Here is a 49,980-nt window from a genome sequence, read left to right as displayed (position 1 = left end):
ACAGAAGAAGCAGCAACAAGAGAAGCAAGTACAGAAGAAGTAGCAACAAAAGAAGCAAGTACAGAAGAAGCAACAACAAAAGAAGTAGCAACAAAAGAAGCTGACACAGAAGAAGTAACAACAAAAGAAGCTGACACAGAAGAAGCTAACACAGAAGAAGCAACAAAAGAAGAAAATTATAAAGACCTAGAAAAGCAAAACCGATCAGTAAATATTGATGCAAATAGTTCAGTTAATGACAAAGTTAGTTATACTAAACAAACTTTAGATGAATTAAATGTAGATGAAAAAAATGCAGCTAATATTGAAAAAATGGTTGCAAATAATAGTGATTTAAAAGGCTTATCAGAAGATGAGTTAAATAATGAAATTTTGAAAGCAGCGTTAGCTAATGACACAAATAAGAATGATTATGGTATTCAGGCATTATCAGCAACTGAGCCACTAGCAACTAATGTAAGAACAACTTCTAATACTGCAAGTCCTTTATCAAAACTTAGAAAATTAGCGGCAGTTTCAACTGGCCAAAATGTTAATGACAAGGTTCATTTTTCAAATATTGATATAGAGATTGATCCACCAAATATTAATAAAAATACTGGACAAGAGGAGTTTTGGGCGACTTCAGGGGCTGTATTAAAGTTGAAAGCGGATTATACAGTTGATGATGATGTGCATGAAGGAGATACATTTACTTTCCAATATGGAAATTATTACCGTCCCGGTTCAGTACGTTTACCTTCTACAGAACAGAAATTGTACAATGCTAATGGCAATTTAATTGCGAAAGGTATATATAATAGTGCTACAAATTCTACTACTTATACATTTACAAACTATGTAGATCAGTATGATAATATCAAAGGAAGTTTCGAACAAGTTACATTTTCTAAACGCGAAAATGCTAATACTGATAAAGCTACGTATCCGATGGATGTTACACTAGGTAATGATAAATATTCAGAAAATATTACTGTAGATTATGGTAATAAAAAAGGAAATACACTAGTTGCAGGTACAAATTATATTGATCCTGATACATTAGCACGACATATGACTGTATATGTCAATCAACCTAAGAATAATTTCAAAAAAGAAGTGTTAGTAAGTCAATTAACAGGCTATAAATTCGATCCTAATGCAAATAATTTTAAAATCTATGAAGTGACAAATCAAAATCAGTTTGCTGATAGTTTCACTCCAGTAACTTCAGGTCTTAAAGATGTTACAAATAATTTTAAGGTGACTTATAGTAATAATAATACGACAGCAACTTTAACTTTATTAGATGGAACGACAGCTAGCAATAAACAATATATCATCCAACAAGTTGCTAATCCAGATAGTGAATCATCTGCTACTAATGGCAGAATTGATTATACATTACAAACCGATGTACAAAATTATACTCATAGAAATTCATATTCACTTGCTCAAGGTTCATCAACTGCAGAGGGAGATTTAAAGAGATATTCATTAGGTGACTATGTCTGGGAAGATACAAATAAAGATGGCATTCAAGATTCAAGTGAAAAAGGTATTCAGGGAGTTTATGTTACTTTAAAAGATAGTAATGGAAACGAATTAGATCGTACAACAACTGATGCTAATGGTAAATATTAATTTAATAATTTACAAAATGGCGATTATACTGTTGAATTCACAACTCCTAAAGGTTATACACCAACTAAGGTTGATACGGGTAATAATGATGCAACAGATTCTGATGGTTTAATTGCTAAAGGAACAATTAATGGTGCTGATAACTGGACATTAGATAGTGGCTTCTATAAAACTCCAAAATATAGTTTAGGTGACTATGTATGGAAAGACACTAACAAAGATGGTGTTCAAGATTCTGATGAAAAAGGTATTCCAGGCGTAACAGTTACATTAAAAGATGGTAATGGTAACGTATTAAAAACAACAACAACAGATGAAAATGGTAAGTATCGCTTTGATGATTTAGATAGTGGAGACTATATTGTACATTTTGAAAAGCCTGAAGGATTAACTCAAACAACTACAAACTCAGGTAGTGATGATGAAAAAGATGCTGATGGTGAAGAAGTACGTGTAACAATTACTGATCATGATGACTTCAGTATTGATAATGGATACTTCGATGATGATAGCGATGCGGATGCCGACGCGGATGCGGACAGTGATGCAGATGCCGACGCGGATGCCGACGCCGACGCAGATAGTGACGCCGACGCGGATGCCGACGCGGACGCCGATGCGGATGCCGACGCGGATGCGGACAGTGATGCCGATGCTGACGCGGATGCGGACAGTGATGCCGATGCTGACGCGGACAGTGATGCCGACGCGGATGCTGATGCTGATGCGGATGCTGATGCAGATGCCGACGCAGATGCTGACGCGGATGCCGACGCGGATGCAGATGCAGATGCCGATGCTGACGCGGATGCGGACAGTGATGCGGATGCGGACTGTGATACGGATGCCGACGCCGATGCCGACGCCGACGCGGATGCCGACGCAGATGCGGATGCTGATGCCGATGCGGATGCAGATAGTGACGCAGACGCAGATAGCGATGCAGACGCAGACAGTGACGCGGATGCAGATAGCGATGCCGATGCAGATAGTGACGCAGATGCAGACAGCGATGCCGACGCAGACAGTGACGCAGATGCAGATAGTGATGCCGATGCAGACAGTGATGCCGACGCAGATAGCGATGCCGATGCAGACAGTGATGCCGATGCAGATAGTGATGCCGACGCAGATAGTGACGCAGATGCAGATAGTGATGCCGACGCAGATAGTGACGCAGATGCAGATAGTGACGCAGACGCTGACAGTGATGCCGACGCAGATAGCGATGCCGATGCAGACAGTGACGCAGATGCAGATAGCGATGCCGACGCAGATAGTGATGCCGACGCTGACAGTGATGCCGACGCAGATAGCGATGCAGACGCAGACAGCGATGCCGATGCAGACAGTGATGCCGATGCAGATAGTGACGCAGACGCAGATAGCGATGCCGATGCAGATAGTGACGCAGATGCAGATAGTGACGCAGACGCAGATAAAGATAATCATGGCAAAGCAGATAAATCAAATAGCAAAGAATTGCCTGATACTGGTAATGAAAATCAAACTAATGGCACATTATTTGGTTCATTATTCGCTGCACTTGGTGGATTATTCTTAGTGGGCAGACGTCGTAAAAACAAAAATAATGAAGAAAAATAATAGGTAGACTTCATATTTACACAATGAAATTTAAAACCAGGCCTTCTATGGCCTGGTTTTATTTTAAATACTATGATATAAATTAATGGAAATAGGATAAATATTTATAAATAAGGAGGAAACTATGGATTTTGAATATAAATTAGAAAATTTATTAACCGAAGTAAATAATAAAAGCGAAATTAATAATTATGTTTTTATAAGTTTGGGTAAACCTAACATCAAAGCCCAAGTTAAATTAATCAAAAAAACTAATTATCTTAAGCAAGATATTTCGAAATTAGCACTTAAATTTAAAAAGAAGACAGGTCAGTTTCCAGAGTGGATTAAATTAGATATTGTTACGTCAACAGAAAAAGTTCTATTTAAAGAATTAAAAAAAGAATTGATTAATACAAGACGTAATTATGTGGATTTTGGTATAGCGTTTGATAGTCAATGGAATCTAGCAGTGTTACCTGAAGAAATTAATGCAAATGCTTTTGTTCGACCAGATAATTCTACTAAAGAATTATTTCTTTCTGAAAAAAATATTAATAATTATTTACGTAAATATACGACTAACAAAAAGGCATTTTCTAGTGAATTTTATAATGAAAAAGAAGTTGTTAAATTTTATACACAAGGTTTCTTCATAGGTAATGAGAAAGTATATGAACTATACAGCAATGGTTATAGAAAAGGTTTAAGAAAAGTAGATCATTTAGAGAATGAAATTGATCAATTAATTGAAAGTAGCACTAATTTTTTACAGAATATGTTGTTAGATAATGGTAAGTATATTTATGGATATTTCCCACATTTTGATAATGAAATTGGATTTTATAATATTTTAAGACATTCATCTTCTACATATGCGTTAATAGAAGGATTAGCCTATTTAGGCAAAAGTTTACAACCTGTTGAAAAGGCAATTGATTATGTTATTTCAAATCAATTACTTGAAGTTGAAGATAAAGCATATATCTATGATGATACGGAAGATGCTAATGAAATTAAATTAGGACAAAATGCTTCATTTATATTCGCTATATGTGAATATTTAAAATATGAGAATAATCCTAAATATCTTGAAGCTGCTCAAAAAGTGGCGAACGGTATTCTTTCAATGATTGATGAAGATACCTATGAAACGACGCACTTATTGAATTATCCTGATTTAAGCGTAAAAGAGAAATTCAGAATTATTTATTATGATGGAGAAGCTGCGCTTGCTTTGTTGAGACTATATCAAAGAGATAATAATAAAGTATGGTTGAAAACTGTAGAAAATTTAATGGATCGTTTCATTGAGAAGAAATATTGGCAATATCATGATCATTGGTTAGGTTATTGTACAAATGAATTAATTCAAATTAATCCTCAAGAAAAATATTTTGAATTTGGTATAAACAATGTGAATACGTATCTAGATTATATTAAAAATCGTGAAACTACTTTCCCAACATTCTTGGAAATGTTAATGGCTACTTATAGATTAGTTCAAAAAGCCAAAGAAACTGGTTTTGGGGAATTAGTAAATCATTTGATAGATGAGGAATATTTAAAAGAAGTTATTGATATTAGAGCAGATTATCAAAGAGTTGGATTCTTTTACCCTGAAACTGCAATGTACTTTAAAAATCCATCTAGAATTTTAGGAAGTTTCTTTATTAAACACCATGGTTATCGTGTCCGTATTGATGATATTGAGCATTATCTATCAGGGTATGTACAGTACCAAAAGGCATTCAAAGGGTAGGTAGTGATTATGCTAACAATTGGAAATATTTATCATATTATAGGTGGAGAGTTAAAGGATACTCATAATAGCGAAACAAATGAAATAGATGATTTTGAGACAATCTATAAATTTGTAAAAAACAAAAAGACTGCGTATTTTTCTCCAAATAAAGAAATTGCTTTAATTATAACCAAAGATAATATTGCCAATAAACAAGAAATACTTAATTTTCATTTATTCAAACCCTTGTGATAACGCTTACAAAAAATATGGTAAAATATCGTAGTAAAGTAATTTTTCTTACAAAGGGTGGGGGCTGAAATGAAGAAATACAGATACTTTATTATTACGATGATCATTATTATGACAATGATTAATTACATTGACAGGGGCGCGATTTCATACGCACAAAAGGATATTATCAGTGAATATGGCTTTGATACTATCGCTTGGGGTAAAATTCTAGGCTACTTTGGTTATGGCTATATGCTTGGATCACTGATTGGTGGATTAACAGCTGATAAGAAGGGGCCAAAGTTTGTTTGGATTATCGCTGGTACGGCATGGTCTATAGCTGAAATGGGAATGGCATATGCTGGAGAATTAGGTATGGCAATTTTCGGAGGTTCAGCGTTAGTAGGATTTGGATTGCTTAGAGTACTATTTGGTGTTGCAGAGGGCCCGGTATTCTCAATTATTAGTAAGACAAATGCGAACTGGGCTGCGCCTAAAGAACGTGGATTATTATCAGCACTTGGACTTATAGGCGTGCCGCTTGGTGCATTAATTACTGCTCCGATTGTTTCTGGTTTCTTGACGATTGCGAGCTGGAGATTATTATTCATGATTTTAGGTGCATTAGGCTTAGTATGGGTAGTCATTTGGGCATTTGTATTTACTGATTATCCCGAAGATAATAAGCGTGTTTCCGAAGCAGAATTGAAAGAAATTCGTTCAACGGAAGATAGTTTAAATGTAGAAAAGACAGTTGAAACGGAAGATACTAAGGATGAAAAGTGGTACCATTTCTTTAAAAGTCCGACATTGGTTGGTAATATGTTTGGGTATTTTGGTTTCCAATATGTTAACTTTTTAATTTTAACTTGGACACCAAAGTATCTACAAGATGAGTATCATTTTGAAATTCATTCACTTTGGTATTTAGGTATGGTGCCGTGGATTGGAGCATGTTTCACGATTTATTTTGGCGGTCATATATCTGACTGGTTACGTCATAAAACGGGGAATTTACGTATCGCACGTTCATATTTTGCGATCGCTGGCATGATTTGTGCAGCAATTTGTTTCTTAATCATTCCATTTACACATAGTATCGTCGCAATTATGCTTCTAATGATGATAGGAAATGCCTTCATTTTCTTACCTAATGGTGTGTACTGGTCTGTAATTATCGATACTGCACCGAATAAGACAGGTACTTATGGTGGTATAACACACTTCTTTGTTAACTCAGCGACTGTTATCGCACCGACATTAACAGGGTACCTCGTCGCAAGTTATGGTTACACTTCTATGTTTGTGTCAGCGGTTATAGCATCACTAATCAGTGTTGTAGCTATGTGCTTTGTTAAACCAGGTGAAAAGAAAATGGCTAAGCAATAATATATAAACATAAAACATGGCAGTTATCACACTCGAACGTGTGGCAACTGCCATGTTTGTTTATATACGTCAATTATTTTCTATATTTTAATTTCGCGAATGCATCATGTTGGTGGATAGATTCTTCATTACGACATTCAATATCAAAGCCCTCTATCCAATCAAATTCTACTAAGTCAGCAGCAATTAGACGAATTAAATCTTCGACGAAACGTGGATTTTCATAAGCACGTTCTGTCACACGCTTCTCATCCGGACGTTTTAAGATAGGGTATAATATTGAACTTGCATTTGCTTCCATAGCATCTAAAATTCGCTCTTTATAATCGTCTAGCACTTGATTATTTTTATCTAAATAAACTTTAACTGTAACTACGCCACGTTGGTTATGGGCTGAATATTCACTGATTTCTTTAGAACATGGGCATAGTGTTGTTACAGTTGCTTCAATTGTAATTTCTTTACGTGTAATTTGGTCTTGTTCGATGGCTAATCCGTAAGTGACATCGGCATTGCCTACTGCTTTAATGTTCGTTACTGGACTGAAGCGGTCAAAGAACCATTTACCCGAAACATCAACACCTGCTGAATTCTGTTTCATATTCGTCTGTAATGTACGTAATACCTGATAAAGTGTATCGAAATTCAACTCTAAACCATTGTTATAATGTTTTTCGACACTTTCAAGAATACGGCTCATGTTAATGCCTTTTTCATCTTTATTTAAGCTCGTTGAGAAGCTAAAGCGCCCCGCTGTTTGGAAGCGATCGATGTTCACAGGATAAATTAAGTTTTTAATACCGACTTCTTCAATTTCAAATAAGAAATTTTTATGTGTGCTTTGTAAGTCAGTCATTTCATTTTTAGTTGTTGGTTTAGTACCTTCGATTGGGTCAACTGAGCCAAAGTGTTTCCAACGACCCTCACGTGTAGATAAATCAAATTCAGTCATTGTTTACCTCCCCTTAAGATTCAAAGTGATATGTCCAATATGGTTCGACGTCTAAGAAACTTTGCGTTTCGCCACCGACTTCTGGACTCGCTAATTGTTTTAAAAATGGACCAGTTTGAGATGCATGTGCTTCGAAAGCTTTCAATTTTAAATCTCGATATGCACGAATGTCATTTAATATATCTGGTTCGCCTAGTATGTCTGGTGCATCATTACTAAACGCTACAAGTTGTAATCGTGGTCGTTCATCCTTAGGCATACGTCCTACGGTTCTTACTACAGCCTCGGCTGTTGCTTCATGATCGGGATGTACGGCAAATTTAGGATAGAAAGAAATAATCACTGATGGATTGGTTTCTTCAATCAAATTTTGTACCATGTCATCCATTTGCTCATGAGGCTCAAATTCAACTGTTTTATCACGTAACCCCATTTTACGTAAATCAGTGATACCAATGATTTTCATGGCTTCTTCTAATTCACGCTCGCGAATATCAGGTAGTGATTCTCTAGTTGCAAAAGGAGGATTACCTAAATTACGTCCCATTTGTCCTAATGTTAGGCATGCGTAAGTGACAGGTATGCCCTTATCGATATAACTGGCAATCGTTCCAGCTGATGAGAAGGTCTCATCATCAGGGTGTGGAAATATCATTAACACGTGTCTTTCATCTTTCATGAATAAACCTCCTCTATACTGTAAATGGCTTTTCACTGATTTCGATTGTGGCAGCCAATTGTCCTTCGTAGTTAAATCCTGCGATTAAAAATTCATTGTTGTCATTGATTTCATAATGCGTTAGCCCTTGAACGTAAACCCAACCACCATCGCGGAGTTTTAGACCAACTCTATAAGGGTCTTTCTCTCCACCTTTAAGTTGTGCATGTTCATACGTGACTTGTATATTCCTTAAAAACGTTCCCGCATTAAAGACACGTTGATCGAAATGGTTCGCATACGCACCATTAGTCGTTTCAACGTGTAGGTATACAGGTTTATTTTCGAATGATGTTAATAATTGTTGTACTTCTTCAGCGTTAATGGGTTCCAACACTTTCACTCCTTGCAACCATACAATATGTTTATCTATTTATTTTACTAAAAAGATGTGACTAATTGTACATCTCTGCTCAATTTATTTAGAAAAAATGGTAATTATACCCTTAAATAGTTGAATTACTGTAAGGGCTTTTATAAAAAATAAGATAAAGGTTTGATGAAGTTATATCGTTTAAAAAGATAGAAGACGGGTAGACTAATAAATGTGAAAGACAAAACTAAGAACTGAAGATATATGACTTTAGTAACGAAAGGATGTTTGCATTGGAATTACAATTAGCAATCGATTTATTAAATAAAGAGGAAGCAGCAGAGTTAGCTAAAAAAGTTGAGGAATATGTAGATATCGTAGAAATTGGTACACCAATTGTTATCAATGAAGGTTTACCGGCAGTTCAACATTTAAATGAAAATATTAATAATGCTAAAGTGTTAGCAGACCTTAAAATTATGGATGCAGCAGACTACGAAGTAAGCCAAGCTATTAAATTTGGTGCAGATGTAGTTACCATCTTAGGTGTAGCTGAAGACGCTTCAATCAAAGCAGCAGTTGAAGAAGCACATAAACATGACAAACAATTATTAGTTGATATGATTGCAGTTCAAGATTTAGAAAAACGTGCGAAAGAATTAGATGAAATGGGTGCTGACTATATTGCAGTACACACGGGTTATGACTTACAAGCTGAAGGTCAATCTCCATTAGATAGCTTACGCACTGTTAAATCTGTAATTAAGAATTCTAAAGTTGCAGTAGCTGGCGGTATTAAACCAGAAACAATTAAAGACATCGTAGCTGAAAACCCTGATTTAGTTATTGTTGGTGGCGGTATCGCTAATGCAGATGACCCTGTTGAAGCAGCAAAACAATGTCGTGAAGCGATTGAAGGTAAATAAGCATGTCTCAATTTACAAATTATAAATTAATTCTTGAAGAATTAGATCGTACATTATCACACGTACAAGATGAACAGTATGATCGCTTTGCCAATGATGTGAATGGTGCGCAAAGAATATTCACTGCCGGTAAAGGGCGTTCAGGTTTTATGGCGAATAGTTTCGCAATGCGATTGAACCAATTAGGTAAAGACGCATTTGTCGTAGGTGAATCAACAACGCCATCTATTAGAGAACATGACTTGTTTGTGATTTTGTCTGGGTCAGGTTCAACTGAGCATTTACGTTTATTAGCTGAAAAGGCACAATCAGTAGGTGCTAAAGTTGTATTATTAACAACAAACCCTGATTCTCCGATTGGCGAATTAGCGGAAACAGTTATTGAATTACCTGCAGGTACAAAATATGATGTTGAAGGTTCTGAACAACCGCTAGGCAGTTTATTTGAACAATCCTCATTATTATTCTTAGATAGTGTTGTATTAGGATTGATGGAAACCTTTAATATTAATGAAGAAGAAATGCAAAATAATCATGCTAATTTAGAATAAATAAATATTTGAGGACTGGGATATTAAAAAATGTCTCAGTCCTATTTTTATATAAATAGGAATATTAAAAAGAGTTTAGAAATTTAGCTACAAATGCATGTAACAAGTATATATAATAAATAGTATATTATGTATATATTTAAATATTAATTTTAATATCAACTATGTAAAATACTTATAAAAATTAGTTTTAATTAACTGAAGAATGAAATGAATTTAATGTGATTTTTAACAATAGATAATGAATCATTATTAAAGGCGATAGGATGAGGGATATGGTATATAATAAAAAGTTGATTGAACAGTTATTAGAAGGATATTGGTATCGAAAACCCCAAGATGGATGGTATGTAGATAATATTGATATTAATAAACAACAAATAAAGAATTATAGTCATGATGGCTATAAAACACTATTTATAGCGATAGATTCAGAGACTTGGCACAGAGGTTCTGGAAATACTGGAATTTATGCAGGTTGGAATGATACACATCAAAATTTGAAAGAATATGAGACGTATATGAGTGGTGTTATTGCACGCCATCCTATTGAAGATTTAAATGAGAATATTCCGCAATTCATCATGAATGATACATATAGTGCGATACGTAAGTTAGGGCAATTTTCTTACGAAGTATTTAAGGGGAAAACGATTGAAATTACTGGAACAGCAGGTAAATCTACTTGTAAATCTTTATTAAAAGAGTTATTGAGTGAAAATAATTCTGTTAATGCGACAAGAGGTAATCATAACACTAGAACTGGAGTTCCTCTAACTATTGCAAATGCTATAAATCAACCAGACTATTTAGTATTAGAAGTTGCAGTGTCAAGTTTATGGATGAGAAATGGTGGTATTGCTAAGACATTCGTTCCAGATATTGCAATGATTACATCGATTGATGGTGGACAGGAGAAAAATGCTCATGAAATAGCAGTATTAAAATCAAAAATTGCTGAAGGAATGAACCATTTAGGGAATGTAGTGGTTAATCGAGATATGAATGAGTATGAAACTGTTGTTCAAACAGTAAAACAATACAATAAAAATATTATTACTTATGGTTTTAATAAGGATTCAGATGCTTATGTAATAAGATATGAAGAATTTAAATTCCATTCACACGTAGATGCTTATATTATAGGAGAAAACATATCATTCGATACACAATTGTCAGGAGAAGCAATGATTCAAAACATTGTAGGTGCATTAACAATCATTAAACTGTTAGGAATATCTTGTCAAAGTGTACTTTCTCGTTTAGAACAATATAAGCCAAATATGGGGGTACAGAATTTTGAGGAATATACCACAAAGAGTGGCGATAATTTTACATTAATTAACGATGCTTGGAATGCTATGGGAATCTCTATGCTTGAAGGTATTCGAGTATTGAAAAAAAAGTCTAAATTTTACAAAGGTAAAACGATAGCGGTATTAGGACGAATTATAGGATTGGATCCACAAGAAGCCAAAAGACAGCATGAACTTATAGCCGATGAACTCATTAAAGCAAATATTGACATTGTATTTGGTCATGGTAAAGAAATGAAATATGCTATGAAAAAATTACCTAAAGAAATTATTGGAGGTTATTATGAAAATGCAGATCAATTAGCAATTGAAGTTGCTAATATCATTCAGAATGATGACTTAGTTTTAATTAAAGGTTCTGTTAGAAATAGTGATTTTAAGAATGTTAAGAGTAAAATTATTTCATATACAACAAAAGGAGTACAGTTTAAGTTAACAGATACAATACCTAGTAATGGTTATGGTGTTGCTACATATAATGTTAAGTCAGGAATAAAAGTTGCAAGTATCGGTAAACAAGATGTAGTTCAAAATCAAGGAATTGGCGGAATATTGTTAATTAATCATATCTTGGATTTAATCTTTGCCAATCAACTAGAGTTGCATCAAACTTATAAGCCCGATAGACAAGCAATTAGAGAAAGTGTCAATTCTAGAGCGATTCCCTTGAAGCAAAATGATGAAATTACTTTAAATGATTTATTGTCTGCTGCAATTGTTACATCTTCTCCTAATGCAATTTTGATGTTGGCAAATACTGTTAAAGGTTCGAATAAAGAAAGTTTAGAAGTAATTAAAAAGTCTGCACAAATGATTGGTGCTCATTCAGAAAGTGCGCTTAATATTACTGGTAGACGTATTAAAGGTAAACGTCAGCATTTAACGCTAGAGGATTTATATTTAGCAAGTAAATTACTCTTTAATAAATATCCATTCATTAAAGATATTTTATCAAGAAATAATTATGTATTTAAAAATAAACTTTATAAATCAGAATCAAATTTATTTAGTTATGGAATTGCTTCTCATGGGATTTTTTATGGACAAGAACATTCAATAGGAGCAATATTATCAAAAATCGATGGTGAAGAATATATAACTGTAGTTATTGGGGCGCGAGATGCGTTCCACCGAGATGCATTGATTTACAATTCCATTATGCAAGTTACTCAAAATGAACTACAACCTTCAGAAAGTGTAACAATTAGTGAAAATCGTAATACACCATATACCATCAATATCATAGGTGACACATATTTCGGAGAATTTTATACAGAAAGACGTCGACGTAAAGGTATTGATGACGCCTTAACATTGAAAAATCGACATTACAGTTTTGATGGTATTCGTGACATTTTAGAAAAAGGAGATTTTAATGTTTGTAATTTCGAAGCAGCAATTTCCGACGATAAAAATGATTATCTGAAACAAAGAAAGCCATTTGTTTTAAATGCTTCTGAAGTACATACAGTTGAAACACTAAAAAAAGAAAATATACAATTAGCTACGTTAGCCAATAATCATTTAATGGATTGTGGTGTAGAAGGGTTAGAACGTACAGTGAATCATTTTAATTTAAATGGAATTTCAACAATTGGTGCAGCTATAAATCAGAATGAAGCAGAGAAGCCATTTAATATTATAGTTAACAATCAAAATTATGCGATATTTAATGCATATTGGTATAGACGACCAATGCATCGTGAATATGATTTTTATGCAATAGGTAATGAACCTGGAGTAGCATGTTTAAATCCCTTCTTATATGAAAAAATTCGTGAAATGAAAGATAGTGGATCCAAAGTGATTGTTATCGCACATTGGGGTGTCGATTTCGGGAGTGTTCATGCTAAACAACGAGAATATGCAAAAATGTTGCAACAGGCTGGGGTAGACCTAATTATTGGCCACGGCGCACATATGATGCAAAAAATTGAATATATAAATGATACGACTGTAGTGTATAGTATTGGTAATGGTGTATTTAATAGTAATGGGGAATATGACCAAAGATATGTACCACCATATAGTTTTATAGCACAATTAATTATAAGTTCTAATAATCAATTGAAACTAAAGCTATATCCGATTTATGGGAATAATCTAGAAACGTTCTGGCAACCACGCTTTCTTACTGAATTAGAATTTAATCATTGTAGAAAAATGTTGGAGCAATATAGTGGAAAGCTAGATATCATTAATGGTCGAGATGATCATTTTTACTTTGAAGTACCATTAAAAATTAATTAAATTAACTTTTAAATTTTATTAACCTTCCTTATGTAATTTTGGAAGGTTTTTTATAGTGTGATTTATAGCGCAATACAAATTTTCATTTAAATATAAGAGAATTAAATTTGAATAAATGTTAACATAATATAAAAATAAGTTAACATTAAAGGTCGAAAGAGGTCATATGATGCTAGAAATTTTAAAGCGACTTGAATATTATGCTTAAGTACAACCGCAGTCTATTGCGCTTCAAATTGATGATGAAAGATTAAGTTATGAGGCGTTATACGAAAATATATGCTACTATACCGTGACGTTGCCAATGTTTCAAAGTGGATGTAGGGTAGGCTTGCTGAGTGACTCACCTATAACGAATATGACAAATTATTTTATTATTTTAATGATGGGCGGTGTGCCATGCTTTATAGATGCCAAGTGGACACAAGCAACAATTGATGAACTCATAGAGACGTATCACATTGAATATATCGCCACAGCTATCGCCAACTTTGAACCGACTGTATCGTATGGGACATATAATCAATATATGAATGAACAAGCGAAGGTAGAACATATACTACATATTGGCTTTACCTCAGGGACTACAGGACTACCTAAGGCATATTACCGAAATGAACTTTCATGGGTTGCATCATATAAAGAAAATGAAGCTTTATTACTTAACCAAGAAAAAATTTTAGTTGCGCCTGGTCCACTCGCGCATTCATTATCATTGTACACTTGCATCTACGCGCTTTATTCGGGAAGAACATTTATTGGACAAAGACAATTCAACACACATCGCTTGATACCAATATTAAGGCAACAATATTCCAATATAGCGTTATTTCTTGTGCCAACAATGTTACATCAATTATTAACTACCGAATCGAAATTAACATGTATTACATCTATATTGTGTAGTGGTTCGAAATTATCAGAACCATTGTTTAAAGCAGTGACACAACAGTATGAACACGCCAACATCATTGAGTTCTTTGGAACATCGGAAGCAAGCTTTATTACATATAATTTTAATCAAACAGCGCCAACGCATTCGGTCGGACAAGTGTTTCCGAATGTTTCAATTCAACTTGAAGAACAAGATGAACGGCATATTGGATTGTTAAAGGTTCAAAGTAATATGACTTATTCAGGCTATGTTAATGCTGGGGTGGTGCAACCTCAAAATTGGATAGAGACAGGCGATTACGCCTATGTAAAAGATAAGTATCTTTATTTAGTGAGTCGTCAAAGCGATCGCCTTATTATTGGAGGTAAAAATATATACCCCAGTGTGATAGAGCAACAAGTGAAATTATTAGATGGAATTGAAGAAGCGGTTGTCATTGGTGAACCACATCGTCAGTTTGGTGAAATTGCTGTATTAATCTATCTCGGAGATCGAGCACTCACATATGCAACGTTGAAACATTATTTACAACAAACGTTATCAAGGTATGAAATACCATCTAAGATTGTGAAAGTCAGTAAACTGCCTTTTACGAATAGCGGCAAGGTAGCACGGCGTAAAGTACAAGCACTTTATTTAAAGGGGGCATTTAAATCGTGAGAGAAGCAGTTATAGTGTGGGCTAAGCGGACACCATTTGGTAAATATGGAGGCATGTTGAAACATTTAGAACCTGAAGCCTTATTGGTGCCACTTTTTCAAAATATAAAGGCAAGTTTTCCTGAAATTATAGATCAAGTGGATGATGTAGTATTAGGCAATGTGGTAGGCAATGGTGGCAATATTGCTAGAAAGGCAGTACTAGAGTCTGGCTTAAAGTATACTATTCCTGGTGTTACAGTGGATCGACAGTGTGGTTCGGGACTTGAAAGCATCATCTATGCGTGTCGAATGGTGCAATGTGGAGCTGGACGCGTGTATATCGCAGGGGGTGTAGAAAGTACAAGTCGTGCGCCTTGGAAGATGAAACGCCCTCAGTCAGTATATGAATCACAGTTGCCACAATTTTATGAGCGCGCATCATTTGCACCTGAAGGACAAGATCCAGGCATGATTGAAGCAGCTGAGAACGTGGCGCAACATTATAATATCTCTCGGCAGCATCAAGATGCATTTGCAGCACGGAGTCATCGATTGGCAACAACACATTTTGATAATGGTGATATACAATGTGAAATTCTACCTTTAAAGGTTAAGGGGAAGTGGTTGTGTAAAGATGAAAGTTTGAAACCAGCGTTAACTGAATCACGTTTGCAACGATTAAGACCGCTTATATCGAATGGTACAGTAACAGTTGGAAATAGCTGCATGAAGAATGATGGTGCTGGGCTAGCTTTAATTATGGATAAGGAAATGGCTATAGCATTAGGCTTGAAATACGGCATGGTGTTTAAAGATGCTGTTACAACAGGTGTGGATCCAACGTTACTAGGAATTGGACCAGTACCTGCAGTTTCACAATTATTAAAGAAACAGCAATTAAATATTGAAGATATCCAAGCGATTGAACTTAACGAAGCCTTTAGTTCACAAGTACTTGCATCCATAAATGAGCTGCATGCATGTATAGAGGAGGTAAATCAATGGGGTGGTGCGATTGCTACAGGACACCCATATGGTGCAAGTGGCGCGGCATTAGTTGCTAGACTATTAAACTTGCCTAAGTGGCAGTTAGGAATTACTACGATGGGCATAGGAGGAGGTATGGGTAATGCAATTCTCTTTGAAAAGTGGAACCAGTGAAATGATAACAATTGAATTTCATGAGCATGATGTGCATAGTTATTGTGATGTAATCGGTATGGCGTATGATGGCATCGTTCCACCATTAATGTGTGCTAAACTATGGCCTAAATTTAAAATGTTCCAAGTTTTCAAGGGGAAGCCGATACGACTAGTCCGTACTAATGTTGAGAAATTTGAAAATTTAGAAAGTGACATGCAATATTGTGCATATTTAACGTATAAAAGTTGCGATAAAATAAAACAATTTAACCGTTTTATCTTTAAATTAGAAATTAATAAAAATAATAAAACTTGTATGATTATCGAACAAATATTTATTTCTGGGGAGGGAATATATGGTTTTTAATAAAGAGTTGGTAGATCAATATTTAAAAATTGTTGATGATGAAAATCCAATTCATAGCGATATTGTACCAGGACAGTTCATCGTTGAAAAGGTATTTTCAATGTTAGATCAACACTGGGATAAATATAAAATTAAATATCTTGAAAGCATTGGTATCAATGAGTTTGTGGGATTTGAAGTTGTTGGAAAGAATAAAATTATTGTTTCGAATAAATCAGGTGGGGTAAAACTAGTTATAATTAGAAATTGATAAAAATATTATTTTCTAATTATAACTTTTTTTGCTTTTATTAAAATTTTGAAAGCGTGTACATAAGAATATTGTTAAATTCTGCAATATGAATAATATTGTATTTTTGAAATTAATATAATTTTTAGTAATTTGACAACATTCATTAGGTCTGTATAATTATGTAACATAAACAAAAGGAGTGTTACAGGTCATGGATTTTAAAAAAGATAGAATTAACATGGTCGATGGGCAAACAGCGAAGAAAACAGTGTTTGCTACAGGTATTGGTAACGCCATGGAATGGTTCGACTTTGGTGTCTATGCGTACACTACAGCGTATATCGGTGCGAATTTCTTTTCACCGGTACAGAACCCACAAATTCAACAGATATTTACGTTTGCCGCATTAGCAATTGCGTTCCTATTACGACCAATAGGCGGGATCGTATTTGGTATTATTGGTGACAAATATGGACGTAAAGTTGTATTAACTACGACAATTATTTTAATGGCTTTATCAACATTAACGATTGGTATTTTACCAAACTACGATGCGATAGGCTTATGGGCACCAGCGCTCTTGCTACTTGCTAGAGTGTTACAAGGTTTCTCTACTGGTGGGGAATATGCAGGTGCGATGACTTATATTGCTGAAATTTCACCAGATAAGAAACGTAATAGTTTAGGTAGTGGTCTTGAAATTGGTACACTATCGGGTTATATTGCTGCTTCTATTATGATTGCATTATTAAGCTTCTTCTTAAGTGATGCACAAATGGAAGCTTGGGGTTGGAGAATTCCATTTATCCTAGGATTATTCCTTGGTTTATTTGGACTTTATTTACGTCGTAAGTTAGAAGAATCTCCAATTTATGAAAATGATGTACAGGCACCAGAACGTGACGATATAGGATTCTTTACAATTATTCGTTATTACTTTAAAGATATCTTAGTATGTTTCGTAGCAGTTGTCTTCTTCAATGTAACTAACTATACAGTGACTGCCTACTTACCGACATACTTAGGACAAATTGTTAAGATTGACCAAACAACAACAAGTGTATTAATTACTTGTGTTATGGCAATTATGATTCCATTAGCTTTATTCTTCGGTAAATTAGCAGATAAAATCGGTGAGAAGAAGGTATTCTTAATTGGTACTGGTGGTCTGACACTATTAAGTATCGTTGCGTTTAGTTTATTAAATACGCAATCATTACCATTCATTATTCTTGGTGTGTTTATTTTAGGTTTCTTCTTATCAACATATGAAGCAACAATGCCTGGTTCATTACCAACAATGTTCTATACACATATTAGATATCGAACATTAGCGGTAACGTTTAATGTTTCCGTTTCATTATTCGGAGGTACGACACCTTTAGTGAACTCATGGTTAGTTGAATCAACTGGTAATATTTACGCACCAGCGTATTATTTAACAGCAATTAGTATTATCGGCTTTATTGTGATTGCAGTACTACATGTAAGTACTGCCGGTAAATCACTTAAAGGATCTTATCCTAATGTTGATAATAAAAAAGATTTACAATTTTATGAATCAAATCCTAAAAAAGCATTATGGTGGATTAAGACTAAGAAAAATAAAAACGCATAGTAATTATCAATTAAACGCATTGATGCACGTTCGCATCAATGCGTTTTTTAATTCATTTAACTTTAAATAGAAGTACTATAAATAATTAGCTACGTAAAAATATAGCGTCAATGTTAGCAAAGCTTAAAGTTACGCTCTAAGCATACGAGGGGGGACAATCCTCGTCTAACATCGACGCTATTTAAATAAGGTGAGTTTAGGAATGATTAATGACTTTTAAAGTTACTCAATAGTATTAGGGGGCATAAGAACTTTTAAGTCAATTTTGGGAATAATTCATCTGTTTGAATTCTCAATTTGGAAAACACTTTTACTGTGCTTCTTGATGTCTTAATGACTTAATAACCTAGTTTCATGTTATCAAGGTCATTTTCTAGTAGAGAGAGCAATTTATAGATTTCATTCTTGTTAAACGTTTCATCAAATTTTACCGTAATTGTCTTGAAGGTTTTCGTAATGATTTCGTACATTGGGATACCATTCTCTATATTTTGCTTGTAGATAATCATGATGTGTAATTCCTCCTTTGTCTCTCTACACTTAATATAGTAAAGCAATTTTAAAATAAAAACATGAGCCCAAGGTACCAACTTTGGATACAACGTATAGCCTATCACTTTCTACGACTTAATACCTAGAATTTATAATAAGCCTAAATTAATGTGAATGACTTTAATAAAAATACCTCCTCAATAAATGATCTTAAAAAAGACTTTATTGAGGAGGTTAGTTTGAGTTAATAAAAATTAAGTGTTTACTATTATACTTCTGTTACCTCTACATCGATATGTTCAACGCGGTTATATGCGCCGTGATCTACAGGACCTACGAAGTCGTTCATTTTCCAGCCGTATTTAATTGCTGAAGCAACAAATGCTTTCGCACTAATCACAGCTTCTTTAGGTGATTTGCCATTTGCTAGGTATGCTGTTGTAGCAGCTGCAAACGTACAACCAGCACCGTGGTTATAGCTTTGTTGGAACATGTCTGTAGTTAATTGATAGAACGTATTGCCGTCATAGTATAAGTCGTAAGATTTATCTTGATCTAACGCTTTACCACCTTTAATAATAACGTGTTGTGCACCTTGATTGAAGATGATTTCTGCTGCTTTTTTCATGTCTTCAATAGAAGTTAATTTACCTAAACCAGAAAGTTGACCAGCTTCAAATAAGTTAGGTGTGACAACAGTTGCTTTAGGTAATAAATGTTCAATCATTGCGTCAGTATTTCCTGGGTTAAGTACTTCATCTTCCCCTTTACATACCATAACAGGGTCGACTACGAAATATTGTGCACCTGATTGTTCAAATGCTTCACCAGCACGTTTAATGATTTCTTGTGTACCTAACATGCCTGTTTTAACTGCATCTGGACCAATTGAAATCGCTGTTTCTAATTGTTTTTCGAATAAATCCATTGGAAGAGGTGTCACATCATGTGACCAAGTTTCTTTATCCATCGTTACAACAGCAGTTAAAGCGACCATACCGTATGTGTCTAATTCTTGAAATGTTTTAAGGTCAGCTTGCATACCAGCGCCCGCACTTGTATCTGAACCTGCAATTGTTAATACTTTTTTTAAAGCCATGTACATTCACTCCCGACAATTTCTAATCTATGTCTAATCATAGCATGTTTATCGGACAACGTGCTAGCTTGAAGTAATGGATGAAATCAATAACTTATAAGGTGCGCATTATGTTAAAATATGGCTTGAGGTGAAAGCGATGGAATGGTCAGAAATATTTCACGATATTACGGAACGACACGATTTTACAGAGATGCATGATTTTTTAGAAAAAGAATATACGACGCAAATTGTCTACCCAGATCGAGAAAATATTTATCAAGCCTTTGATTTAACACCATTTGAAAATGTAAAAGTAGTGATATTAGGTCAAGACCCTTATCATGGTCCAAATCAAGCGCATGGTTTAGCGTTCTCGGTACAACCCAATGCCAAGTTCCCACCATCATTAAGAAATATGTACCAAGAATTAGAAGATGATATCGGATGTCACAGAACATCACCCCATTTACAAGATTGGGCACGTGAAGGCGTCTTATTACTAAATACCGTTTTAACGGTACGACAAGGCGAAGCGCATTCTCATAAAGATATTGGATGGGAAACATTTACAGATGAAGTCATTCAAGCGATTTCGAAACAACGTGAGGATGTTGTGTTCATATTATGGGGGAAACCTGCACAACAGAAGATTAAATTAATTGATACATCCAAACATTATATTATTAAATCACCACATCCAAGTCCTTTATCGGCGTATCGCGGATTTTTTGGTTCTAAACCATATTCAAAGGCGAATGATTATTTAATAAGTAAAGGTAAAACACCTATAAATTGGTGTGAGAATGGGGAGGTTTAAATGAATAAAGCACAAGTAATTCAGTTGATTGAACAAGAATTAGTGCAAGCTGATGAGGCGACGAATGCGCAACAATTTGAGAAACATATGTATGCAATCCATACACTAACGTCGATCTATGCCAATGGTGACAGTAAGTCGGCGTCTTCTAAGACACAAAGTCAAGATTTTACCAATACGGTGACGCCGTCATTTTCAAAGGTAAACCAAAGTTCTAATACATCAACGTCACAAAATAAATCTAAAGTGACAGCTGCAGAAATCGAAGCGATGGGTGGAACAGTTCCAAATACCATGAAATCGACACAGAATAATCACTTACCGTCTAATACGATGATCACGGACGATGAAATCGGTAATGGCGAATCCATATTTGATTTTTAAACTGAATAAGGAGAATGAAGAGATATGATGAAATTGTTTATAATACTAGGTGCGTTATGTACGATGATGTCAGTTGGTACTGGGGCGTTTGGTGCGCACGGACTTGAAGGTAAATTATCGGATAAATATATGTCAGTTTGGGAAAAAGCGGTAAATTATCAAATGTACCATGGATTAGGATTAATCATTATTGGGGTGATTAGTGGTACAACATCTATTAATGTGAATTGGGCAGGCTGGCTACTCTTCCTAGGTGTTGTGTTCTTTAGTGGTTCATTATATATTCTAGCTTTAACACAAATTCGCATTTTAGGAGCGATTACACCTATTGGTGGCGTATTATTTATTGCAGGTTGGCTTATGCTTATCATTTCTACATTTAAATTTGTAGGGTGATATTTAATATGATTTAAAGCCTTTATGTCATTGAATTTAAATAGTTAAACACTTATATTGTATCAATACTATAGATTAAATAACTCACCTTTGGGGTATATAGCATACTTGAGGTGAGTTTATTTTATGAGCAAAAATAATAAAAATCAGAATATAGATCGAGGCGATTTGAAACAGAACCTCTCTGAAAAATTTGTATGGGCGATTGCTTATGGTTCATGTATTGGTTGGGGTGCCTTTATTTTACCTGGAGATTGGATTAAGCAATCGGGACCAATTGCGGCATCTATCGGTATCGTTATTGGTGCGTTATTAATGATACTTATTGCAGTGAGTTATGGCGCTTTAGTAGAGCGATTTCCAGTTTCAGGGGGCGCCTTTGCATTTAGTTATTTAAGTTTCGGAAGATATGTTAGTTTCTTCTCATCATGGTTTCTAACATTCGGCTATGTATGTGTGGTTGCACTTAATGCGACTGCGTTTAGTTTATTAGTGAAATTTCTACTCCCAGATTTGCTTAATACTGGGCGATTATACACGATTGCAGGCTGGGATGTTTACATAACTGAAATCATTATTGCAACAGTATTATTACTTGTGTTTATGTTTGTAGCCATTCGTGGCGCAAGTGTATCTGGTTCATTACAATATTACTTTTGTGTAGCTATGGTCATCGTTGTCTTACTGATGTTCTTTGGCTCATTCTTTGGTAATAATTTTGATTTTAATAATTTACAACCATTAGCCAATCCAAGTACAGGCTGGTTTACATCTATTATTATGATTGTGGCAGTAGCACCATGGGCTTATGTTGGGTTTGACAACATTCCCCAAACTGCGGAGGAATTTAACTTTTCACCGAATAAGACGTTTAAATTAATTGTTTATAGTTTGCTTGCAGCGTCATTAACTTATGTCGTTATGATTTTATATACAGGTTGGTTAAGTACGAATAGTGCAAGTTTAAATGGTAATTTATGGGTGACAGGTGCAGCAACACAAACTGCCTTTGGTTACATTGGCTTAGGTGTATTAGCTATAGCGATTATTATGGGTATTTTTACAGGTTTAAATGGCTTCTTGATGAGTGCCAGTCGATTACTCTTCTCGATGGGGCGTTCTGGAATTATGCCAACTGCGTTTAGTAAATTACATTCTAAGTATAAAACACCTTATATTGCGATTATCTTTTTAGTAGCTGTAACTTTAATTGCGCCTTGGTTAGGTCGTACGGCATTAACATGGATTGTTGATATGTCGTCAACAGGCGTATCGATTGCTTATTTTATTACATGTTTATCTGCTGCTAAGTTATTTAGCTTTAATAAAGAAAGCAATACGTATGGGCCTGTCTATAAGACTTTTGCCATTTTAGGTTCGATTGTATCGTTTATCTTCCTTTTATTATTATTAGTGCCTGGTTCACCGGCGTCATTGTCAATGCCGTCTTATATTGCGTTAGGCGGATGGCTAGTGATAGGATTGCTTTTCTTTGTGATTCGCTATCCGAAATTAAAGAACATAGATAGTGATGAATTAAGTCGATTAATTTTAAATCGTTCTGAAAAAGAAGTTGAGGATATGGTAGACGATACCTATAAATCATAGAGTGAAAAAAGTTCAATTTTAAAAGCGCGGGCTCAATGAGCCACGCGCTTTTCTAATATCATATATATAATCAAGGACGTTAAATTCTTTTTCGTGTTCTTGCAAATCCAGATAATATAATTTTAGAAATTTGATCTGCAAATAATAAGCCAAGTGCAATGGCACCTGCAATCAGTGTGACTTCAAGCATTGTATTAATCGCTTTACTAAAGTCTAATAGCACCAAATTCTTAGTTGCATCAAATGCAAGGCCACCTGGGACAAGTGGAATGATGCCAGGTACCATGAAGATAATTGCCGGCTCTCTCTTTGTACGAGCCATATAATGACTAATTAAACCTAGTGCTAAACTACCAAAGAAACTTGAATAAATGGTATGTACATTTAACCCTTGAAAGAAGAGAATGTAAACCATCCAACCACAGGCACCTACAAACCCACATGAAAGATAGAGCTTTCTAGGCGCATCGAAGATCACACAGAAAAATAGTGAAGCGGTATAACTAAAAATTAAGTTTAATATCCAAAACATTCATTCCCACTCCTAAACTAAGATTAATACTGAGCCAACGCCAGCGCCAATACCAAAAGCGGTGACAAGAGCTTCTAAGGATTTCGTTGTAAACATAAGCATATGGCCACCAAATAAGTCTTGTATGGCATTGGTTATAAGCACCCCGGGAACGATTGGCATAACAGAGGCGATAATAATGGTTGCGAGGTCTCCGGTAGGTAATAAGTGATGTCCCAGTACCGATATAATACCGATAACAAGCGATCCTAGAAATTCTGGAATGAATTGCGCATGTAAGCGTCTATCTAAAATTTCAACGACAAGATAGCCTAAACCACCTGCTAACAGTGCTGTGATAACATCGATCAGTTTACCATCTTGTAAGTACAAGAAACTAATCGCGATAATAGCCGCAGCAATCCCTTTAAATAATAAGCTACTATCTCGTTTAGCAACATATATATTTTCAAGCTTTAGTTTAGCTTCTTCAAGTGTAATAGCACCTTTAGTTATTAAACGTGAAATTTCGTTTGTTTGTGAAATTTTAATGAGATTGGTATCACGTGAGTTAATTCTAAAAATTCGAGGGTAAGATTCGTTGTGTAATGTAAATTGAATGACAGTATTAGTGACAAAGCTATTACTTTCAGAATAGCCAAGTTTACGCGCAATACGAGTCATCGTATCTTCAACACGTGTTCCTTCTGCACCCGATTCTAATAATATACGTCCAGCCATCATGACGACGTCTTTGATTAATTTTTCATCTGCATTTTCATGTATTTGTGTATTATCCATTTCATCACCATTCGTTAAGATGTATTCATAATTATAGTCAATCAATCTGAGATATTAAAGCTATTTAAACTTAAGTTATCATATTAAATCGACTAATTCATTTAAAGTCATACGTTTATAGTAAGTTGTTATAAACATGCGTGAAGGCATTATTGAGTGTATGTCGTTAGAGGATTTACTAAAAAGTAAGTTGGCATTCAATGACTACAACGCATACGCCATTCTGCACAATGAAGACAGTATACCATTAAAGTAGTCGAGATAAATCAAAGCGTGTATATTAATCAAAATAGTATAAAATTGCAATATATTTAAAATGAAAATTATATAGAAACTCATTCTATAATGTTTCAAAATATTACAATTTGGTTAAATAATAATTAGTTAGCAATTTATGAGTCATTTTGGGTAGCGACAATATGACTATGGTTGTTAATGTTCAGAGTAGTAATTAAGTTCTCCCAAAACGCATACTACACTATAATAGCCTGAGACATCGCATGTGTCTCAGGTTGTTTTTATTGTGGACTTGTGCACGACTTTACTAGACTATATTTTTCCCTAAATGGTCGTCGATTAAACTCTGATTAGATGAATCATAGTGAATATTGCAGTTCGATATCATAGTGTTAATGGGAGTATTTAAAACGGATTTCTATCTTTAATAAATAAGAAGTTCCCTTCGAAAGCTTATTGCAGCAAGCTTAGAAGGGAACAAGTTATACATAAACAAGTGATAAAATGACTTAACAATAGATTAGATAGCGAAGAAGTGTTCGAAAGCATCTGTTGTTAAGATATGACCAATGTAGAACCCACCAAATTCACCATATCTAGCGGTTGTTTCGTCAAAACGCATTTCATATACAATCTTCTTGAATTGTAGTACATCGTCTGAGAATAGCGTTACACCCCATTCAAAGTCATCGAAACCAACTGATCCAGTGATAAATTGTTTGATTTTACCTGCATATTGTCGGCCAATCATACCATGGTTATACATTAATTTCTTACGTTCTTCCATTGGTAACATATACCAGTTGTATGTTTCATTACGACGTTTATCCATCGGGTAAAAACAAATATATTCTGTTCTAGGTAATTCAGGATATAATCTTGCTCTAATATGTGGATTTTGATATGGATCTTCATCCGATTTACCTGCTAGATAATTACCTAATTCAATAACTGATACGTATGAGTAAGTTTGAATTAAGAAATCAGCAATACGAAGTTTATTGAATTCATTCTCAATCTCATTTAATTCTTTCATTTCCGGACGTAAATACCATAATAATATGTCGGCTTTTTGACCAGTAATATTATATAGTGCATAGTCACCGGCTTGTTGTTCTCTGGCGCTAGCTTTATCGTTAATGAATGTCTTGAATTCATTAATCATTGCTTCACGTTCGTCCTCAGGCACTAGTCTGAATGTTGCCCAATCAACAGCATAGAATAAATGAAGACTGTACCAACCATCTAAAGTTTCAGCTGCTTCACTCATGTGTATCGCTCCTTCGAAAATTGATTATTATTGTTTAATACAGACTAAATTTTATCATAAAGAGAATTAGTAAACATACTTAAATGATTACAAATTAGTGAAATGGAAATATCAATACAAATACAGTATAATTAGGTTGCAAAATATTATTATGAAATTATTTAGGAGGGCATTATGTCTAGTTTATTAGATGTATTACAAGAGAAACTTTCAGGAAAAAATGTCAAAATCGTATTACCTGAGGGTGAAGATGAGCGTGTGTTAACAGCTGCTACACAATTACAAGCAACTGACTATGTAACACCTGTCGTTTTAGGTGACTATGACAAAATTAATTTATTAGCTAAAGACAAAGGATTAGATGTTTCAGATATCGAAATCATCAATCCATCTACAAGTGAACTAAAACCAGAATTAGTTAAATCATTCGTTGAACGCCGTAAAGGTAAAGCGACTGAAGAACAAGCTGAAGAATTATTAAATAATGTTAACTATTTCGGTACAATGTTAGTTTATGCTGGTCATGCTGACGGATTAGTAAGTGGAGCTGCGCATTCAACTGGAGATACTGTTCGCCCTGCATTACAAATCATTAAAACAAAACCAGGCGTATCTAAAACTTCTGGTATCTTCTTTATGATTAAAGATGACCAACAATATGTATTTGGTGACTGTGCAATCAATCCAACATTAGAATCATCTGATTTAGCAGAAATCGCTGTTGAAAGTGCGAAATCAGCTGAAAGCTTCGGCATGGACCCACGCGTTGCGATGTTAAGTTTCTCAACTAAAGGTTCAGCTAAATCTGACGATGTTGATAAAGTTGCAAATGCAGTTAAATTAGCTCAAGAAAAAGTAGAATCTGAAGGCTTAACAGATGTTGTCATTGATGGTGAATTCCAATTTGATGCTGCCATTGTACCTTCAGTAGCAGAGAAAAAAGCACCAGGTGCTAAAATCCAAGGTAATGCAAATGTCTTTGTATTCCCAAGCTTAGAAGCTGGTAACATTGGATACAAAATTGCGCAACGTTTAGGTGGATTTGACGCAGTTGGTCCTGTATTACAAGGTTTAAACTCACCTGTTAACGACTTATCACGCGGTTGCTCAACTGAAGACGTTTATAAATTATCAATCATTACAGCTGCTCAAACATTACAATAATGGATTTAGCAAGCAAGTACTTTAATGATATTGATTGGCGCTATGTAGATCATTCATCTGGTTTAGCGCCAATGCAATCATTTGCTTTTGACGATACGTTTTCAGAAAGTGTAGGTAAAGATTTATCATGCAACGTGGTTAGAACGTGGATCCACCAACATACAGTTATTCTTGGTATCCATGATTCTCGTTTGCCATTTCTTAAAGATGGTATTCGATATTTAACGGATGACATTGGTTATAATGCCATTGTGAGAAACTCAGGTGGCCTTGGCGTCGTGTTAGATCAGGGTGTGTTAAATATTTCTCTTATTTTCAAAGGTCAAACTGAAACGACCATTGATGAAGCATTTACAGTGATGTACTTATTGATTTGTAAAATGTTCGAAAATGAAAATGTAGAGATTGATACACGTGAAATTGAGCATTCATACTGCCCAGGTAAATTCGACTTAAGCATAGACGGTAAAAAGTTTGCCGGCATTTCACAACGACGTGTTCGAGGTGGTATTGCAGTTCAAATATACCTCTGCGTTGAAGGTTCAGGTTCAGAACGTGCAGAAATGATGCGTGTCTTTTATGAACATGCGCTAAAAGGTGAAGTAACTAAATTTAAATATCCAGATATTCAACCTGAATGTATGGCATCACTTGAAACACTCCTTGGACGAGACATTAAAGTGCAAGATGTAATGTTTCAACTATTGCATGCGATTAAAGATTTAGGTGGTAATCTGAATATGGATCCCATCACAGAAGATGAATGGTCACGTTATGAAGGTTATTTCGACAGAATGATAGATCGCAATGAGAAGATGAATCGTTCAATAGAAGGAAATTAAGCGTGAAACAACTTTTAAAATAAAAAATTTGATACAGTTAAAGGAGACTTTCTATTACTTTTATATAGTTTAGAAAGTCTCCTTTTCATTTGAATAAATGTAAAGTTTAGTGGAATTATATATCAAATTTATTATAAATTGCTATATTCCTATTACTTTTTATAGTAATATAGTTTAGGTGGATTAATATAAAAACAATGTATATTGCGTGTCATCATCATGCGCAGAGAGTGGGTTCAAACCGCGGAATGGATCGATCAATCGTAAACCATTGACATAGCAGTATGTTAGAGATTTTAAATTTTAGGGTATAATTATTTTTAAGTTTTAAAGTAAATAATTTGAGTCTATTTTTAATCAGTTTGCAACAAACGCAAAAATGAATTTAGACGAAGACAAATGTCATTAAAGATAAATTGACGTATATATACATCGATAAAAATCGATAAATCAAACACCAAGTTACTTAAGCATACATAGAGTTGGCAGATTAAGGATATATGCATGATACGTATGTCCACTGATCTCGAAAATAATTTTTCAGAAAGAATATTAAAGGTGAGATATCATGGTACAACGTGGCTATGGGGAGTCTAACGGCAAAATAATATTAATCGGGGAGCATGCAGTCACATTCGGTGAACCTGCAATTGCGATTCCGTTCACTTCAGGAAAAGTAAAAGTCTTAATTGAAAGTTTAGAAAAAGGGAATTACTCAGCAATTCAAAGTGATGTCTATGATGGACCACTTTATGATGCGCCAGAACATTTGAAATCGTTAATAGGGCATTTCGTTGAAAACAAAAAGGTAGAAGAGCCGTTATTAATTAAAATTCAAGCTAATTTACCCCCATCTAGAGGGTTAGGTTCAAGTGCAGCAGTTGCTGTAGCTTTCATAAGAGCAAGCTATGATTATTTAGGTTTACCATTAACGGATAAAGAATTATTAGAAAATGCAGACTGGGCAGAACGTATTGCACATGGTAAACCAAGCGGTATAGACACAAAGACGATTGTGACAAATCAACCTGTTTGGTATCAAAAAGGTGAAGTTGAAATATTAAAGACATTAGATTTAGATGGCTATATGGTTGTTATCGATACAGGTGTCAAAGGTTCAACTAAACAAGCAGTTGAAGATGTCCATCAATTATGTGATAACGACAAAAATTACATGCAAATTGTTGAACATATTGGATCTTTAGTGTATTCAGCAAGTGAAGCCATTGAGCATCATAGTTTTGATCAATTAGCAACAATCTTTAATCAATGTCAAGATGACTTAAGAACATTGACAGTAAGTCACGATAAAATTGAAATGTTTCTTCGTTTAGGAGAAGAAAATGGATCGGTCGCTGGCAAGTTAACAGGTGGCGGTCGAGGTGGTAGTATGCTTATCTTAGCTAAAGAATTGCAAACAGCTAAGCGTATTGTCGCTGCCGTTGAAAAAGCTGGCGCACAACATACATGGATTGAGAAGTTAGGAGGATAAACCATTGAAAAAGAGTGGTAAAGCACGCGCACATACGAATATTGCACTGATTAAATATTGGGGTAAAGCAGATGAAGCATTAATTATTCCAATGAATAATAGTTTGTCAGTTACACTAGACCGTTTCTACACTGAAACGCGTGTTACATTTGACGACACATTGACTGAAGATCAGTTAATCCTAAACGGGGAAACTGTAAACGCTAAAGAAAGCGCTAAGATTCAACGTTATATGGACATGGTTCGTAAAGAAGCAGGTATTTCAGAACATGCACTTATTGAAAGTGAGAATTTTGTTCCGACAGCTGCAGGATTAGCGTCTTCAGCGAGTGCGTATGCTGCATTAGCTGGTGCGTGTAATGAAGCTCTACAATTAGGTTTGTCTGATAAAGACCTTTCACGTTTAGCGCGTCGTGGTTCTGGTTCAGCATCGCGAAGTATTTATGGCGGATTTGCTGAATGGGAAAAAGGGCATGATGATGAAACGTCTTATGCACACCGTGTTGAATCCGACAGTTGGGAAAACGAATTGGCTATGATTTTTGTAGTCATTAATAATAAATCTAAAAAAGTATCTAGTCGCTCGGGCATGTCATTGACACGTGATACGTCTCGCTTTTATCAATATTGGTTAGATCATGTTGAACCAGATTTGAAAGAGACGAAAGCGGCAATTAGTCAAAAAGATTTCAAGCGTATGGGTGAAGTGATAGAAGCCAATGGTTTACGTATGCACGCTACAAATTTAGGTGCACAACCGCCATTTACATATTTAGTACAAGAAAGTTACGATGCAATGCGCATCGTTCAGGAATGTAGGGAAGCGGGTTTACCATGTTACTTTACAATGGACGCGGGACCAAATGTCAAAGTATTGATCGAGAAGAAAAATCAACAAGCCATCGTAGATAAATTTTTACAAGCATTTGATCAATCAAAAATCATCACAAGTGATATTACACAATCAGGAGTCGAAATAATTAAGTAAGGAAGAGATATAATGATTCAGGTGAAAGCACCAGGAAAGCTTTATGTAGCAGGCGAATATGCAGTGACTGAGCCGGGATATAAGTCTGTCTTAATTGCGGTCGATCGATTTGTGACTGCTACGATTGAAGCTTCAAATGAGGTAACAGGTACGATTCACTCAAAGATACTACATTATGAGCCTGTAACGTTTAATCGCAATGAAGATAAAATAGATATCTCTGATGCCAATGCTGCGAGTCAACTAAAATATGTTGTAACTGCGATTGAAGTTTTTGAACAATATGCAAGAAGTTGCAATATTGAATTAAAGCACTTTCATTTAGAAATTGACAGTAACTTAGATGATGCTTCAGGTAATAAGTATGGGCTTGGCTCGAGTGCAGCTGTCTTAGTATCTGTTGTTAAGGCTTTAAATGAGTTTTACGATATGCAATTGTCTAATTTGTACATTTATAAATTGGCGGTCATTTCTAACATGCGACTACAAAGTTTAAGCTCATGTGGTGATATAGCTGTCAGCGTGTATAGTGGATGGCTAGCTTATAGTACTTTTGACCATGATTGGGTTAAACAACAGATGGAAGAAACTTCAGTTAATGAAGTACTAGAAAAGAATTGGCCGGGACTTCATATTGAACCACTACAGGCACCAGAAAATATGGAAGTGTTAATCGGGTGGACAGGTTCACCTGCATCATCACCACATTTAGTTAGTGAAGTCAAACGCTTGAAATCAGACCCTTCTTTCTACGGAAGATTCCTTGATCAATCGCATGCGTGTGTTGAAAACTTAATTTATGCCTTTAAAACAAATAACATTAAAGGTGTTCAAAAGATGATACGACAAAATCGCATGATTATTCAACAAATGGATAATGAGGCGACGGTTGATATCGAAACTGAAAATTTAAAATTATTATGTGATATTGGAGAACGTTATGGCGCTGCTGCTAAGACATCAGGAGCTGGTGGTGGTGACTGCGGTATCGCAATTATCGATAATCGTATCGATAAAAATCGTATTTATGATGAATGGGCATCTCACGGTATTAAACCGTTGAAATTTAGAATTTATCACGGACAATAATCATATTCGCACGCAAACGAGTGGGACTAAATTCAAATGTTGAATCAATGTCTTGCTCTTTTTTAATGAAAGTACGTATGACTTTTAATGATTTGCTTGAATTTTTTAGTAAAAGGAGTAAAATAATTAGAGTTAAATTCATTGATGCGTATGTAAAACTTTTAAAAAAATTATATAGCAATGACAATATAGAAAGGTAGGTGGCAAGGTGAAAAATAAATTCTTGATTTGTGATGAATGTCAGGCGGTTAATATTAAAACGTTGAAGAGAAAACTAGAGAAGTTAGATCCAGAAGCGGAAATTGAAATTGGTTGCCAATCTTATTGTGGTCCTGGACGTCGAAAAACGTTTGCTTTTGTCAATAATCGTCCACTTGCTGCGCTTACTGAAGACGAACTATTAGAAAAAGTCACAGCCCAGCTTAAAAAACCAAGAGATCCGGAAGAAGAAGAGCGTCTAAGAAAACGTAATGAAGAACGTAAACGTCGTAAAGAAGAACAAGACCGCAAGCTAAAAGAAAAATTAGCTAAACGTAAAGCGAATAAATAATTAATGGTAGTATAAATTAAGCTATGAATGTATTCTAATCTGAATATTGTCGTAGCTTTTTTAATGTTAAAAAAAGAGCACTTAGAAGAACATCGTCATCTAAGTGCTTAATTAGGTTTAATCCTATGACATTACAACAACGTTAGTTGCTTGTTCGCCACGTTGACCTTCAGTAATATCGAAGTCAACTTTTTGACCTTCTTCTAAAGTTTTGTAACCTTCACCAGCGATACCGCTGAAGTGTACGAATACGTCGTTACCATCTTCTCTTTCGATGAAACCAAAACCTTTTTCTGCGTTAAACCATTTTACTGTACCGTTATTCATATAGAATACCTCCATGTGCTTTTGCACGAATATTTGTAACAAATTCATTTATAAAAAAGAGAGTATTCTAGACAAACACACTACATTTAAATTCACGAGCTTTTATTACGTTAGATTAACTATAACTGTTATTCGTTAATAAGTAAAGCTTTTTATTTTTAAAAATATTGATAAGTTGAAATTATATCTCTCCATGCACTAATATAACAACGTTTTGGCACATAAAAAATATTTTAAATATTAAATAAATCGTTAAATGATTCGACGATAGTTGGGTGCGTATAAATCGTATCTCTCAATGTTTGATAAGGAATATGTTGATCGATAGCTAATTTAATTAAGTTGATAATTTCTTCGGATTCTTTACCATAAAGGGTAGCGCCTAAAATCATATCGTTATCTTTGTTTATAACTACTTTGAAAATTCCACGCGCGTCATTATTAATCTTATGTCTTGGAATTTGAGAGACAAGTAATGTATTTTCTATATAATTATAGCCTTGAGACTGTGCTTCTTTAGCCGTTAAACCAACTCGAGATAATGGTGGGTCAATAAAGACAGAGTATGGGATTGTGCCACGGTTACCAGTTGTTCGCGAACGATCACCAAATAATTCAGACTGAAGTATTCGATAATCATCTAGCGAGATATACGTAAATTGTAGTCCACCTTTGACATCTCCTGCTGCATAAATGTGGGCAACTGATGTCTGTAAATGCGCGTTCACTTTAATTTCACCACGTTCGCCAAGTTCAATAGCAGTGTGTTCAAGTGCTAAGTCAGTGTTAGGTACACGTCCTGTCGCTAACAGTACGGCATCGGCTGAGAAATTACCTTGAGTAGTTACAACAGTTGTTTGATTACCCTCATTTTTAAAGGCTTGTGTTTCTACATTTGTAATAAACGAAATACCTTTGTCTTCTAAATCCTTAATTGCGTGAGCAACCACGTCTTGATCTTCTCGTGGCATGATTTGTGAACCATATTCTAAAACAGTAACTTTAGTACCAAAATTTGCGAACATTGAAGCAAATTCTAAGGCGATATAGCCACCGCCAATAATTACTAAATGCTTAGCTTGATATGAAATATTTAATAATCCACGTGAGTCGTATAAATGTTGTGCGGTCTCTATCCCTTTGATAGCAGGAATATTTGATTTCGCACCAGTATTAATAACAATCTTATCAGCTGTTAATGTCTGAGCAACAGAACCATCTTCGCTTACAAGATTAACTTCAGTATTTGATTTAAATTGAGCTTTGTAAGTGAATATATCAATATTTGCATCATTTGCTAAGTTATCATAATTTTTCTTATTTAATGCGCGAACTACGTCTTTTTTTCTTGAAAAGGCAGTACCAAAATCTGTACCGTCAATACCATCATGTACGAGTACTTTAGACGGGATACAACCGTGGTTAATGCATGTGCCGCCAAAATTATCTGATGATTGTTCTACTAAAGCAACGTGTTGACCTTGTGCTGCTGCATATTTGGCAAGTGTTTTACCTGCTTTACCGAAGCCAAGAACTAATAAATTATAATGTGTCATATGTTGTGTCCTCCTGAAGTGTATCTTTGATGACGTCGTTAATTGTCAAGTTACGATAAAAGTTGAGCACTAGGGCAGTTTCTTGTGCTTTATATTTAGTCATAGTGGTTGCAATATGCTTAGAAATCGTACAATGACTCTCTTCACTACCAGTGAAAATACGTTGCGCAGGGGATTTATCTAACACAAAAAGTTGATACAGCGTATCTAACGTAATCGTGGGAGTAATCTCATTCGCTCGATAACCACCGCCTTTACCGCGACGTGTATCAATAAATTGTTGGTTATTAAGTATTGTAGCAACGCGTCTTAGTTGCACTGGATTAAGACAAGTAAATGCTGCTAATTCCTGACTATTGAAATGTTCCTCTGAGTGCTTAGTGAGAAAGCTTAGCACGTGTACTGCAATGTTAAATTCTAAATTCATAGTATACCGCCTTTAATGTAACTTGATTAGTTACATTAAAGTATATCTTATATAAAATGTCAATATGAATGTCTTAATCAGAATGGGGTAAACTACAAGTAGTAATATTTGAATAAAGGAGCGAGTATGAATGGCAGATTTAGTACAATTAGGTAAATCAGATGTTCGTGTATTTCCAATCGCATTAGGTACCAATGCAGTAGGTGGCCACAATTTATATCCAAATTTAGATGAAGAACAAGGGAAAGATGTTGTGCGCAAAGCAATTGATAATGGCATTACATTGCTCGATACGGCATATATTTATGGTCCTGAACGTTCGGAAGAATTAGTTGGCCAAGTGGTTCAAGAATACCCACGTGAACAAGTGCAAATTGCGACGAAAGGTTCTCATGTTATTAAAGATAATGATGATGTCATTCAAAACAATGACCCAGATTATTTAAAACAACAGGTTGAGAATAGCCTGAAACGTCTTCAAGTAGATTATATTGATTTATACTATATTCATTTTCCTGATGAAAATACGCCGAAAGATAAAGCAGTTGCAGCCTTAAAAGAACTTAAAGATGAAGGTAAGATTAAAGCAATTGGGGTGTCTAACTTCTCATTAGAACAACTTAAAGAGGCAAATAAAGATGGCTATGTAGATGTAGTGCAATTAGAGTACAACTTATTACATCGTGAAAATGAAGATGTAATGGCATACGCGGCTGAAAATGATATTACATTTATTCCTTATTTTCCACTAGCGTCAGGTATCTTAGCCGGTAAGTATGAGGAAAACCAAACGTTTGATGATCATCGTGCGCCTCGTCGTGATTTCCAACCAGAGGTATTTAATGATAATGTGCGTCGAGTGAAACAATTGCAAAGTATTGCAGAAGCCCACAACACATCTATCGCCAATGTGGTTCTAGCATTTTACTTAACTCGTCCAGCGCTAGATGTAGTAATTCCTGGTGCGAAACGTGCTGAACAAGTTGTAGAAAATATTGAAGCGGCTAATATTCAATTAACAGATGATGAATTGAAAAAAATCGACGAACTATTTCCGATTGAATAACAAACGCGGATATAAAATAAATTGAAGTAATTTAAGCTCTTACACCGTTTATATTTGTGTAAGAGCTTTTTTAGAAACTTGAATAAATAGTAATGATTCTTTTTTATTTTAGGAAAATGCACATATATCATATGAAATAAGGGTACTAGGCAAATATGCGAATATTAAATTAATATGAAGTATTGATGTAGCGAACAAATTTAAAAATAATGGCATATTTTAAATATAAATTAAGAGAGAGGGATAGACATGATTACAGTTTTATTTGGAGGCAGTCGTCCAGAGGGGAATACAGCACAACTTACTAAGTATGCAATAGAAGGATTAGCCTATAATTGGATTGATTTAACAGATTACCAATTTAATCCTGTAAGAGATTTCCGTCATGATAATAAAGACATTACTAATTATACCGACGATTATAAACACATCATTGATCAAGTATTAGAAAGTGATACGGTGATCTTCGCATCACCAGTTTACTGGTACAGTATATCTGCATCTTTAAAGGCATTTATTGATCATTGGTCTGAAACAATGGTTGATCCAAATTATAGAGACTTCAAAGAACGAATGGCAAAGAAAGATTTCCGTCTTATTTTAGTTGGTGGAGATTGTCCGAAAGTGAAAGCGAAGCCTTGTATTACACAAATGAAATATACGTTAGATTTTATTGGGGCTGAACTTAACGGCTATATTATCGGTACAGCTGAACGACCAGGAGATATTTCGAAAGATACATTTGCATTCGAAAGAGCTAAAGAATGGAATGAAACACTAATGTAGATTTTGATGAAAGGTACGATAAATCACATCGATAAATACGCTATATTGAGCGATTGTATAACTACTGTGATATAATTTCATTATTAATTCCATAGTAAAGTCAGGAGAATCAAGTATGTTTAAAGTCAGAGAAGCCACATCAAATGACGTCGTAGCAATTAGAGATGTTGCTACTAAGGCATGGTATAACACATATTTAAATATTTATGCAGCATCAACAATTAATGAACTATTAGCTGCTTCTTATAATGAGCAACATTTAAAGAAACGCTTAGAAGAACAATTATTTTTAGTAGCCGAGGATAATGATGAAATTATAGGCTTTGCTAATTTTATTTATGGTAAAGAACTGTATTTATCTGCGCATTATGTACATCCAGAATATCAACACAAAGGTTACGGTTCTAGCTTACTTAAGCAAGGATTAGAACAATTTGATGGTAAATATGATGCAGTATATTTAGAAGTTGATAATAAAAATAAAGGCGCTATTCAATATTATCAAAATAATGGTTTTGAAATCGTACGTTCTTATCAACCAGAAATGTATGGAGAGCAAATGGATTTAGCTTTAATGAAGAAAAGTATATAATCCCTATCACTATACTGTAATGAGAGGAAGGATTTATTTGACGCAAACACCTTATGTTGAACAGAAATTAGCTGAAGAGAAGGTATTTAAAGACCCTATCCATAAATATATTCACGTCAAAGATCAACTTATTTGGGATCTCATTAAAACGAAAGAGTTTCAACGTTTACGTCGTATTAAACAATTAGGTACATTATATCTTTCTTTTCATACTGCAGAGCATAGTCGATTTGGTCACTCTTTAGGTGTATATGAAATCGTACGTCGTATGATTGATGAATCATTTGTTGGGCGTGATGCGTGGAATAATGCAGATAGACCATTAGCTTTATGTGCAGCATTATTACATGATTTAGGGCATGGTCCATTTTCACATAGTTTTGAAAAGATATTTAATACAGATCATGAGGCATTTACACAAGCCATTATTACAGGACCTACTGAAGTGAATGAAGTCTTAAGTCGTGTATCTGATACTTTTCCTAAAGAGGTCGCGGATGTTATTAATAAAACACATCAAAATAAACTTGTCATTTCTATGATTTCATCTCAAATTGATGCCGATCGAATGGATTATTTGCAAAGGGACGCTTATTTTACTGGTGTCTCTTACGGTACATTTGATATGGAACGTATTCTACGTTTGATGCGACCTTCAAAAGATGAAGTACTCATTAAAGAAAGTGGGATGCATGCTGTAGAGAACTTTATAATGAGCCGTTATCAAATGTATTGGCAAATATACTTTCATCCGGTTAGTAGAGGCGGGGAAGTTTTACTAAATAATTGCTTGAAACGTGTCAAACAATTGTACAACGAGGGTTATCATTTTAAAATGTATCCTGAAGATTTTGTTCCTTTCTTCGAAGAGAAGGTTACAATCGAGCAATATGTTGATTTAGATGAAGTCGTAGTGCTTTATTATTTAAAGCGATGGATACAAGAAGATGATGCCATTCTTAGTGATTTAGCACGTCGTTTTATCAATAGGGACTTGTTTAAATATATTCCATTTGATGGTTCAATCATTACTATTACTGAACTGCAAGAGCTGTTTATAGAGGGACATATTGATCCTAATTATTATTTCGTTAGTGAAGCTTTCTCTGATTTGCCTTATGATTATGATCGACCAGGATCTAATAGACAACCAATACATTTATTAAGACGTGATGGTAATATTAGAGAAATTAGTAGCCAATCACTTGTTATTTCTAGTATTACGGGTATTAATCGTGAAGATTATAAATTGTACTATCCTAAAGAAATGATTCTTAATATCGATAATCCACAAATTAAGGGTTCAATTATTAATTTACTTAATGAATTGAATTAAGCCATTGAAACTTTAATATATAACACATAATATAGAAATTATGAATTTAAGTTTTCGGAGGTGTCACGTGTGTCTGAGAATAAAGGTTTTAAATTTAATATTATCAAGAATGACCCGCTTGACGGACATAAAGGAACGAATATTGGTGCAATTAGTTTAGATAATATTGCCCCAGTATTTATAGATGTAGCTAATAAAGAGGCGTTTATTGATATAGGCGGTATGCATGCGCGTGCTCAAGTTGAAAAAGGTGTTAAATGGATAACTGACAAATCGGAAGTCGAAGGCGAAGAAGCTAAAGAATATTGGCTTTGTTGGGTGACAACTGAGCGTAGTGAAACTGGACCGTACTATGCCGGTGTTACTGCATGCTATTTATTAGTTAACAAGTCTATACGCCGTGGTTATAAGAGTATGCCTGAACATGTCAATATGATGGATAAGTCTATGAAACATAAAATTATGATTGATCATATTGGCGAAGAAAATAAAAAAGTGTTGAAAGACTTTTTAAAATCGCACAATGAGGATATGTGGAATAATTCGAATGACGAATTATTCAAAGCTTTTGAATAGTATAAACAGTACTAAGCGTGGGACGCTACTCTTAATAGCCAGTAAGTGAATTTTAATAAGTTCATTTACTGGCTTATTTTCATACATTGATAAAGTATGTCAGTCTCATTTCGCTTAAGTTGTAAAGAAATTCTTAGATAGATAATCACTCACATAAGTTGCTTCGCGTTCCTGGGGTGCTGTCTCTAAAGTAGTTCTTAAATGGATTTTCATTTCACTTAAGTTGAGACGCTTGCCTAGGGGGGCTGGGTCGAACCGCGGTCTTGTAAAGTAGTTCTTAGATAGATATTCACTCGTTTAAGTTGTTTCGCTTTCCTGTGGGAAAGGCTCTAAAGTAGTTCTTTGATTTTAATCATTAGAACTACTTACTTAAGTGTGTAAACACTTAAGTTCCTCACCCCCAGCTTGCTTTGTTTGTAGATTTTCATATTGAAAATCTCTTTGCTGGGGCCCCGCGCGCAAAAATATTCGTAGTTCATCTTTAGAATTTCTTACATAAGTGCGATAGCACTTATGTTCATTAATAATCAACATAGGCGTCGCTCAACTACGTTCCATTACCCATTTTAGAACTACTTACCTAAGAGCCATTGCTCATATGTTCATTAAAATTAAAGCTCCCCTAGGAGTCTCCACAACTCTGTTTCGTCATCTATCTTAGAACTATTTACGTATGTGTGTGAGCACTTAGGTTCTTTGAAATCTTGTTCTTTCAATACTTTTCCAAAATATATGGCTATGTTAGTGAAACTAAACTATGATAATAGAGTATTATAAAAGGCAATTCCTACAACACTCTAATAGGAATTGCCTTTTGTATTGATATTAGATTTGTTTGTTTAAATCAATTCTGGTTCTACAAACGTCGTAATTATTTTAAAGATTCTCCAATATGGTATTGATTATTTATAGTGTTCATTACGGTATTATACACTTGATGTAATGGTATGGTTTTATGTTCGCTTATGGCTTTAATATCGTCAAACTCAGGTTTCATTTTTAAGATTGTTCCATTTTTTAAAGCGAATTTTACTTTTATTTGACCATACGGAGTCTCTATATCACGGAAAGCTCTTTTTAAAATGTGTCTATTCACTGTGTAACTACGAACGCCTAGTGATGATGTATGTGTTAATACTAAATTTTCAATGGTTTGTTTATCATTAATTTTGCATAAGACTGTCAATTGAATTGCAGGGCGATTCTTCTTCATTGTAATAGGTGTAAAGTAAACGTCTAGTGCGCCTGCTTTCAATGTCGTGTCCATAAAATGACCTAACATTTCTGGGGTCATATCATCAATTTGACACTCTATGACCTGTACTTGGTCGTGAGAAACTTGTTGGTTATCTTGGAATTGAATGACGCGTAAAACATTTGGAAAATCAAAGTCTTTATTGCCTGCCCCGTACCCAATTTCTTGCATTGTTGCAGCTGGGAAAGCTCCGAATTGAGTGACTAAACTTTTAGCAAATGCTGCCCCTGTTGGTGTAGTCAATTCGCTTTGTACGTCAAATGCTGCGAGGGGTATGTTTTTTAGAATTTCTGCAGTAGCAGGTGCAGGTATTGGATAAATACCATGTGCAATATTAATTTTCCCGTTACCTGTTGGAATAGGGGAACAGTAGAGCGTATCGATGCCAAGTTGTTCCAATGCAATACAGCCTCCGATAATATCTATAATTGAATCCATAGCACCGACCTCGTGAAAATGAACGTCTTCTATCGTCATACCATGGATTTTTGCTTCGGCATGCGCAATCGTATTAAATATTGTTTTACTACGTTGCTTAACACGTTCTGGCAACTGACTATCGTCGATTAATTTGAAGATATCAGACGCTTTTCGGTGATGATGATGTTCATGAAAATCAATCTTCAGCGTCATAGCATTGATACCTTGTTTAACTTTCTTATTAAAGTGAAGCGCAAAATCATCGATAGGTAATTGTTTTAATTCGCGTTCAATTAATATAGGGTCAGCGCCTAAGTCAACTAGTGCGGACAGCAACATGTCACCAGCAATACCAGCATGGCAGTCTAAATATAAAGCATTACTCATAATTATAGCTCCGTTCTATTGATTTTCTAGCATCTTGATAATCATTGCAGCATTATACCCTGCACCAAAACCATTATCTATATTTAGTACGCTTGTACCTGGTGCACAAGCATTAATCATCGATAATAAAGTGGTTATACCATTTAGGTTGGCACCATATCCAATGCTAGTAGGCACAGCATATACAGGATGATCGACTAAACCGCCAACAACACTTGCGAGGGCACCTTCCATACCAGCAATAACAATCGATACTTTACCACTGCGAATATCATGAATATGTTCAAATAATCGATGGATACCAGAAACACCTACATCGTAATAACGATTAACTTGAATACCCATTACTTCAGCTGTGACTGCAGCTTCTTCAGCGATAGGCAGATCAGATGTACCGGCGCAAAGGACTGAGATACAGTGATGTGATTGATTAATAGAATCAAGTGGCGTACAGACTATATTTGCTTCAGCATAATAGTCTAAGTCTGGGTGTTGTTGTAAAACATAAGATGCTTTTTCTTCATTAATACGTGTGACTAAAATAACATTGTGATGATTCGATAGACTTGTAATGATTTGACTGATTTGTTCTTTTGTCTTACCTTGACCAAATATCACTTCAGGAAATCCTTGTCGCTTTGCTCTATGTAAATCAATTTTAGCAAAGCCCAATTCGTCATAATGACTGAGTTGGGCTTTAGCTTCATCAATGGATATTTGATTTGATTTTACACCTTCGAGCAAGTCTTCAATAAAGTTAGAATCTTTACTCATGAGTATACGTCCTTATACTAATTTAGTCGCTTTGGTATCAATGACTTCATTCATACTACCTGTTCTGTAGCCTTCTAAGTCAACAGTAACATAGTCGAAACCAAGTTCTTTTAAGCGTAATGTAATGTTATCTTTGTTTCTAATTACAGTTGCCAAATCATCTTCTGATACTTCGATACGTGCAATATTGTGATGGTAACGGACACGTACGTTATTAACACCTAAACTTAAAATGTGTTTTTCAGCTTCATTGACTTTATTCACTTTAGTAAAACTTAATGCTTCACCGTAAGGAATACGTGAAGCTAAACTACATAAAGCAGGTTTGTTCCATACAGGCAGATCGTGTTGTTTACTTAATTCTCTAATTTCTGATTTATAGAGTTTGGCTTCTTGTAGTACACTGCGAACGCCATATTCATCTCTTGCTCTTAAACCTGGACGGAAATCTTCTAAATCGTCCATGATCATACCATCTAATACATAGTTGAAACCTAAATCTTCTTTAATTTGAGTTAATTTGCCATACATCAAACGTTTACTATAGTACCAGCTTTCGGGTGTGTTTTTAACGATATTAGCATCTTCTAATTCAGCCATTTCAGTTTCCATAACGTCGATGCCTAATTCGCGACCTAATGCAATGGCTTGATCGAATTCTTCATTTCTGAAAAGTTCAGATTTAACAACAACCGGTTTAACATTTTCAGTACCTAATACATCCATTGCTTTTTTAAGTACTAAACTACTATCTACACCACCTGAAAAAGCAATTACGACACTGCCCATATCTTCTAATAATTGATTTAATTTAAGTTCTTTATTTTGTAATTCAGTCATGTTTATCAATCCTTTCATTATGCTTCGTCTTCTACGTAAGGAATCGTTAATGGACCTTGTGGCATAACACCAATACTTAATTTTCTGCCATATTGCGCTTCTAAATCGGCAATCGTTTGTTCAATATTTGATGTTGGATTTAGCATTGAGTCTTTAAGTTGTTGGTCAGTTAGCTCTGAATACACATATACATTTGCGAATGTTTGAATACTTGCTTGTTTTTGAACTTGCCATTGGTCCACTTCTGAAAAGTTCGGATCATGAATTAAGTCTAGAATACCTTGTGGCGTGTCAGCCATTTTGAATATTTCAGCGAATTTACCATGATCAGGGAATCCGTCTGCACACTCAGATACCATAATGATATTGCCGCCTTCTTTTACAACTTTACTAGCAGCACTCATACCTTTAACGGTTTGATATAAGTTTTGGTCGAGAGGGTAGCCGGAATTTGAAGCAATAACCACATCGAAGCGGTCATCACATTTGAACATTGCGTGTTCTTTAACGTAAGCACAACCTTCTTTATGTGCCTCGAAGACATCGCCACCAAATGCAGCTGTAATTGCTTTATCTTTATTTAATGCGACATTTAACATGAAGTCAGGTTTGCACATCGTATTGACTTCACGTGCCATATCTTGAACAGGATTATCTTCTAAATTACCCCAAGTTGAGCGAGGGTCACCAATCATTTTGGCGTTGTGGAAGGTCTTAATTGTTTCAAGACCAGCGATACCTGGCATAATTCCTTTAGGTCCTCCAGAGAACCCAGCAAAGAAATGGGGTTCAATAAAGCCTGTTACGATTTTGAAGTCAGATTCAACGTAGTCTTTATTTAGATACACATCACAGCCATATTTACTGTGTCCAACTTTCACTAAACTTTCTTTTTCGTCGCAGTGATTGTGGACGATTTTTACGCTATTGACAATATCTTCACCTAACATTTGTACGAGTTCGTCACGTGTTTGATCACGGTGTGTACCTGTACCATTAATAATTACGAAATTCTCACGTGGCACATGGTTTAATTCCTCAATTAGTAAAGGTACGAGTATGTGATTCGGTGTTGGTCGAGTAATATCACTAATGACGATTGATACAATATCATCCTTATTAACCAATTCTTTCAGTGGCTTAGAACCTGTTGGTTGTCGTAAAACATTTTGAATTGCTGAAGTATAATCATCTAATGCTTCTATCTTTTGAGGTTCTATGACTGTACTATCATCAGGAACATTGACTTCTACTTCAGACTTTCCATATAGGACATGTGTTTTCACTAAAAATCCCTCCATAAGTCTTGATGCAATAGTTGTAATTAAGCAATTAATTAATTGTTATATGTAAAATTATAGCATAACTATATCGCGTTTTTTAATGGTAAGTGCGTAGTAGTCTAGCGGTATTAGCATAAGTGGTAGTAACCATTTTATAAAAAATAACACAGTAAAAAAATAAAATGTTTGAAAATTAAAAATAATTAAGTGAAAATGATTCCAATTCTGTAAGCGATTGCATATAATGAGTGTATATTTACAAATTTATCATTAAATGTTAATTGAACAAGGAGTGATTGACCATGAAAGCAGCAGTAGTAACACATGATCATAAAGTAAGTGTAGAAGATAAAGAAGTACGTGCCTTGAAACCCGGTGAAGCTTTAGTTCAAACAGAATATTGTGGTGTATGTCATACTGATTTGCACGTTAAAAATGCAGACTTCGGTGATGTAACTGGCGTAACATTAGGCCATGAAGGTATTGGACGTGTTATTAAAGTAGGTGAAGGTGTCGATTCGCTTAAAGAAGGCGATCGTGTCTCAATCGCTTGGATGTTCGAAAGCTGCGGCCATTGTGAATATTGTACAACAGGACGTGAAACATTATGTCGTGATGTTAAGAACGCAGGTTACACTGTTGATGGCGCTATGGCTGAACAAGTTATTGTTACTGCGGATTATGCAGTGAAAGTACCTGAGAACTTAGACCCAGCGGCAGCTTCTTCAATTACTTGTGCTGGTGTAACAACGTACAAAGCTGTAAAAGTAAGTAACATTAAACCAGGTCAATGGATTGGTGTATTTGGCATTGGTGGTTTAGGTAACTTAGCACTTCAATACGCTAAAAATGTATTTAACGCTAAAGTTGTCGCATTCGATATTAGTGATGATAAGTTAGATTTTGCGAAAGAATTAGGCGCAGATGCGGTTGTGAATACTAAAAATCAAGACGCTGTTGAAGAAGTAAATAAATTAACTGGCGATAAAGGTTTAGATGCGACAGTTATTACTGCAGTAGCTAAAACACCATTCAATCAAGCAGTGGATGTTGTGAAAGCTGGCGCACGTGTAGTAGCTGTAGGTTTACCTGTTGAGAAAATGGACTTAGAAATTCCACGTTTAGTTTTAGATGGTATTGAGGTTGTTGGTTCATTAGTAGGAACACGTCAAGACTTGAAAGAAGCCTTCCAATTCGCGGCAGAAGGAAAAGTTGTTCCAAAAGTACAAACACGTGAGTTAGAAGAAATTAACGATATCTTTGAAGAAATGGAACAAGGAACAATTACCGGACGTATGGTAATTCAATTCTAATAACTCATATTAATAGGTAAGAGAGTGGGTTCAATTTGAATTCACTCTTTTTTATTTCTCACAAATTCAGGGTAAATATATTTGAAAGAGGAAAGGAAGATGTTTATATGAGCCATATTAAAGGGATTAATCATATTGGTTTAACAGTGTTAGATATTGATGAAGCGACAACATTCTTAAAGGAAGCGTTTGGCGCTAAAATTGCGTATGATGCATTAACGTATGATGATGAACCACGTGAAGGTGTAGAAGTTGAACGTATGTTAGGTCTGACTAAAGGGGCTAAAATTGTTCGTCAAAGAATGATTGTGATTGGAAATGGTCCGAATATTGAAATGTTTGAAGTAAAGAGTAATCATCAGAAAGATCCACTTAAACTTGAAGATTTGGGATATCACCATATTTCATTCATGGTAGATGAAATTGAAACGGTATTAGACAATGCTACACGTGCAGGCGCTGAACCTTTATCTGAAACACATGATAATTCAACGTATGAAGATTCAGAAGGTAGTAAGAGTGTGTACGTTAAGGCTCCGTTCAATGCCTTAATTGAATTACAGACTATACCAAATGGTTATTACTATCCTAAAGATAGTGAAGCAAATGTATTTATTCCTGGTGAGTAGGGTGTATTAGCAACAATAAATTAACTGTTTAAATTTATAATAAAGTTATTTGATGTTATAATTATTTAATGAATATCAATTTAATCTATGAAGTTAAGAGGACAACAAATGAAAAACATCTTATTTGTAGCATCAATCGGTTTCGGCATCATTTTCTTCTATAAATATAAAACCCTTTTGGAAAAATATCATTATGACATTGTAGAACTTGAATCAAGCGAAGATATTTTAGAATGAAAGCAAAAATTAATAGACTATGATGGATAGACGACATTAATTTATTAGAAATAGAATATCGTAATATACTTAAGAAATTAGTGTTTAAAAAATCTATTCGATAAGGTGCATCCCAAAGGTTGAGCTTAAAATTTAACTTTATGGGGTGCATTTTTATATGGTGAACATAGCAAATATGAATCATAATTATTTTGAGATGAATAATGTTCTTATAGATGTAAAATTGCAATTTTAGAAATATCGTTGTAATATTGTAAACAAATCGTAATATAACGATTGTTATGACGATTTGACTAAGAAATGAGAGGAAGATTCATATGAATAAAACTGCCAAAGCAATTGTTAGTGCAACTTTAGCCATGGGAACAGTATTCGGAGTCGGAGCCTCAGTAGAACAACCACACAATAATCAAGCACATGCAGCTACTACACCATATTATACGTATAGTGGCTACGTAAATAACGATGGTTCATTTTTATTAAATAAGACGTTTAAAAATGCGGTTAAGTATTGCAATGTTACGTTTAATGGAACTAAAATAGTACCTCAAACGGGGACAAGCAGTAAGTTGAACAACTTTAGTAAATATGATCAAAACTTCTTTTCAGTGAAGTCATGGAAAAAGACTGCAACATCTGTCCAAATTAAGGTAAACAATGTAACTGTGAAACAACTTAAATCCGTTTATGGTAATGATCTTGTAGAGCAAGCAGATGTTCACGGTCATAAAAATCCTAATAGCGATGATTATAAATTAGTTAGTGGCCAAAATGGTAATTATCATACACCAGTAACGTTTGTACAAAAGAACGGTAAAGTACAATCAGCAATTATTGGATTTGAAGGCTCAGGAGCTTAAAATATAAGGAGAACGCAATTTCAAAAATAGTTGAAGTACATACTATTTTGTTAAAGTAATCGTCAATTGTATTCTTTCTTTATCGAGTGTTATATTATGTCTGTTGAAGATTATATGCATATATGTACCAACACCCTCACTATTGCGAGTAGTGAGGGTGGTTTTGATGTGGTTATGCCGCCTATTTATCGTTACGTTTACGTAACCAATGCGTAAACAACGCAACGATACATTCACTGATGACTGTGGTTGTGATATTAAGCTTCCACCATTTATCATGTACCTGCGCCCTGCGTTTAAATTGACGCTTAAGAGATAAAGGATCTAAAAATTCTCGTATCTGCCAATTTGCGATGGCATATAACTTTCATTAAATCAAACCGAAGCTATCTTTTTGTTGAACAGTACCACGTTGAATATCTTTATCCAAATTATTGATCATTTCTTTAAATAATTTTTGAAATCTTGTTTCATCTTGATCAGAGTAGCCCCCAAATATAACTTTATCAATATTCTCTTCATTGAAATAATAGATTTGATCTTCTACAACACCAACTGGGTATTTACATGCTGAATAATCGAACATATATTCTTGACCCTCAATTTCTACAATTGGCACTCGATTGATAATCATTAACTTTTGAGAACCTTCTTTTAAATATATAATGCTTCCTATTGTTTCCATTTTATCTCACTTATCTTTACTTTTATTTTAGATTGATTCAAGTTCGATATGTTTATTTACTCTGATTGACTTAGCTTACTTATAATTACCTCTTCGTTGTCATATGCAATGAGGTTCATTAATGAAAACATGAAAAATATTAAGGGACTTCCAATATAAATCATAAGATTGTTTTCAACACCAAAAATAAGTCCTATCATTTGTAACAATACTCATTTTCAGATTCTATCCCCTTTATATTCCATAATTTCAATTTTGCATTCCTATACAGTATGGTGTTATAATGTAATTAACAAAGATATCTGCATTTGATGCACCAAACCCCTCACTATTGCGAGTAGTGAGGGGTTTTTTGGTGTGGTTATGCCGCCTATTTATCATTACGTTTACGTAACCAATGCGCAAACAACGCAACGATACAACCACTGGTGACTGTGGTCATGATGTGAACAAAGATATCTGTCATTTTTAGCACCTCCTCTCTGCGTCTAAATTGACGCCTGAGAGATAGGCGACCTTTATATTATATCATCTACGAATATACGATGATAGGTAACTTCTGATAAGTTAATTTATGTTAATTTATCTGATAAAATATTCTCCCATATTTTTAAAATACCAAAGATTCGTAGAATTGATGATTTCTAAAATTTTATTTTTTATTTTTATCCCTTTTTTCTTTTAATTTCGCTAAATATTTCGAAGTCTCATCCGCAAAAGTAGATACAATAGCAACGATTACATCTATTATTTTAATTAAAATTTCCACTGCTTAGTACTCCCTTTTAATTTTTATATACTATCTCCTTTTATAGGTGATCTTCCATTAGAAAATTCAATTTTTAAAGAAACATATTCGTCTATTTTAGATGAGTTCATAACTTGAAAATTTAAATGTGGCTCGGAAGAGTTATCAGAATTTCCACATTTATCTATCAAATCTCCTTGGTGTACCTTTTCACCGATTGAAACGTTTATACTAGAGTATTCTAAATGAGCTAAGAGGCTATATTCATTGTGTTTATGTGATATTAAAATATAATTTCCAAATAAATTATTATCTTTTTGTGAGTCACTATCAGGTTATTTATTCTCTATATCTATTATGATACCATCTTGTGGGGCTATAATATCTTCACTAAAACAATAATAATCCTTATTAATATAGCCAAAATTTTTAAAACTCATATTATTTTTTCTAATAATTAAATCATAAGCATGCCGTTGTGATTCATTTGGATAATGATAATTAAATAATTCATTATCTCCACCCCAAAATACTTCCCAGCAACTATTTACAGGCATTATATATTTGTTTAAAGTAATTTTATTTTTGTCTGGATATTTAATTATCTGATCTATCAAAGATACCCTCGCATAGCCAACAATCAGTGACTTTTACCCCATAATTAATATACACCCTAATCATACATCTAAGATGGTATAAAATTAATAACGCTGTTTGTATGATTAGGATGTACCATAATTATACAAGATTTTATTTCTAATATATTAAACAAAGCTTTTATTGTTATACTTATTAATATTGTTTTTAAAGGAGGGAATTAAATGTTTTTGGCATGGAACGAAATTAAACACAATAAATTAAAATTTGGTTTAATTATAGGCATTCTTGTATTAATTAGTTACTTACTCTTTTTATTATCTGGTCTAGCGAATGGGTTAATAAATATGAATACAGAAGGCATTAAGAAGTGGAAGGCAGATGCAATTGTTTTAAATAAAGAGGCTAATCAAACTGTACAACAATCAGTAATCACAACATCGGACGTTAAAGGTACCTTTAAAAAAGAGGCACCTTTAAAGCAAATGGGGATTATCGCTTCAAAGGGAAATAGTGAAGAGAATGCGATACTTTTTGGTGTAACATCAAATTCATTCTTGATTCCGAAGATTAAGGAAGGCAAAAAATTTAATAAAGATAATGAGGTCGTCATTGATCAATCATTGAAAGATAAAGGATTTAAAGTTAATGACATAATTAATTTATCTCAATCTGACGAAAAATTACATATCGTTGGAGTGTCAGAAAGTGCGAAATATAATGCTTCACCTGTTATTTTTACTAATAATAAAACGATGGAAAAAATTAACCCAGCATTATCATCAGACAAAACCAATTCAGTAGTTGTCAAAGATAGTCATTGGAATGATAAAAAGGTGAATAGTGATTTAGAAGTGATTGGTATTGATGACTTTGTAGAAAATCTACCAGGTTATAAACCTCAAAACTTAACAATGAATTTCATGATTACATTCTTGTTTGTTATTTCATCTACAGTTATTGGAGTATTCCTATACGTGATTACTTTACAGAAAAAGAATTTATTTGGTGTATTAAAAGCACAAGGGTTTACGAATGGATTCTTAATGGGGTAGCGTCAGGAAAATG

The 49,980-nt window shown here is 34.5% G+C and carries 50 protein-coding genes and 4 pseudogenes; 34 read left to right on the top strand and 20 right to left on the bottom strand.

Annotated elements, in window-relative coordinates; translation table 11 throughout:
• Nucleotides 1–312 precede the first annotated feature (312 nt).
• From KA828_RS13395 to KA828_RS06460, 6 genes and pseudogenes are all read left to right on the top strand, one after another.
• Nucleotides 313–1,416 (top strand): annotated as a pseudogene (locus tag KA828_RS13395) (fibrinogen-binding adhesin SdrG C-terminal domain-containing protein); the annotation flags it as partial.
• Between the two features lie 54 nt (nucleotides 1,417–1,470).
• Nucleotides 1,471–2,622: pseudogene (locus KA828_RS13390) on the top strand (SdrD B-like domain-containing protein); the annotation flags it as partial.
• A gap of 483 nt (nucleotides 2,623–3,105) precedes the next feature.
• Nucleotides 3,106–3,228: an LPXTG cell wall anchor domain-containing protein gene (locus KA828_RS13295; protein ID WP_083324134.1), complete on the top strand. Its 123-nt coding sequence runs from the start codon at nucleotides 3,106–3,108 to the stop codon at nucleotides 3,226–3,228.
• A 124-nt stretch (nucleotides 3,229–3,352) separates the two neighbouring features.
• Entirely contained in the window at nucleotides 3,353–4,969 is a 1,617-nt protein-coding gene (locus KA828_RS06470; RefSeq protein ID WP_210125784.1) for a poly(glycerol-phosphate) alpha-glucosyltransferase, read from the top strand.
• Nucleotides 4,970–4,978: 9 nt separating this feature from the next.
• A complete protein-coding gene (locus KA828_RS06465) occupies nucleotides 4,979–5,203 on the top strand; it encodes a hypothetical protein (protein WP_210125782.1) in 225 nt (74 codons plus the stop codon).
• A 69-nt stretch (nucleotides 5,204–5,272) separates the two neighbouring features.
• Nucleotides 5,273–6,574 carry an MFS transporter gene (locus KA828_RS06460; RefSeq protein WP_107630099.1) on the top strand — a complete coding sequence of 434 codons (1,302 nt, stop codon included), beginning with the start codon at nucleotides 5,273–5,275 and terminating at the stop codon, nucleotides 6,572–6,574.
• A gap of 73 nt (nucleotides 6,575–6,647) precedes the next feature.
• Here KA828_RS06460 and folE2 read toward each other — a convergent pair whose 3' ends face one another.
• Genes folE2 through KA828_RS06445 form a run of 3 tightly spaced genes read right to left on the bottom strand, consistent with a single transcriptional unit; the run spans nucleotide 6,648 to nucleotide 8,581 of the window.
• A complete protein-coding gene (folE2, locus tag KA828_RS06455) occupies nucleotides 6,648–7,526 on the bottom strand; it encodes a GTP cyclohydrolase FolE2 (RefSeq protein ID WP_053031353.1) in 879 nt (292 codons plus the stop codon).
• 13 nt (nucleotides 7,527–7,539) lie between these two features.
• The gene (gene bshB2 / locus KA828_RS06450) at nucleotides 7,540–8,205 is read right to left on the bottom strand and encodes a bacillithiol biosynthesis deacetylase BshB2 (RefSeq protein ID WP_204194332.1); all 666 of its coding nucleotides are present in this window, start codon (nucleotides 8,203–8,205) and stop codon (nucleotides 7,540–7,542) included.
• A 13-nt stretch (nucleotides 8,206–8,218) separates the two neighbouring features.
• The gene (locus tag KA828_RS06445; protein ID WP_174841478.1) at nucleotides 8,219–8,581 is read right to left on the bottom strand and encodes a YojF family protein; all 363 of its coding nucleotides are present in this window, start codon (nucleotides 8,579–8,581) and stop codon (nucleotides 8,219–8,221) included.
• Between the two features lie 269 nt (nucleotides 8,582–8,850).
• On the opposite strand from KA828_RS06445, the gene hxlA reads away from it, so the two are divergent.
• From hxlA to KA828_RS06405, 8 genes are all read left to right on the top strand, one after another.
• Entirely contained in the window at nucleotides 8,851–9,483 is a 633-nt protein-coding gene (hxlA, locus tag KA828_RS06440) for a 3-hexulose-6-phosphate synthase (protein ID WP_053031358.1), read from the top strand.
• Nucleotides 9,484–9,485: 2 nt separating this feature from the next.
• A complete protein-coding gene (gene hxlB / locus KA828_RS06435) occupies nucleotides 9,486–10,034 on the top strand; it encodes a 6-phospho-3-hexuloisomerase (protein ID WP_053031360.1) in 549 nt (182 codons plus the stop codon).
• A 275-nt stretch (nucleotides 10,035–10,309) separates the two neighbouring features.
• Nucleotides 10,310–13,600: a CapA family protein gene (locus tag KA828_RS06430; RefSeq protein WP_204193990.1), complete on the top strand. Its 3,291-nt coding sequence runs from the start codon at nucleotides 10,310–10,312 to the stop codon at nucleotides 13,598–13,600.
• Nucleotides 13,601–13,823: 223 nt separating this feature from the next.
• Nucleotides 13,824–15,155 (top strand): long-chain fatty acid--CoA ligase, encoded by a 1,332-nt coding sequence (locus tag KA828_RS06425; RefSeq protein WP_348634774.1) that lies wholly within the window; start codon nucleotides 13,824–13,826, stop codon nucleotides 15,153–15,155.
• Nucleotides 15,152–16,297, top strand: a complete 1,146-nt coding sequence (locus KA828_RS06420; RefSeq protein WP_210125780.1) for a thiolase family protein — start codon at nucleotides 15,152–15,154, stop codon at nucleotides 16,295–16,297. The genes KA828_RS06425 and KA828_RS06420 overlap by 4 nt, the downstream gene beginning before the upstream one ends.
• Nucleotides 16,266–16,646, top strand: a complete 381-nt coding sequence (locus tag KA828_RS06415) for a protein VraC (RefSeq protein WP_204193995.1) — start codon at nucleotides 16,266–16,268, stop codon at nucleotides 16,644–16,646. Before KA828_RS06420 ends, KA828_RS06415 begins: the two co-directional genes overlap by 32 nt.
• A complete protein-coding gene (locus KA828_RS06410; protein WP_204193996.1) occupies nucleotides 16,636–16,896 on the top strand; it encodes a hypothetical protein in 261 nt (86 codons plus the stop codon). The genes KA828_RS06415 and KA828_RS06410 overlap by 11 nt, the downstream gene beginning before the upstream one ends.
• Nucleotides 16,897–17,089: 193 nt before the next feature.
• The gene (locus KA828_RS06405; RefSeq protein WP_070854321.1) at nucleotides 17,090–18,496 is read left to right on the top strand and encodes an MFS transporter; all 1,407 of its coding nucleotides are present in this window, start codon (nucleotides 17,090–17,092) and stop codon (nucleotides 18,494–18,496) included.
• 338 nt (nucleotides 18,497–18,834) lie between these two features.
• Here the strand turns inward: KA828_RS06405 and vraX are convergent, their stop codons facing one another.
• Both vraX and thiD read right to left on the bottom strand, forming a co-directional pair.
• A complete protein-coding gene (gene vraX, locus KA828_RS06400) occupies nucleotides 18,835–19,005 on the bottom strand; it encodes a C1q-binding complement inhibitor VraX (protein WP_011276668.1) in 171 nt (56 codons plus the stop codon).
• Between the two features lie 251 nt (nucleotides 19,006–19,256).
• Complete coding sequence (gene thiD / locus KA828_RS06395) at nucleotides 19,257–20,087, bottom strand: bifunctional hydroxymethylpyrimidine kinase/phosphomethylpyrimidine kinase (protein ID WP_204193997.1); 831 nt, start codon at nucleotides 20,085–20,087, stop codon at nucleotides 19,257–19,259.
• Between the two features lie 139 nt (nucleotides 20,088–20,226).
• Between thiD and KA828_RS06390 the strand changes: the two genes are divergently transcribed.
• The 4 genes from KA828_RS06390 (at nucleotide 20,227) to KA828_RS06375 (ending at nucleotide 23,274) form a co-directional block, all read left to right on the top strand.
• The gene (locus KA828_RS06390; RefSeq protein WP_053031374.1) at nucleotides 20,227–20,886 is read left to right on the top strand and encodes a uracil-DNA glycosylase; all 660 of its coding nucleotides are present in this window, start codon (nucleotides 20,227–20,229) and stop codon (nucleotides 20,884–20,886) included.
• Nucleotides 20,887–21,270 carry a DUF5327 family protein gene (locus tag KA828_RS06385; protein WP_204193998.1) on the top strand — a complete coding sequence of 128 codons (384 nt, stop codon included), beginning with the start codon at nucleotides 20,887–20,889 and terminating at the stop codon, nucleotides 21,268–21,270. It abuts the gene before it with no gap.
• A gap of 27 nt (nucleotides 21,271–21,297) precedes the next feature.
• Nucleotides 21,298–21,666, top strand: a complete 369-nt coding sequence (locus KA828_RS06380; protein ID WP_161632370.1) for a DUF423 domain-containing protein — start codon at nucleotides 21,298–21,300, stop codon at nucleotides 21,664–21,666.
• Between the two features lie 126 nt (nucleotides 21,667–21,792).
• Nucleotides 21,793–23,274 carry an APC family permease gene (locus tag KA828_RS06375; RefSeq protein WP_204193999.1) on the top strand — a complete coding sequence of 494 codons (1,482 nt, stop codon included), beginning with the start codon at nucleotides 21,793–21,795 and terminating at the stop codon, nucleotides 23,272–23,274.
• Between the two features lie 79 nt (nucleotides 23,275–23,353).
• Here the strand turns inward: KA828_RS06375 and KA828_RS06370 are convergent, their stop codons facing one another.
• From KA828_RS06370 to hemQ, 3 genes are all read right to left on the bottom strand, one after another.
• Complete coding sequence (locus tag KA828_RS06370) at nucleotides 23,354–23,806, bottom strand: threonine/serine exporter family protein (RefSeq protein ID WP_053031382.1); 453 nt, start codon at nucleotides 23,804–23,806, stop codon at nucleotides 23,354–23,356.
• Nucleotides 23,807–23,818: 12 nt separating this feature from the next.
• Nucleotides 23,819–24,586, bottom strand: a complete 768-nt coding sequence (locus tag KA828_RS06365) for a threonine/serine exporter family protein (RefSeq protein ID WP_053031384.1) — start codon at nucleotides 24,584–24,586, stop codon at nucleotides 23,819–23,821.
• 757 nt (nucleotides 24,587–25,343) lie between these two features.
• The gene (hemQ, locus tag KA828_RS06360) at nucleotides 25,344–26,093 is read right to left on the bottom strand and encodes a hydrogen peroxide-dependent heme synthase (protein ID WP_204194001.1); all 750 of its coding nucleotides are present in this window, start codon (nucleotides 26,091–26,093) and stop codon (nucleotides 25,344–25,346) included.
• A gap of 174 nt (nucleotides 26,094–26,267) precedes the next feature.
• Here hemQ and pta point away from each other — a divergent pair, with 174 nt between their 5' ends.
• The 6 genes from pta to KA828_RS06330 all read left to right on the top strand — a co-directional run bounded on the left by pta (nucleotide 26,268) and on the right by KA828_RS06330 (nucleotide 32,218).
• Entirely contained in the window at nucleotides 26,268–27,257 is a 990-nt protein-coding gene (pta, locus tag KA828_RS06355) for a phosphate acetyltransferase (protein ID WP_204194003.1), read from the top strand.
• A complete protein-coding gene (locus tag KA828_RS06350; RefSeq protein ID WP_053031390.1) occupies nucleotides 27,257–28,099 on the top strand; it encodes a lipoate--protein ligase family protein in 843 nt (280 codons plus the stop codon). The genes pta and KA828_RS06350 overlap by 1 nt, the downstream gene beginning before the upstream one ends.
• 568 nt (nucleotides 28,100–28,667) lie before the next feature.
• The gene (mvk, locus tag KA828_RS06345; protein ID WP_053031392.1) at nucleotides 28,668–29,591 is read left to right on the top strand and encodes a mevalonate kinase; all 924 of its coding nucleotides are present in this window, start codon (nucleotides 28,668–28,670) and stop codon (nucleotides 29,589–29,591) included.
• Between the two features lie 4 nt (nucleotides 29,592–29,595).
• A complete protein-coding gene (gene mvaD, locus KA828_RS06340; protein WP_053031394.1) occupies nucleotides 29,596–30,579 on the top strand; it encodes a diphosphomevalonate decarboxylase in 984 nt (327 codons plus the stop codon).
• 12 nt (nucleotides 30,580–30,591) lie between these two features.
• Nucleotides 30,592–31,668: a phosphomevalonate kinase gene (locus KA828_RS06335; RefSeq protein WP_204194005.1), complete on the top strand. Its 1,077-nt coding sequence runs from the start codon at nucleotides 30,592–30,594 to the stop codon at nucleotides 31,666–31,668.
• Between the two features lie 208 nt (nucleotides 31,669–31,876).
• Nucleotides 31,877–32,218, top strand: a complete 342-nt coding sequence (locus tag KA828_RS06330; RefSeq protein WP_070854315.1) for a YuzB family protein — start codon at nucleotides 31,877–31,879, stop codon at nucleotides 32,216–32,218.
• A gap of 123 nt (nucleotides 32,219–32,341) precedes the next feature.
• Here KA828_RS06330 and KA828_RS06325 read toward each other — a convergent pair whose 3' ends face one another.
• From KA828_RS06325 to hypR, 3 genes are all read right to left on the bottom strand, one after another.
• Nucleotides 32,342–32,545, bottom strand: a complete 204-nt coding sequence (locus KA828_RS06325) for a cold-shock protein (RefSeq protein ID WP_053031400.1) — start codon at nucleotides 32,543–32,545, stop codon at nucleotides 32,342–32,344.
• Nucleotides 32,546–32,778: 233 nt separating this feature from the next.
• Nucleotides 32,779–34,101 (bottom strand): hypothiocyanous acid reductase MerA, encoded by a 1,323-nt coding sequence (merA, locus tag KA828_RS06320; RefSeq protein ID WP_210125777.1) that lies wholly within the window; start codon nucleotides 34,099–34,101, stop codon nucleotides 32,779–32,781.
• Nucleotides 34,088–34,528: a redox-sensitive transcriptional regulator HypR gene (hypR, locus tag KA828_RS06315; RefSeq protein WP_210125775.1), complete on the bottom strand. Its 441-nt coding sequence runs from the start codon at nucleotides 34,526–34,528 to the stop codon at nucleotides 34,088–34,090. Before hypR ends, merA begins: the two co-directional genes overlap by 14 nt.
• A 130-nt stretch (nucleotides 34,529–34,658) precedes the next feature.
• Here hypR and KA828_RS06310 point away from each other — a divergent pair, with 130 nt between their 5' ends.
• The 5 genes from KA828_RS06310 (at nucleotide 34,659) to KA828_RS06290 (ending at nucleotide 38,884) form a co-directional block, all read left to right on the top strand.
• Nucleotides 34,659–35,594, top strand: a complete 936-nt coding sequence (locus KA828_RS06310) for an aldo/keto reductase (RefSeq protein WP_053030783.1) — start codon at nucleotides 34,659–34,661, stop codon at nucleotides 35,592–35,594.
• A gap of 249 nt (nucleotides 35,595–35,843) precedes the next feature.
• Complete coding sequence (locus tag KA828_RS06305) at nucleotides 35,844–36,380, top strand: flavodoxin family protein (protein WP_075109124.1); 537 nt, start codon at nucleotides 35,844–35,846, stop codon at nucleotides 36,378–36,380.
• 115 nt (nucleotides 36,381–36,495) lie between these two features.
• Nucleotides 36,496–36,972, top strand: coding sequence for a GNAT family N-acetyltransferase (locus KA828_RS06300; protein ID WP_053030779.1), 477 nt, complete (start codon nucleotides 36,496–36,498; stop codon nucleotides 36,970–36,972).
• Between the two features lie 19 nt (nucleotides 36,973–36,991).
• Nucleotides 36,992–38,308: an HD domain-containing protein gene (locus KA828_RS06295; protein WP_176747931.1), complete on the top strand. Its 1,317-nt coding sequence runs from the start codon at nucleotides 36,992–36,994 to the stop codon at nucleotides 38,306–38,308.
• 69 nt (nucleotides 38,309–38,377) lie between these two features.
• Nucleotides 38,378–38,884, top strand: a complete 507-nt coding sequence (locus tag KA828_RS06290) for a YwhD family protein (protein WP_075109125.1) — start codon at nucleotides 38,378–38,380, stop codon at nucleotides 38,882–38,884.
• Nucleotides 38,885–39,755: 871 nt separating this feature from the next.
• Here the strand turns inward: KA828_RS06290 and larC are convergent.
• The 4 genes from larC to larA are packed head-to-tail and all read right to left on the bottom strand — an operon-like array spanning nucleotide 39,756 to nucleotide 43,846.
• Complete coding sequence (gene larC, locus KA828_RS06285) at nucleotides 39,756–40,946, bottom strand: nickel pincer cofactor biosynthesis protein LarC (RefSeq protein WP_210125773.1); 1,191 nt, start codon at nucleotides 40,944–40,946, stop codon at nucleotides 39,756–39,758.
• 15 nt (nucleotides 40,947–40,961) lie between these two features.
• Nucleotides 40,962–41,720, bottom strand: a complete 759-nt coding sequence (gene larB, locus KA828_RS06280) for a nickel pincer cofactor biosynthesis protein LarB (protein WP_075109371.1) — start codon at nucleotides 41,718–41,720, stop codon at nucleotides 40,962–40,964.
• A 12-nt stretch (nucleotides 41,721–41,732) separates the two neighbouring features.
• Complete coding sequence (gene larE / locus KA828_RS06275; RefSeq protein WP_210125771.1) at nucleotides 41,733–42,560, bottom strand: ATP-dependent sacrificial sulfur transferase LarE; 828 nt, start codon at nucleotides 42,558–42,560, stop codon at nucleotides 41,733–41,735.
• 17 nt (nucleotides 42,561–42,577) lie between these two features.
• Entirely contained in the window at nucleotides 42,578–43,846 is a 1,269-nt protein-coding gene (gene larA, locus KA828_RS06270; protein WP_070854535.1) for a nickel-dependent lactate racemase, read from the bottom strand.
• 299 nt (nucleotides 43,847–44,145) lie between these two features.
• On the opposite strand from larA, the gene adhP reads away from it, so the two are divergent.
• The 4 genes from adhP to isaB all read left to right on the top strand — a co-directional run bounded on the left by adhP (nucleotide 44,146) and on the right by isaB (nucleotide 46,882).
• Nucleotides 44,146–45,156: an alcohol dehydrogenase AdhP gene (gene adhP / locus KA828_RS06265; RefSeq protein ID WP_210125769.1), complete on the top strand. Its 1,011-nt coding sequence runs from the start codon at nucleotides 44,146–44,148 to the stop codon at nucleotides 45,154–45,156.
• Between the two features lie 107 nt (nucleotides 45,157–45,263).
• Entirely contained in the window at nucleotides 45,264–45,785 is a 522-nt protein-coding gene (locus KA828_RS06260; protein ID WP_075109369.1) for a VOC family protein, read from the top strand.
• Nucleotides 45,786–45,893: 108 nt separating this feature from the next.
• The gene (locus tag KA828_RS13290; RefSeq protein WP_256713980.1) at nucleotides 45,894–46,022 is read left to right on the top strand and encodes a hypothetical protein; all 129 of its coding nucleotides are present in this window, start codon (nucleotides 45,894–45,896) and stop codon (nucleotides 46,020–46,022) included.
• A gap of 317 nt (nucleotides 46,023–46,339) precedes the next feature.
• Nucleotides 46,340–46,882: an immunodominant staphylococcal antigen IsaB family protein gene (isaB, locus tag KA828_RS06255; protein ID WP_210125767.1), complete on the top strand. Its 543-nt coding sequence runs from the start codon at nucleotides 46,340–46,342 to the stop codon at nucleotides 46,880–46,882.
• 181 nt (nucleotides 46,883–47,063) lie between these two features.
• Here the strand turns inward: isaB and KA828_RS06250 are convergent, their stop codons facing one another.
• From KA828_RS06250 to KA828_RS06230, 5 genes and pseudogenes are all read right to left on the bottom strand, one after another.
• Nucleotides 47,064–47,138 carry a type I toxin-antitoxin system Fst family toxin gene (locus KA828_RS06250; RefSeq protein WP_142237154.1) on the bottom strand — a complete coding sequence of 25 codons (75 nt, stop codon included), beginning with the start codon at nucleotides 47,136–47,138 and terminating at the stop codon, nucleotides 47,064–47,066.
• A gap of 114 nt (nucleotides 47,139–47,252) precedes the next feature.
• The gene (locus KA828_RS06245) at nucleotides 47,253–47,567 is read right to left on the bottom strand and encodes a DUF4176 domain-containing protein (protein ID WP_210125765.1); all 315 of its coding nucleotides are present in this window, start codon (nucleotides 47,565–47,567) and stop codon (nucleotides 47,253–47,255) included.
• 370 nt (nucleotides 47,568–47,937) lie between these two features.
• Nucleotides 47,938–48,033, bottom strand: a complete 96-nt coding sequence (locus KA828_RS06240; RefSeq protein ID WP_210125763.1) for a type I toxin-antitoxin system Fst family toxin — start codon at nucleotides 48,031–48,033, stop codon at nucleotides 47,938–47,940.
• 326 nt (nucleotides 48,034–48,359) lie between these two features.
• Nucleotides 48,360–48,620, bottom strand: a pseudogene (locus KA828_RS13385) (M23 family metallopeptidase); the annotation flags it as partial.
• 30 nt (nucleotides 48,621–48,650) lie between these two features.
• Nucleotides 48,651–48,932, bottom strand: a complete 282-nt coding sequence (locus tag KA828_RS06230) for a hypothetical protein (protein WP_142237152.1) — start codon at nucleotides 48,930–48,932, stop codon at nucleotides 48,651–48,653.
• 204 nt (nucleotides 48,933–49,136) lie between these two features.
• Between KA828_RS06230 and KA828_RS06225 the strand changes: the two are divergent.
• Nucleotides 49,137–49,958: pseudogene (locus tag KA828_RS06225) on the top strand (ABC transporter permease family protein); the annotation flags it as partial.
• Nucleotides 49,959–49,980: the final 22 nt, after the last annotated feature.

This window comes from Staphylococcus sp. GDY8P85P (assembly GCF_017892405.1).
GTDB classification, from domain to species: Bacteria; Bacillota; Bacilli; order Staphylococcales; family Staphylococcaceae; genus Staphylococcus; species Staphylococcus borealis.
This window is presented reverse-complemented; position numbering and strand designations above follow the sequence as displayed.

What these genes read in the sequence shown, in the direction of transcription:
- KA828_RS06470 (WP_210125784.1), top strand. Translation starts at nt 3,353, where the DNA reads ATGGATTTTGAATATAAATTAGAAAATTTATTAACCGAAGTAAATAAT.
- KA828_RS06465 (WP_210125782.1), top strand. Translation starts at nt 4,979, where the DNA reads ATGCTAACAATTGGAAATATTTATCATATTATAGGTGGAGAGTTAAAG.
- KA828_RS06460 (WP_107630099.1), top strand. Translation starts at nt 5,273, where the DNA reads ATGAAGAAATACAGATACTTTATTATTACGATGATCATTATTATGACA.
- folE2 (WP_053031353.1), bottom strand. Translation starts at nt 7,526, where the DNA reads ATGACTGAATTTGATTTATCTACACGTGAGGGTCGTTGGAAACACTTT.
- bshB2 (WP_204194332.1), bottom strand. Translation starts at nt 8,205, where the DNA reads ATGAAAGATGAAAGACACGTGTTAATGATATTTCCACACCCTGATGAT.
- hxlB (WP_053031360.1), top strand. Translation starts at nt 9,486, where the DNA reads ATGTCTCAATTTACAAATTATAAATTAATTCTTGAAGAATTAGATCGT.
- KA828_RS06430 (WP_204193990.1), top strand. Translation starts at nt 10,310, where the DNA reads ATGGTATATAATAAAAAGTTGATTGAACAGTTATTAGAAGGATATTGG.
- KA828_RS06415 (WP_204193995.1), top strand. Translation starts at nt 16,266, where the DNA reads ATGCAATTCTCTTTGAAAAGTGGAACCAGTGAAATGATAACAATTGAA.
- KA828_RS06410 (WP_204193996.1), top strand. Translation starts at nt 16,636, where the DNA reads ATGGTTTTTAATAAAGAGTTGGTAGATCAATATTTAAAAATTGTTGAT.
- KA828_RS06405 (WP_070854321.1), top strand. Translation starts at nt 17,090, where the DNA reads ATGGATTTTAAAAAAGATAGAATTAACATGGTCGATGGGCAAACAGCG.
- vraX (WP_011276668.1), bottom strand. Translation starts at nt 19,005, where the DNA reads ATGATTATCTACAAGCAAAATATAGAGAATGGTATCCCAATGTACGAA.
- thiD (WP_204193997.1), bottom strand. Translation starts at nt 20,087, where the DNA reads ATGGCTTTAAAAAAAGTATTAACAATTGCAGGTTCAGATACAAGTGCG.
- KA828_RS06390 (WP_053031374.1), top strand. Translation starts at nt 20,227, where the DNA reads ATGGAATGGTCAGAAATATTTCACGATATTACGGAACGACACGATTTT.
- KA828_RS06385 (WP_204193998.1), top strand. Translation starts at nt 20,887, where the DNA reads ATGAATAAAGCACAAGTAATTCAGTTGATTGAACAAGAATTAGTGCAA.
- KA828_RS06380 (WP_161632370.1), top strand. Translation starts at nt 21,298, where the DNA reads ATGAAATTGTTTATAATACTAGGTGCGTTATGTACGATGATGTCAGTT.
- KA828_RS06375 (WP_204193999.1), top strand. Translation starts at nt 21,793, where the DNA reads ATGAGCAAAAATAATAAAAATCAGAATATAGATCGAGGCGATTTGAAA.
- KA828_RS06370 (WP_053031382.1), bottom strand. Translation starts at nt 23,806, where the DNA reads ATGTTTTGGATATTAAACTTAATTTTTAGTTATACCGCTTCACTATTT.
- KA828_RS06365 (WP_053031384.1), bottom strand. Translation starts at nt 24,586, where the DNA reads ATGGATAATACACAAATACATGAAAATGCAGATGAAAAATTAATCAAA.
- hemQ (WP_204194001.1), bottom strand. Translation starts at nt 26,093, where the DNA reads ATGAGTGAAGCAGCTGAAACTTTAGATGGTTGGTACAGTCTTCATTTA.
- pta (WP_204194003.1), top strand. Translation starts at nt 26,268, where the DNA reads ATGTCTAGTTTATTAGATGTATTACAAGAGAAACTTTCAGGAAAAAAT.
- KA828_RS06350 (WP_053031390.1), top strand. Translation starts at nt 27,257, where the DNA reads ATGGATTTAGCAAGCAAGTACTTTAATGATATTGATTGGCGCTATGTA.
- mvk (WP_053031392.1), top strand. Translation starts at nt 28,668, where the DNA reads ATGGTACAACGTGGCTATGGGGAGTCTAACGGCAAAATAATATTAATC.
- KA828_RS06335 (WP_204194005.1), top strand. Translation starts at nt 30,592, where the DNA reads ATGATTCAGGTGAAAGCACCAGGAAAGCTTTATGTAGCAGGCGAATAT.
- KA828_RS06325 (WP_053031400.1), bottom strand. Translation starts at nt 32,545, where the DNA reads ATGAATAACGGTACAGTAAAATGGTTTAACGCAGAAAAAGGTTTTGGT.
- merA (WP_210125777.1), bottom strand. Translation starts at nt 34,101, where the DNA reads ATGACACATTATAATTTATTAGTTCTTGGCTTCGGTAAAGCAGGTAAA.
- hypR (WP_210125775.1), bottom strand. Translation starts at nt 34,528, where the DNA reads ATGAATTTAGAATTTAACATTGCAGTACACGTGCTAAGCTTTCTCACT.
- KA828_RS06310 (WP_053030783.1), top strand. Translation starts at nt 34,659, where the DNA reads ATGGCAGATTTAGTACAATTAGGTAAATCAGATGTTCGTGTATTTCCA.
- KA828_RS06305 (WP_075109124.1), top strand. Translation starts at nt 35,844, where the DNA reads ATGATTACAGTTTTATTTGGAGGCAGTCGTCCAGAGGGGAATACAGCA.
- KA828_RS06300 (WP_053030779.1), top strand. Translation starts at nt 36,496, where the DNA reads ATGTTTAAAGTCAGAGAAGCCACATCAAATGACGTCGTAGCAATTAGA.
- KA828_RS06295 (WP_176747931.1), top strand. Translation starts at nt 36,992, where the DNA reads ATGAGAGGAAGGATTTATTTGACGCAAACACCTTATGTTGAACAGAAA.
- larC (WP_210125773.1), bottom strand. Translation starts at nt 40,946, where the DNA reads ATGAGTAATGCTTTATATTTAGACTGCCATGCTGGTATTGCTGGTGAC.
- larB (WP_075109371.1), bottom strand. Translation starts at nt 41,720, where the DNA reads ATGAGTAAAGATTCTAACTTTATTGAAGACTTGCTCGAAGGTGTAAAA.
- larE (WP_210125771.1), bottom strand. Translation starts at nt 42,560, where the DNA reads ATGACTGAATTACAAAATAAAGAACTTAAATTAAATCAATTATTAGAA.
- adhP (WP_210125769.1), top strand. Translation starts at nt 44,146, where the DNA reads ATGAAAGCAGCAGTAGTAACACATGATCATAAAGTAAGTGTAGAAGAT.
- KA828_RS06260 (WP_075109369.1), top strand. Translation starts at nt 45,264, where the DNA reads ATGAGCCATATTAAAGGGATTAATCATATTGGTTTAACAGTGTTAGAT.
- KA828_RS13290 (WP_256713980.1), top strand. Translation starts at nt 45,894, where the DNA reads ATGAAAAACATCTTATTTGTAGCATCAATCGGTTTCGGCATCATTTTC.
- isaB (WP_210125767.1), top strand. Translation starts at nt 46,340, where the DNA reads ATGAATAAAACTGCCAAAGCAATTGTTAGTGCAACTTTAGCCATGGGA.
- KA828_RS06245 (WP_210125765.1), bottom strand. Translation starts at nt 47,567, where the DNA reads ATGGAAACAATAGGAAGCATTATATATTTAAAAGAAGGTTCTCAAAAG.
- KA828_RS06240 (WP_210125763.1), bottom strand. Translation starts at nt 48,033, where the DNA reads ATGACAGATATCTTTGTTCACATCATGACCACAGTCACCAGTGGTTGT.